Raw genomic sequence first — 57,671 nt, 5'->3', positions numbered from 1 at the left:
TGTTCCCATTGCGCCGACAGGCTGCGGTCCTTGGTGACGATGGTCCAGCCGTCGGGCATCTCGCGGATCGCCGCCTTGCCGGCGTTGATCATCGGTTCGATGGTGAAGGTCATGCCGGGCACCAGTTCGATGCCGGTGCCGGCCTTGCCGTAATGCACCACCTGAGGGTCTTCGTGGAACTTGCTGCCGATGCCGTGGCCGCAGAACTCGCGGACCACCGAGTAGCCATTCTTTTCGGCGTGTTTCTGGATGATCGCGCCGATGTCGCCGAGGCGGGCGCCGGGGCGGACCACCGAAATTCCCAGCCACAGGCACTCAAAAGTGATTTCGCACAGGCGCTTGGCCTGGATCGAGCCTTCGCCGACGATGAACATGCGGCTGGTATCGCCGTGGTAGCCATCCTTGATCGTCGTGATGTCGAGATTGACGATGTCGCCGTTCTTCAACACCCGCTCGCTGGGCACGCCGTGGCAGACCTGCTGGTTGATCGAGGTGCAGATCGATTTCGGGTACGGGTCGTAACCGGCAGGTGCGTAGTTGAGCGGGGCGGGAATGCAGCCCTGGACCTTGACCATGTAATCGTGACAGAGGCGGTCGAGTTCCTCGGTGGTGACGCCGGGTTTGACGAAAGCGTCGATGTAGTCGAGAACTTCTGCGGCCAGCCGGCCGGCGACGCGCATTTTCTCGATTTCCTCGGGCGTCTTCAGGGTGATGCTCATGGCTGTTCTGGGGGCTGGGGTAAAGGAGCAAGGATAAATGATGCCCCCCGTTTCGCAAAGCTGGCCGGCCGAAAATGGCATACTGCGCGGGTTTTGACGGAGGAGGCGGGGCATGGGGATCTTGTTGCTGGGCAAGGATGGTCAGTTGGGTTGGGAATTGCAACGCGCGCTGGCACCACTGGCGCCGCTGGTCGCTTGCGGGCGTGGCGAGTGCGACCTCTCCGATCCCGCCGCGTTGCGGGTATTGGTTGCTGCTGCCCGGCCGGCGGTGATCGTCAATGCGGCGGCGTACACGGCCGTGGACAAGGCGGAATCGGATGCCGCCACAGCGCATGCCATCAATGCCGAGGCGCCGCGCGTCCTCGCTGAATGTGCTGCGGCAAGCGGTGCGCTGCTGATTCACTATTCGACCGATTACGTGTATGACGGCAAAAAGTCTGCTCCGTATGTTGAAACCGACGCCGTGGCGCCGCAGAGCGTTTACGGGCGCAGCAAGCTGGCCGGTGAGGAAGGGATACGCGCCAGCGGCGCCCGTTCATTGGTTTTCCGCACGAGTTGGGTCTTCGGCGAGCATGGCGGCAATTTTGTCCGCACCGTCCTGCGTCTGGCGCGCGAGCGCGACAGCTTGTCGGTGGTTGATGATCAGGTCGGTTCGCCGACGCCGGCGGCGCTGATCGCCGACGTCACCGCAGCGGCCTTGCTGCGCCTGGATCTCGGCCGCCGGCTGGGCGATGGAGAGAGCCGCCTCTATCACCTGGCAGCGGCGAATCCGCTGAGCTGGTGCGGCTTTGCCCGGCGCATCGTCGAGTTGGCGGGCGGTCGTGCCGGCGGCCTGCGTTTCGATGCGCAAGCCATCCGCGCGATCCCCAGCGCCGAATATCCAACGCCGGCGCGGCGTCCGGCCAACTCCCGTCTCGATTGCAGCAAGCTAGCCGCCGATTTCGATTTGCATCTGCCGGACTGGCAACCCTACCTGCAACGGATGCTGGCGCAAATCGTCGCCAGATGACAAATGCCGTCTCGCCTGGCTTTTGGTCGGGCGAATTCGCTGCTATAATCCTGCGGTTTTTCCGGGTCTGTGACTCGGGAATGACGGCGATGCGCGTGGTGCGTGTCGTCAAATCCTCACATCCGCCGATTAAGGGTGTTCGTCAGATTCCAATAATGACGGGCGTTTGCGGCGGGTGGCGGTTCAACCCTTAAAGGAGTTTTGCAATGTCCGTTACCATGCGTGAAATGCTGGAAGCCGGTGTCCACTTCGGCCACCAGACCCGTTTCTGGTGCCCCAAGATGGCCCCGTACATTTTCGGTGCCCGCAACAAGATTCATATCGTCAACCTGGAAAAGACCCTGGCCAAGTACAACGAAGCCATGGCTTTCGTGAAGAAGCTGTCGGCCAATCGCGGCAACATCCTGTTTGTCGGTACCAAGCGTCAGGCCCGCGAAATCGTCGCTGAAGAAGCGGCGCGCGCCGGTGCTCCTTGTGTTGACCAGCGCTGGCTGGGCGGCATGCTGACCAACTTCAAGACGGTCAAGACCTCGATCAAGCGCCTGAAGGACATGGAACTGGCTGTCGAAGCCGGCGACCTGGAAAAGATGTCGAAGAAGGAAGCGCTGACCTTCCGTCGCGAACTGGAAAAGCTGCAAAAGTCCATCGGCGGCATCAAGGACATGGGCGGCCTGCCGGACGCCATCTTCGTCATCGACGTCGGTTACCACAAGATCGCCATCACCGAAGCCGAAAAGCTCGGCATCCCGGTCATCGGCGTGGTCGATACCAACCACTCCCCGGAAGGCGTTTCCTACGTCATCCCGGGTAACGACGACTCTTCCCGCGCCATTCAGCTCTACGCCCGTGGCGTTGCCGACGCGATCCTCGAAGGTCGCAGCCTGGCGATCCAGGAAGTGGTTGCCGGCGGCGACGACGAATTCGTTGAAGTCGAAGAAGCTGCCGAATAAATATCGGTGTAACGGCGGAGCCTCAGGCTCCGCCTGTCTCATAAGCTCAGGAGAAACAAGTATGGCGGCAATTACCGCAAGCATGGTCGCGGAACTGCGCGGCAAGACCGACGCGCCGATGATGGAATGCAAGAAGGCGCTGACCGAAGCCGACGGCGACATGGTCAAGGCTGAAGAAATCCTCCGCGTCAAGCTGGGCAACAAGGCCTCCAAGGCCGCTACCCGGATCGCCGCGGAAGGCATCGTTGCGGTCAGCATCTCCGCTGACGGCAAGACCGGCGCGATCGTCGAAGTCAATTCGGAAACCGACTTCGTCGCCAAGAACGACGACTTCATCGCGCTCGCCAACGGCTGCGCCGTGCTGGTCGCCGAACAGAATCCGGCCGACGTCGCCGCCCTGTCGGCGCTGCCGATGGGCGAGGGTAGCGTCGAAACGACCCGCGCCGCGCTGGTCGGCAAGATCGGCGAGAACATGACGATCCGCCGTTTCGTCCGCTGCGCCGCGCAAGGCAAGCTGGTTTCGTACATCCACGGCGGCGCCAAGGTCGGTGTGCTGGTGGACCTGGTCGGCGGTGACGAGCAGCTGGGCAAGGACATCGCGATGCACATCGCCGCGTCCAAGCCGAAGTCTCTCGATGCCTCCGGCGTTTCCGCCGAGCTGCTGGAAACCGAGCGCCGCGTCGCCATCGAGAAGGCGCGCGAAGCCGGCAAGCCGGAAGCGATGCTCGAGAAGATCGCCGAAGGTACGGTCCAGAAGTACCTGAAGGACGTGACCCTGCTCGGTCAGGTCTTCGTCAAGGCCGAAGACGGCAAGCAGACGATCGAGCAGTTGCTGAAGCAGAAGGGCGCTTCGGTGGCCAGCTTCACGCTGTTCATGGTTGGCGAAGGCATCGAGAAGAAGGTCGACGACTTCGCTGCCGAAGTCGCCGCCCAGGCCGCTGCCGCGGCTGCCAAGAAGTAATCTTCCGCAAGGGAAAGCCGATGACCACACCCAAATACAAGCGCATCCTCCTCAAACTCTCCGGTGAGGCCCTGATGGGCAGCGACGCCTACGGTATCAATCCGAAGGTGATCGGCGAAATCTGTGGCGAGATCAAGGCGGTCGCTGACCTGGGTGTGGAAATCGGCGTCGTGATCGGCGGTGGCAACATCTTCCGCGGCATGGCCGGTACGGCCACCGGGATGGATAGAGCCACTGCGGATTACATGGGCATGCTGGCCACGGTGATGAACGCCATGGCGCTGTCCGACGCGATGCGTCAAGTCGGCCTGAATGCGCGTGTGCAGTCGGCCCTGAATATCGAGCAGGTGGTCGAGCCCTATATCCGCGGCAAGGCCATCCGCTACCTCGAAGAAGGCAAGGTGGTGATTTTCGGTGCGGGCACCGGCAACCCCTTCTTCACGACCGACACCGCCGCCGCCTTGCGCGGGTCGGAAATTGGCGCGGAAATCGTGCTCAAGGCGACCAAGGTCGACGGCATCTACACCGCCGACCCGAAAAAGGACGCCTCGGCCACGCGCTACGACAAGATCAGCTTCAACGATGCGATCTCGCAAAACCTCGCGGTGATGGATGCGACTGCCTTCGCACTATGCCGCGACCAGAAACTGCCGATCAACGTGTTCTCCATCTTCAAGGCCGGCGCGCTCAAGCGCGTGGTCTGCGGTGAGGATGAGGGCACGCTGGTTTACTGCTGAGGGAGAGACAGATGATTGCCGAACTCAAGAAAACCGCCGAAGCGAAAATGCAGAAGTCGCTCGAAGCGCTCAAGAACGACCTGCTGAAGATTCGTACCGGCCGTGCCCATACCGGCCTGCTCGACCACGTCATGGTCGATTACTACGGTTCGCCGGTGCCGGTGAATCAGGTTGCCAACATCACTCTGGTCGATGCCCGTACCCTCGGCGTCCAGCCCTGGGAAAAGAACATGCTGCAGAAGGTCGAGAAGGCGATCCGCGATTCCGACCTCGGCCTCAATCCGGCCTCGCAGGGCGAGTTGATCCGCGTGCCGATGCCGGCGCTGACCGAAGAGCGGCGCAAGGAAATGATCAAGGTGGTGAAGCACGAAGGCGAGGGCGCCAAGGTGGCGATCCGCAACCTGCGTCGCGATGCCAATACCCACCTCAAGGACGCCCTGAAGAAGGGGGAAATCCCCGAGGACGCCGAACGCAAGGCGCAGGACGATGTCCAGAAGCTGACCGACAAGTACATCGCCGAAGTCGACAAGATGCTCGCCGTCAAAGAGGCCGAGCTGATGCAGGTCTGAGCCGCGCCCGGGATGGCGTTCTTTTCCAGTTCGACGCGGGACCTGCCGCAAAGCACCGTCGTTCCGCAACACCTTGCGGTGATCATGGATGGTAACGGGCGCTGGGCAAAAAAGCGTTTTTTGCCCCGCGTCGCAGGCCATGTCAAGGGGGTCGATGCCCTGCGCGACATGGTTCGCGTCTGTCTCGACCGGGGGGTTCGTTACCTGACGGTGTTCGCCTTCTCTTCGGAAAACTGGCGGCGTCCGCAGGACGAAGTCAGTCTGCTGATGCAGTTGTTCGTCAAGGCGCTGCAACAGGAGGTTGAGCGGATGAACCGCAACAACGTCCGCCTGCGTGTCGTCGGCGACCTCTCCCGGTTCGATCCCTTGTTGCAATCGCTGGTTGCCGAGGCCGAGGCCAAGACGGCGACCAATACCGCGCTCGATCTGACGATCGCCGCCAATTACGGTGGGCGCTGGGACATCATGCAGGCGCTCAACCGCCTTGCCGCGGCCGACCCGGCGCGTGCCGGCACCTGGAGCGAGGCCGATCTGGAGCCCTACTTGGCGATGAATTTCGCGCCCGAACCGGATCTTTTCATCCGTACCGGCGGCGAGGAGCGCATCAGTAACTTCCTGCTCTGGCAACTGGCTTACACCGAATTCTATTTCACGCCGACCCTGTGGCCGGATTTCGACGCTGGCGAACTGGACAAGGCGATTGCCTCCTACCAGCAGCGCGAGCGTCGTTTCGGGCGGACCAGCGAACAGCTTACCGACACCGGCAATGCTTAAGACGCGGGTGATCACGGCGCTGGTGCTGGTCGGTCTGCTGCTGCCCAGCATGTTTCTGTTGCCACAGGCCGCCTGGGCGATCCTGATTGCTCTCTTCATCGGTGTCGGTGCCTGGGAATGGGGGGCATTGCTGGGCTGGTCCGGTAGTGCCCGGATTGCGCTCGGCGCCGGTTTCACCTCGTCCTGTGCAGCGCTCGCCTGGATCGACCCAGCGCCCATCGGCGCGGCCGGCTTCCAGCCGGAGCAGGCCTGGGTCCTCCTGCTGTACGGCGCCGCGGCGGTTTTCTGGGTGCTGCTGATGCCCTTCTGGTTGCGCAGCAAGTGGGCATTGCGTGGGGGGAGCGGCCTGCTGGTCGGCGCGGTCGTGCTGTTGCCGACCTGGCTGGCCATGGTCCAGTTGCGCGCGGCGTCGCCGCTGCTGTTGCTGGCGGCGTTTGCCGTTGCCTGGGTGGCCGATATCGCCGCCTATTTTGCCGGCCGTCGTTTCGGGCGGCGCAAGCTGGCGCCGACGATCAGCCCGGGCAAGACCTGGGAAGGCGCTGCGGGTGCCGTGCTCGGCGTCCTCGTCTATGGCTTGGTGCTCGGCCACTATTTTCTCGACGGCGTCGTTGCCTTGCCGCTCTGGGGGCTCGCCCTGCTGGCGGTGACCGCGGTCAGCATTGTTGGTGACTTGTTCGAGTCCTTGCTCAAGCGCAAGGCCGGCATCAAGGACAGCAGCAACGTGTTGCCCGGGCATGGTGGCGTGCTCGATCGCATCGACAGCCTGACGTCGACGCTGCCGCTGATCGCGCTCGTCTGGTTGCTGGTAATCTATCGCGGATGACCCAGAACATCACCGTCCTCGGATCGACCGGTTCGATCGGCACCAGCACCCTCGACGTCATTCGTCGTCACCCCAGCCGCTACCGGGCTTTTGCGCTTTGCGCGCATACCCAGGTCGATGCCCTGTTCGAGCAATGCCGGGAATTCCATCCGCCTTTCGCCGTCATGCGCGACGCGGCGCTGGCTGCCGAACTCGCCGGGCGTTGCCGCGATGCCGGTTTGCCCACCGAAGTCCGACACGGGGTGGATGCCCTGATCGAGCTTTCTTCGCTGCCGGAAGTCGATGCGGTGATGGCGGCGATCGTCGGCGCCGCCGGCCTTGCGCCGACGCTGGCGGCAGCCCGCGCCGGCAAGCGGGTGATGCTGGCGAACAAGGAAGTGCTGGTCATGGCCGGCGAGCTGTTCATGCATGCCGTTCGGGATTGCGGCGCAACACTGCTGCCGGTCGATAGCGAACACAATGCGATCTTCCAGGCGCTGCCTGCCGATTTCACGCGTGGCTTGGCCGCGGTCGGCGTCGAGCGCATCCTGCTCACCGCTTCTGGCGGTCCGTTCCGCAACGTGGCGCTGGCCGACCTTGGTGCCGTGACCCCGGAGCAGGCCTGCGCCCATCCCAACTGGGTGATGGGGCGCAAGATTTCGGTCGATTCGGCGACCATGATGAACAAGGGGCTGGAAGTCATCGAGGCGCGCTGGCTGTTCGATGCGCCGCCGGAGATGATCCAGGTCGTCGTCCACCCGCAGAGCGTGATCCATTCCGCGGTCCAGTACGTCGACGGTTCGACGCTGGCGCAACTCGGCAACCCCGACATGCGCACGCCGATTGTCTGCGCCATGGCGTGGCCGGAGCGTATCGCTGCCGGCGTCGCGCCGCTCGATCTGTTCAAGGTCGGGCGACTCGACTTCTTTGCCCCCGATTTCGAGCGTTTTCGCTGCCTGCAACTCGCCTACGATGTGTTGCGCGAAGGTGGGACGGCGCCGGCCATCCTCAATGCGGCGAACGAGGTGGCGGTGGCCGCTTTCCTTGATCGGCGCTTGTCTTTCCTCGGCATTGCCCGCCTCAACGAAGCTGTCCTCGCCGCCTTGCCGGCCGGTCCCGAGGGCAGTCTCGACGACGTCATCGCCGCCGACGCCCGGGCGCGGCAGTTGGCGGGCGTCATGGTGGCCGACGGGCGTTTCGCATGAGCGATCTGCCGCTGACTCTGGCCGCCTTCGCGCTGGCATTGGGCATCCTGATCGTCGTCCATGAATTCGGGCATTACATCGTCGCGCGCTGGTGCGGCGTCAAGGTCTTGCGCTTCTCGATCGGTTTCGGCCCCGTTCTCTGGCAGCGGCGTCTCGGGCGCGATGCCACGGAGTGGGCGGTCAGCGCCCTGCCGCTGGGCGGCTACGTCAAGATGCTCGACGAACGGGAAGGCGAGGTAGCGGCGGAAGAACTGCCGCGTGCCTTCAACCGGCAGGGGGTCGGTCGGCGCAGCCTGATCGTTGCTGCCGGTCCGCTGGCCAATTTCCTGCTGGCCATCTTCCTGTACTGGGCGGTTTTTCTGCACGGCACCAACGAACTGCTGCCCGTCCTCGGTGCGCCGGCTGTCTCGACGCCCGCCGCCGCCGCCGGTATCCGGGGCGGCGATCAGGTGATGCGCATCGACGACGAGACGGTGGCGACCTGGGACGATTTTCGCTGGCAACTCCTGCAGCTAGCTGCGTCGCGCGCGCAAATCGCACTTGATGTCGTCGATGCCGACGGCGTTGCTCGCACGCGTATCCTGGCGCTCGATGCGGTGCGGGAAGAGGGCTGGGAGGGCGATCCTCTGGTGCATCTTGGTCTGCGTTTCTATCGTCCGGACCTGCCGGCGGTCATCGGTCGCCTGGTCGATGGCGGACCCGGTGCCCGGGCCGGCTTGATGGAGGGCGACCGCGTGCTGGCGATCGACGGTCGTCCGCTCGCCAACTGGCAGGCGCTGGTGCTTGCCGTCCGTGAAGCGGCAGGGCGCAGCCTGCGTTTCGACATCGAGCGGCAGGGCGTCAGCTTGCAGCTTGCTGTCACTCCAGAAGAAGCTTCCGAAGGCGGTCAGCGGATCGGCCGCATCGGCGTGGCGGTTGCCGAAACCCCGGAAAGCCGTCGCGAACTGCGTGCCTTCGTCCGTTACGGCGTCATTGACGCAGGGCGCAAGGCGATCTTCGAAACCTGGGACAAGTCGATCTTCAGCCTGCGCATGATGGGCAAGATGCTGACCGGCGAGGTTTCCTGGAAAAACCTGTCGGGACCGGTGACGATCGCCGATTACGCCGGACAGACGGCGAAGCTCGGGATCGATTATTATGTCCGTTTCATGGCGCTGATCAGCATCAGCCTGGGGGTGCTCAACCTGCTTCCCGTCCCGGTGCTGGATGGCGGGCATTTGATGTATCATATGATCGAAGTCGTCAGGCGGAAGCCCCTCTCGGAGCGGGCAATGGCAATCGGACAACAGTTCGGACTCGCCATTTTGTTCAGCTTGATGGCTTTCGCATTTTTTAACGACTTGAATCGCCTGTTCGGCGGCTAACGATGAAAAAATCCCTGTTGCCAGCCCTGATTGCCGGTCTGTTTGCCATGCCCGCGCTGGCCTTTTCCCCGTTCGTGGTCAAGGACATCCGTGTCGAGGGTATCCAGCGTACCGAGGCGGGGACGGTGTTCAGTTATCTGCCGGTCAAGGTCGGCGAAACCTTCACCGACGAAAAAGCGGCACAGGCCATCAAGTCGCTGTTCGCCACTGGTTTCTTCAAGGATGTGCGGATCGACGTCGAAGGCAATGTCATGGTCGTCGTCCTGCAGGAGCGGCCGGCGATCGCCTCGCTCGATTTCGTCGGCATGAAGGAATTCGAGAAAGACGCGATCATCAAGGCGCTCAAGGAAGTCGGTATCGCCACTGGCCGCATCTTCGACCGTTCCTTGCTCGACAAGGCGGAGCAGGAGCTCAAGCGGCAGTACCTGACGCGCGGCAAGTATGCCGCCCGGATCACGACGACGGTGACGCCGCTTGAACGCAATCGGGTTGGCGTCAACTTCACCATCGTCGAAGGCGATGCCGCGAAGATTCGCCAGATCAACATTGTCGGCGCCAAGGCCTTCCCGGAGAAGGAACTGCAGTCGCTGTTCGAGTTGACCACGCCGGGCTGGCTGACCTGGTATAACAAGAACGACCAGTATTCCCGCCAGAAGCTTTCCGCCGACATCGAAAAACTGCGTTCCTTCTACCTGGATCGCGGTTACATGGAATTCAACGTCGAGTCCACCCAGGTCTCGATTTCGCCCGACAAGCAGGACGTCTACATCACCCTCAACATTGTCGAGGGCGAACGCTTCAAGGTGGCCTCGGTCAAGCTGGCCGGCGATTTCACGATTCCCGAAGCGGAATTGCGCAAGCTGGTTTCGGTGCGTCCCGGCGATGTCTTCTCGCGGGAAAAGCTTAACGAATCGACCAAGGCGATCGTTGATCGTCTGGGCGCTGAAGGCTATGCCTTCGCCAACGTCAATGCTTCGCCCGAGATCAACCGGGAGAAGCACCTCGTAGACTTCACCGTCTTCGTCGATCCCGGCAAGCGGGTTTATGTGCGCCGCATCAACGTCACCGGTAATACCAAGACGCGCGACGAAGTCGTGCGCCGCGAGATGCGGCAGATGGAGAGCGCCTGGTACGATGCGCAGAAGGTCCAGTCTTCGAAGGAACGCATCGACCGCCTTGGTTTCTTCACCGAAGTTGCCGTCGAGACCCCCCCGGTGCAGGGAACGACCGATCAGCTCGACGTCAATGTGAACGTCACCGAGAAGCCGACCGGCAACCTGATGCTCGGCCTAGGTACCTCGAGCTCCGACAAAGTCATCCTCTCCGGGGCGATTTCCCAGAACAATTTCATGGGTAGCGGCAACAACGTCGGTCTGCAGGTCAATACCTCGAAATCCAACCGGACCTATTCGGTTTCCTACACCAATCCCTATTTCACGCCGGATGGTGTCAGTCAGGGCTTCGACGTCTATCACCGGACGACCGATACCAGTTCAACCGATCTTGCCTACTACAAGTCGCAATCCACCGGCGGTGGCATCCGTTTCGGTTTCCCGATCGACGAGTATCAATCCTTCTCCTTCGGCGTTGCGGCGGATACGACGAGCATCGATGTATACGACAGCAGTCCGAGCTACTACAAGAAGTATGTCGCGGATTTCGGCAAGACCAACATCTCGATTCCGCTGACCCTGACCTGGGCCAAGGATACGAAGAACAGCTTCTTCTTCCCGACCAAGGGCACCTACCAGCGCGCCAGTCTGGAAGTCGGTCTGCCCGGTGGTGATTTGACCTATTACCGCGCCAATTACCAGATCCAGCATTTCCTGCCCTTGTCCAAACGCTTCACGCTGATGCTCAATGGCGATCTTGGCTATGCAGGCGGGTATAGTGGCAAGGACTTGCCCTTCTTCAAGAACTACTACGCCGGTGGGGTGAACTCGGTACGCGGTTTCAAGACCAGCACGCTGGGGACTTCGGGTACCCTCGATGGCGATGACCATCTCGGTGGCAACCGGAAGATCGTCGGTAACGCCGAACTGCTGTGGAGCTTGCCGGGTTTCGAGAGAACCGCGCGCGTCGGTCTGTTCTTTGATGCCGGCCAGGTGTACGCTTCGGGCGACAAGTTCGACCTCGGGGAGTTGCGTTATTCAACCGGGGTGACGGCGTCCTGGGTGTCGCCGATCGGACCGTTGAAATTCAGTATCGGTACGCCGCTGAACAAGAAGGATGACGATGAAAAGGAAGCCTTCCAGTTCCAGTTGGGTACCACTTTTTGATCCAGGAGTCTCATGTTGAAAGCCAGAACCTTTGCAGTCGCCTCCCTGATGTCCCTCTTGAGCGTTGGTGGGCTTGGAGCCGCCGAACTCAAGGTGGGTTACGTCGATACCCAGCGCATCTTCCGGGAGGCGCCGGCCGCCCAGAAGGCCGCCAAGAAGCTGGAAAGCGAGTTCTCGCGGCGTGACCAGGAATTGCAGCGCATGGCCAAGCAGTTGCAGGGCCTGCAGGAATCCCTGGAAAAGAACGGGGTGACGATGGGCGAATCGGAACGCCGCGCCAAGGAAAAGGAGTTGGGCGATCTGTCGCGTGAGTTCCAGCGCCGCCAGCGTGAGTTCCGCGAGGACCTCAACCTGCGCCAGAACGAGGAAAACGCCGCGATCATCGAGAAGGCCAACCGGGCGATCAAGCAGATTGCCGATGCCGACAAGTATGACCTGATCCTGCAGGATGTCGTCTGGGTCAGCCCGCGTCTGGACGTCACCGATCGCGTCATCAAGGCGCTGTCCGACGGCAAGTGATGCCGGATACCGCAGCCCATTCGCTGACGCTAGCCGAGATCGCCGCCCAACTGGGCGGCGACTTGCTTGGGGCGGGCGATATCCGCATTTTCCGCGTCGCCACGCTGGCGACGGCGGGAGAAGGCGAGATCGCTTTTCTGGCCAACCCGAAATACCGGGCGCAATTGCGTTCCTGTCGTGCCACCGCGGTGATCCTGGGGCCTGACGCCGCTGCCGATTTTGCCGGGCCGCGCATCGTCACTGGCAACCCCTATGCCTATTACGCGCGCGTGGCTTCGTTGCTCAATCCCCTGGCAGCCGGGTTTTCCGGTGTTCATGCCAGCGCGGTGGTCGATTCCGCCGTGCCGGCCAGCGCCGCCATCGGGCCGCTGGTCAGCATCGGTCGCGGTGTGACCCTGGGCGAGGATGTCGTCGTCCATGCTGGTTGCGTGATCGGCGACGGGGTCAGCATCGGCAGCGGCAGCGTGCTCTATCCGAATGTCACGGTCTATCACGGTTGCCAGCTCGGTGAGCGGGTGATCATCCATTCCGGTACGGTGATCGGCGCTGACGGTTTCGGGTTCGCGCCCGAAGGCAAACGCTGGATCAAGATTCCGCAGACCGGCGTAGTGCGCATCGGCAACGATGTCGAGATTGGCGCCAACACCACGATCGATCGCGGTGCGCTCGACGATACGCTGATCGGCGACGGCTGCAAGATCGATAACCTGGTGCAGATCGCCCACAACTGCCAGATTGGCGACAACAGCGTCCTGGCTGGTTGCGTCGGGATTGCCGGCAGTACCACCCTGGGCGAACACTGCGTCGTCGGTGGTGCCGGCATGATTTCCGGCCACCTAGAGCTGGCGGCTGGAACCACGGTTTCTGCGGGGACCCTGGTGATGAAGAGCATCAAGGAAGCCGGGCGCTATACCGGGGTCTTCCCGCTCGATAGCCACGACGACTGGGTGCGCAATGCGGCGCATATCCGACGTTTGTCCAAACTGGCGGAGCGAGTTTCCGAACTTGAGAGACTACTTAAAGAAAATAATATAAAGGACTGAAACAAATGGATATTCACCAGATTCTCGAGCACCTCCCGCACCGCTATCCCTTTCTGCTGGTCGATCGCGTCGTCGATCTCGTCCCGGGTAAGTCCATCCACGCCTACAAGAACGTCACCATCAACGAACCCTTTTTCGTCGGTCACTTTCCGCACCATCCGGTCATGCCCGGCGTGCTGATCATGGAAGCGCTGGCCCAGGCGGCCGGCATCCTGTCGTTCAAGACCATGGAAGAAAAGCCGTCGCCGGATACCGTGTTCTATTTTGCCGGCATCGACGACGCGCGTTTCAAGCGGCCGGTGATGCCGGGCGACCGTCTCGACCTGCATGTCGAGATCGAGCGCCAGATGCGCGGCATCTGGAAGTACGTCGCCGAAGCCCGGGTCGATGGCCAGCTCGCCGCCTCGGCCAAGCTGATGTGCGCCAAGCGGGACCTCTGACATGATCCATCCGACCGCCATCGTCGATCCGGGCGCACGCCTCGGCGCCAATGTCGAAATCGGCGCCTATTCGATCATCGGGCCGCACGTCGAGATCGGTGACAACACCGTCGTCGGACCGCATGTCGTGATCACCGGCCACACCCGCATCGGTTGCGACAACCGCATCTTCCAGTTCTGCTCGCTGGGCGAAGTGCCGCAGGACAAGAAATACGCCGGCGAGCCGACCCGTCTCGAGATCGGCGACCGCAACACGATCCGCGAGAGCTGCACCTTCAACGTCGGTACCGTCCAGGATGCCGGCGTCACCCGCATCGGCGACGACAACTGGATCATGGCCTACGTGCATATCGCGCACGACTGCCAGGTCGGCAACAAGTGCACCTTCGCCAACAACGCCTCGCTCGCCGGCCATGTCGTCGTCGGTGACTGGGCCATTCTCGGTGGTTTCACCGGGGTGCATCAGTTCTGCCACATCGGCGCCCACGTCATGACCGCGGTCAGTTCCGTCATCCTGCAGGACGTCCCGCCCTACCTGATGGCCGCCGGCAACACCGCCCAGCCCTACGGTATCAACGTCGAAGGCCTGAAGCGGCGCGGCTTCGGTCCGGACGCCATCATGGCGCTCAAACGCGCCTACCGGACGATCTACAAGTCCGGTCTGCTGCTTGAGGAAGCGAAGGCCAAGCTGGTCGACGAGGCCGGGACGCATCCGGAATTGCAACTGTTCGTCGACTTCTTTGCCCAATCCCGCCGCGGCATCATTCGCTGACATGACGGCCGTGGTTCGTATCGCCCTGGTGGCCGGCGAGGCTTCCGGCGACCTTCTGGGCGCCCACCTGATCGCCGCGTTGAAAAGCCGCCTGCCCGATGCCGTCTTCTACGGCATCGGCGGTCCGCGCATGCAGGGGCAGGGGATGGACTGCTGGTGGCCGATGGGCAAGCTATCGGTCATGGGCTACTGGGATGCGCTCAAACACTACCGGGAAATCGCCGGCATCCGCCGCAAACTGAAGAAGCGCCTGCTTGAGCAGCGGCCGGACATCTTCATCGGCATCGACGCGCCCGATTTCAACCTCGACCTCGAAGCGGGCCTCAAGTCGGCCGGGATTCCCACCATCCATTACGTCAGTCCCTCGATCTGGGCCTGGCGGGGCAAGCGGATCAGGAAGATCGCTCGGGCCGTCTGCCGGGTGCTCGCGCTGTTTCCGATGGAGCCGCCGCTCTATCACCAGGCGGGGATCCCTGTCAGTTACGTCGGCCACCCGCTGGCCGACAGCATTCCTCTGGAAACCAGCCGCCAGGCGGTCCGCGAAAAACTGGCCCTGCCGCGTGCCCTGCCGATCTTCGCACTGCTGCCCGGCAGCCGTCAGGGCGAGTTGGGCGCCATGGCCGACACCTTCGTGCAGACGGCGCGCCTGATCCGCGAGCGCTACCAGCCCGACGCCGTCTTCGTCGTGCCGCTGGCCACCCGCGAGACCCGGCTGCAGTTCGAAGCCGCCATCCATCGCTGCCAGGCGGCGGACATTCCCTTCCGCCTGCTCTTCGGCCATGCCCAGGACGCCGTCGGCGCCGCCGATGTCGCCCTCGTCGCCAGCGGTACGGCGACCCTGGAGGCGGCGCTGATCAAGCGGCCGATGGTGATCACCTACAAGATCGCCAAATTCTCCTACTGGCTGATGAAGCGCATGGCCTACCTGCCTTACGTCGGCCTGCCCAATGTCCTTTGCGGCCGTTTCGTGGTGCCGGAAATCCTGCAGGACGAGGCGACCCCGGACAACCTCGCCGAAGCGCTGAACAAGCTTTACGAGGACGAAGAGGCGGCGACGGCGATCGAGGCGGCGTTCACCGACCTCCACCTGCAGTTGCGCCAGAACACCGCCGAGAAGGCGGCGCAGGCGGTGATCGAATGCCTGAACTGATCGTTCCCGAAGGTCTCGTCTGCGGCGTCGATGAAGCCGGGCGCGGACCGCTCGCCGGGCCGGTCGTCGCGGCCGCGGTGATCCTCGACCCGGCCAGGCCGATCCTTGGTCTCAACGATTCGAAGAAGCTCTCCGAACGGCGGCGCGCGGCGCTGGCCGTCGAAATCCGCGAGAAGGCGCTGGCCTGGGCGGTGGCCGAAGCCAGCGTCGAGGAAATCGACCGCCTCAACATCCTGCACGCCAGCCTGCTCGCCATGCAACGCGCCGTCGCCGGGCTCGCCGTGGCGCCGGAACGGGCGCTGATCGACGGCAACCGCTGTCCGCGCCTGCCGATGCCTGCCGAGGCCGTGGTCAAGGGCGACGGCAAGATCGCTTCGATCGCCGCCGCCTCCATCCTCGCCAAGACTGTCCGCGACGCCGGCATGCTCGTCCTGCACGAGCAGTACCCGCACTATGGTTTCGACCGCCACATGGGCTATCCGACGCCGGCGCATTTCGCCGCCCTCGAAGCGCATGGCGCGTCGCCGGTGCATCGCCGGAGCTTCGCCCCGGTCGCCCGTCAGTTGTCGCTGCTGTGAAGCTGATCCAGTCACGCGACAACGCCTACTACAAGCAGCTCAAGCGGCTGGCCGAATCCGGTCGCGAGCGCAAGAAGAGGGGACGGACGCTGCTCGACGGCCTGCATCTGGCGCAGGCCTGGGAAGCGCAGCGCGGCCCGTTGAGCGATCTGGTGGTCGCCGAATCGGCGCTGAGCGGCGGCGAGATCGCCGACTGGCTCGCTGGCCGAGACTGCACGGTGATCGGCGACGCCTTGATGCGCGAACTGGGTATCGTCGATACGCCGAGCGGCCTGCTCGCCGTCGTCGACACGCCGCAGCCAGCGGTGGCTCCCGATCCCGACGCTGATGCCGTCCTCCTCGATGGCGTCCAGGACCCCGGCAACCTCGGCAGCCTGCTGCGCAGCGCCGCTGCCGCCGGCGTCGGCCAGGTGCTGCTGTCCGCCGGCTGTGCCGCCGCCTGGTCGCCGAAAGTCCTGCGTGCCGGGCAGGGCGCGCATTTTGTCCTGAGCATCCATGAAGACCGGGACCTCGCCGATTTCATGGACGTCTACCGGGGAACGACGCTGGCGACCACGCTCGAGCGGGCCACTTCGCTCTACGCCGCGCAATGGGCCGGGCCGCTCGCCTGGGTGTTCGGTGCCGAAGGACGAGGCGTCAGCCCGGCGCTGATCGAGCGCGCCGGGCTGCGCATCCGGATTCCGATGCCGGGCGCCGTCGAATCGCTCAATGTCGGCGCGGCAGCGGCCGTCTGCCTGTTTGAAATGGTGCGGCGGCGTCTGACTTGAAGGCGTTTCGTTGGAAGCGGGGCGCTTGAGCGGGTACTATTACCGCAAAGCTCAAAGCTTGCCTCGTCGAGGAGGCGGGTTTTGGCGCTCGCTCGCGATATAAGAGAAAAAGCACATGAACAACGACAACATTGCGATCGTCGGGGTCGCCTTCCGTTTCCCAGGGGATATGTCCAACGAAACGGAGTTCTGGCAGGCGCTTGCCGGCTGCCGTGACCTGGTTACCGAGGTTCCCGCATCCCGCTGGGCAACCGAACGGCTGCAGCATCCGCAGCGCAACGAGCCGGGGCGCAGCATCACTTTTGCCGCTGGTGTGCTTTCCCGGATCGATGAATTCGACGCCGCCTTTTTCGGCATTTCACCGCGCGAGGCAAATAGCCTCGACCCGCAGCAACGCCTGTTGCTCGAACTGGCCTGGGAAGCGATGGAGAACGCGGGTACCCCGGCCAGTCAGCTGGCCGGCAGCGATTGCGCGGTCTATGTCGGGATTTCCAGCAATGATTACGCCAGCCGTTCGATGGACGATGTCGCCGTCCTCGGCGCCCATTCGATGACCGGCAACACGCTCAGTATCGCCGCCAACCGGCTTTCCTACGTCTTCGACCTGCATGGGCCGTCGCTGGCGGTCGATACCGCCTGCTCCTCGTCGTTGGTCGCGCTGCATCACGCCTGCACCGCCTTGCGCACCGGCGAGGCGTCGCTGGCTCTGGCCGGCGGCGTCAGCATCCTGCTCCATCCGCATCCCTTCATCGGCTTCACCAAGGCCTCGATGCTCTCCGCCGGTGGCCGCTGCAAGACCTTCGACGCCAGCGGCGATGGCTATGTCCGCGGCGAGGGCGGGGCGCTCCTGCTGCTCAAGCCGTTGTCCCAGGCAATCGCCGACGGCGACCGGATTCACGCCGTGATCCGTGGCTCCGGCGTCAATGCCGACGGCAGCCGCAAGACCGGATTGACCATTCCCAGCATCGACGGCCAGGTCGAACTGATGCGCCAGGTGCTGGCCCGTCACGACCTCGACCCTGCTGCCGTCGATTATCTGGAAGCCCACGGTACCGGCACCGCGATCGGCGATCCGATCGAGACCGCCGCCATCGGCGCCGTCTACGGCCAGGCGCGGGCCGCCGCCGATCCGTTGCCGATCGGTTCGGTGAAGACCAACGTCGGCCACCTCGAGCCGGCTTCCGGCATGGCCGGGCTGGTCAAGGCGCTGCTCGTGCTCAAGCACCGGGAAGTGCCGCCGTCGCTGCACCTGGAAACACCCAATCCGAAGATCGACTTCGCTGGCTGGCACCTGCACGCAGTCGATGCACCGTATTCGCTCGCCGAACGCGCTGCCCGCAAGCCGCTCATGGTCGGCGTCAATTCCTTCGGTTTTGGCGGTGCCAATGCCCACGTGCTGCTCGAAGAGTTCCGGCCAAACGCCGCTGCCACCAACGCACCAGCAGGAACGGGTTTGCCGCTCGTCCTTTCCGCGCGCAGCGTGCCCGCCCTGCGTGCGCTGGCCGCTGCTTACGCGGCGCGCCTTGCCGAGCCGGTCGATAGCTACGATCTCGCCTGGTGCGCCGCGCACCGCCGCGACTGGCTCGAACATCGTCTGGCCGTACGCATCGACGACCGGCAGTCGGCCGTACAGCTTCTCCAGCGCTACGCCGAAAGCGGCGAAGCCGCTGGCGTCGTGGTCGACGAAGCGCCAGCGGTGGCCGGCAAGTTGGCCTTCATCTATGCCGGTAACGGTTCGCAGTGGGTCGGCATGGGGCAGATGCTGCTTGCCGAAAGCCCGCGCTTCCGGCAACTGATCGAGGAACTGGAAGCGCCGGTGCAGGCGCAGTCGGGAATTTCCTTGCTCGGCGAATTGCAGGCCGGTGCCGAATCGGCCCGTCTCGACGACACCGGGGTCGCCCAGCCGACGCTGTTCGCGCTGCAGTACGCCTTGACCGTGTTGTTGCGCGAGCAGGGCATCGTCGCCGATTGCACTGCCGGCCACAGCGTCGGCGAAATCGCCGCCGCCTGGGCGGCCGGCGCCTTGAGCCGCGACGAAGCGGTGCGCGTCATCTGCGCCCGCAGCGCCGCCCAGGCGCTGACCCGCGGCGCCGGCCGGATGGCCGCCGTCGCCATCGGCGAGGAAAGCCTGCGTGCCTTGCTCGCCGAGCACGGCCTGGACAGCATCGAAGTTGCCGGCATCAACAGTCCGCAGAACCTTACCGTATCCGGCCCGCTCGCCGCGCTCGAACAATTGTCGCCGTTGTTGCGCGCGCGCGGCGCCGCCTTCCGCCTGCTCGACCTCGATTACGCCTTCCACAGCGCGGCAATGGAGCCGACGCGCGAGATGCTGTTTGCCTCGCTGGCAGGTTTCGCGCCGCAGCCGCTGGTTTCGGGAACGCAGTTCTTCTCGACGGTGTCCGGGCAGGCCTGCGTCAAACCGCTCGATGCCGTTTATTGGTGGGACAACATCCGGCAGCCGGTGCGCTTTGCCGACGCCATCACGGCCATGGCCGCTGCCGGCGCCAACGTCTTCGTCGAAATTTCCCCCAACGCCATCCTCCAGCGCTACCTCAAGGAATGCCTGGCGGCGGCCAAGGTTCAGGGCCGCCTGCTGCCTTCGCTACGCAAGAACGACGATGGCGTGGACCGAGTTGAGGAACTTGTCCTGCGCTTGCAAGTGCTCGGCGGTGTCCGCCGCCTGGAGGCCGTTTTCCCGGTGGCTGGGCGTTTTGTCGATTTGCCCCTCTATCCCTGGCAACGCGAACGTTTCTGGCAAGAGAGCTCGCCTGAGGGTTACGGCCTGATCGTACGTGACCGCGTTCATCCGCTGCTCGGCTGGGCGCTCAAGGAAGCGCCGGCCGCCTGGGAGAACCTGCTCGATCCGCGCGTCGACCGCTGGCTGGCCGACCACCGCGTCGGCGGTGCCGTCGTCCTGCCCGGCGCCGCCTACGTCGAGATGGCGCTGGCCGCGTCGCAGCAGTTCTACGGCGGCGACAGCATCGAGGTCGAACAGCTCGACATCATTTCGCCGGTGGTCTTCGACGAAGCCCATGGACGCTGCATCCGCTTCGACCTCAACCCGCGCGACGGCAGCTTCCAGATCCGCAGCCGGCAACGGCTGAGCGAGGACGAATGGTCGCTGCACGCCGCCGGCCGCCTGCTCGGTACGATGAGCGTGGCGCTGACGACGCGTCCGCTGCTCGCCATCGACCCGGTTGCTGAAATCGATCACGACACCCACTACCGGCTGGCCAGTGAACTCGGCCTCGACTATGGCGGCGATTTCCGTGGCCTGGCTCGTGCCTGCCACGACGATACCCGGTTGAGCGGCGAGTTCGTCGCCAGCGGCGAAACCGACGCCTGGCTGCTGACCCCCGCTCGGCTTGATGTCTGCTTCCAGTCGCTGCTCGATTTTCAACGTTCGGAAATCGAGTCCGGCAACGGTGTTCCCTCGCTACCGGTCAAGATTGGTCGCCTGCAACTGCGTCTCGGCGCTGGACCGGTCGTCGCATTCCGTACTTACTTGCGCAAGCGCAGCTTGCGTTCGGTGCTTGTCGATTTCGAACTGTTCGACGCCGCCGGCCAGTGCGTCGCCCGCCTTGCCGGCTGCCGCTTCCGTTCGGCGGCACTGCGCCGGGAAGGGCGGACGGCACCGGCGGCTTGGGAAATCGTGCCGACTCTGGCGGCGCATCCGTCGGCAACCCGCCAGGCAGCTTTCCCTGGCGGCGCCGACTGGGCGGCCATCCTCGACCGGGCGCTGCTTGCCCAGGAGCCGCGCCTGCAGCGCCAGTCGGCTATCGGCGAAGCCCTGCCGCTGCTCGACGCGCTGGTCACCGCCTACGCGCTGCAGGCGATGGCCGGGCTGCTGCGCGAGGCCCCGGAAGATGCCGGGCGCTTCCTTGCCGGCGAGGGCTTTGCCAGCGATGCGCAGCGGGCCCTGTTCGCCTGGACACGGACTCTGCTGGAAAGTCAGGAACTGCTGCAGATCGATGACGGCGTTCCCGGCGTCCCCGAACTCGATGCCGATGCCTTGCCGGCACCAGCCGAAATCTGGCGCACTCTGCTTGCCGAGTACCCGGACAGCCTGGCCGAGCTGATCCTGCTTGCCGTCGCCGGCAGCCGGCTGGCCGATGTCCTGGCCGGGCGTGGCGATGCCGGTGCGCTTGCTGCCGCGCTCGCGCGCAGCCCGCAATGGGAAACCCTGCACGACGATTCGCTGAGCTACCTGGCCAGCCGCGTCGCCTGCGAAACCCTGGTCGTCGAGGCGATGCGCCGACGCGACCCGGCGCGCCGCCTGCGCGTTCTGGAAATCGCCGCCGGCGCGACGACGATTCCGCGCCAGATCGCCGGCGCCATCGACGCCACCGGCATCGACTACTGGATCGCCCAGGCCGACCCGGAAATCCGCGACCGTCTGAGCCGCGATTACCAGGAGCGCGACTGGGTGCAGGTCGCTGCGCTCGATGCCGAGGCCGCGCGTCTCGACGCCGCCGCCTTGCAGGGCGGTGATTTCGACCTCATCCTGTTGCGTCATGCCTTGTCGGCCAGCGCCAACCCGCGCGCGCTGCTGGGCATGCTGCAGGGCGTGCTGGCCGAGGGCGGCCTGCTTGCCATCAGCGAACGGGCGGCCGATCCGGCCGCCGGCCTGCTCGCTGCCGGCCGCCTGCTGCCCGGGGCCGGCGCCTGGCAGACACTGCTCGAAGGCAGCGGTTTTGCCACCTGCCGGCTCTGGTACGAACCGGCCGCCGCCGACCTCGCTGCCGGCAGCTACCTGTTGCTGGCCGAAGGCGGCGCGCGCGCTGGCGAGCCAGCGCCGGAAGCGCCGCCAGCCGTCGCCGAACACTGGCTGCTGCTCGCTGCCGATCCGGCTGCCACCGGCGTTGTCGCGTTGCAGGCCGCACTGGCCGCCAGCGGCAAGAACGTGGAAATTGCCAGCGAACTGCCGGCCACCGCCAGCCCGGCGCACATTGTCTGGCTGCCGGCTGCTGTTGCAGCCGACGATACGGGACCGACGCTGGCCTTCTTCGAACTGGTCCATCAGCTTGCCGCGCGTAGCCCGGCGCCGCAACTGCACCTGCTGCTCGGCGGTGGGGCGCCGGTCGACGGGCTGGCCGACGAATTGCCGGTACAAGCGGCGCTGGCCGCCGTCTGGGGACTGGCGCGGGTGGTCATGAACGAGATGCCCGGACTCAAGCTGCAACTGATCGATTGCCCGCTGACTGGCGATGTCGCCGCGCTGGGCGCCGAACTGACGCAGCCCGATGGCGAAAGCGAGATCATCCTGCGTTCGTCGGGGCGCCAGGTGCTGCGCATGCGCGCGACACAGGTCGCCGCGCCGCCGGCCGCTGCCGAAAGCGAATCCCGCTACCGCCTCGATTTCCGCGTTCCCGGCCAGTTGCGCAACCTGCTCTGGCTGCAGACGCCGGCCGCGACGCTTGGCGCCAAGGAGATCGAGGTCCGCCCACAGGCGACCGGCCTCAATTTCCGCGACATCATGTACGTCATGGGCCTCCTGCCCGACGAGGCGGTCGAGCACGGCTTCGCCGGCGCTAGCCTGGGGCTGGAGTTCGCCGGCGTGGTCAGCCGGGTCGGCAGCGAAGTCACCGGCTTCAGGCCCGGCGATCCCGTGATGGGCTTCGGTTCGGCCTGCTTCGCCAGCCATGTCATCTCCCGCGAGGATGCGCTGATGCCGATTCCCGACGGCTGCTCCTTCGCCGCCGCGGCGACGGTACCGACCGTCTTCTTCACCGTCTATTACGCGCTCAAGGAGCTGGCCCGCCTGCAACCCGGCGAACGTGTGCTGATCCATGGCGCCGCCGGTGGCGTCGGCATTGCTGCCGTGCAACTGGCCCGCCATCTCGGCGCGGAGGTCTTCGCCACCGCTGGCAGCGACGAGAAGCGCCTCTTCGTCGAACTGCTCGGCGCCGATCATGTGCTCGATTCACGCAGCCTGGCTTTCGCCGAGGACATCCTGGCGCTGACCGGCGGCGAGGGCGTCGATGTCGTCCTCAACTCGCTGGCCGGCGAAGCGATCCGCCGCAACTTGCAGATCCTGCGTCCCTTTGGCCGCTTCCTCGAACTCGGCAAGCGCGATTTCTTCGAGAACACGCCGATCGGCCTGCGCCCGTTCAAGGACAACATCAGCTATTTCGGCATCGACGCCGACCAGTTGCTGATCGCTCGCCCGGCGCTTGCCGCCCGCCTGTTCGGCGAAGTCATGGCGCTGTTCGGTGAGGGCGTACTGACGCCGCTGCCGGCACGCGTCTTCCCGGCGGAACAGGTGGTCGATGCCTTCCGCTACATGCAGCAGGCGCGGCAGATCGGCAAGGTCGTCGTCTCCTTCGAGGACGCCCGGGTCGATGCCCAGCCGCAGTTTGCGCAGCGCCATGTGGCGCAGTTCGATCCTGCCGGCAGCTACCTGCTGACCGGCGGCGTCGGCGGTTTCGGTCTCGAAACCGCCCGCTGGCTGGCCAGCCATGGCGCCGGCCAGCTCGTCCTGGTCAGCCGGCGCGGCGCCGAGACGCCGGGGGCCGAGGCCGTTCGCCAGGAACTGGAAGCGCTTGGTGCCGGTGTCCGCATCGTCGCCTGCGACGTCGCCGACCGTGCCGCGGTAGCGCAAATGCTGGCCGGTCTGGCCGACCTGCCGCCGCTGAAGGGGATCTTCCACGCGGCGATGGTGATCGACGATGCACTGCTCGGCAACCTCGACGCCCAGCGTGTCGCCCGCGTCCTCGAACCGAAGATCAAGGGCGCCTGGCATCTGCACGAACTGACGCGCGACTGCCCGCTCGAGCATTTCGTCCTCTACTCCTCTATCACCACCAGCATCGGCAACCCGGGGCAGGCTTCCTACGTCGCCGCCAACACCTGGCTCGAGGCGCTGGCCGTGCAGCGTCGCCGCAGCGGCCTGCCGGCGACCTGCGTCGGCTGGGGGCCGATCGGCGACGCCGGTTATCTGACCCGCAACCAGGCGGTCAAGGACAGCCTCGCCAGCCGTCTCGGCGCGGCGCCGCTGGCGGTGGAAACGGCGCTAGCCATGCTCGGCGAAGTGCTCGCCGCCGGCAGCCCCAATCTGGCGCTGGCCGATTTCCACTGGCCGACGCTGGCGCGCCTGCTGCCGTCCAGTCACAGCCCGCGCTTCGCCGCGCTCTGGCGCAACGGCGACGAGGCGGCGAGCGGCCCGGAGAACCTCGAGGACTTCCGCAGCCTGATCGAGGGCAAGTCGCCGGATGAGGTCAGGCAACTGGTGCGTTCGCTGGTCACCCAGGAAGTCGCGCAGACGCTGGCGATCAACCCCGAGCGCATCGACGCCGGCCGTTCGTTGCACGACCTCGGCCTCGATTCGCTGATGGGCGTCGAACTCGCTCTCGGCCTGGAAAAGCGCTTCGGCGTCCAGGTGCCGGCGATGATGCTGAACGAGGGGCCGACCGTCGATCGCGTCACCGAGCGCATCGTCGAGCGTCTCGGCGGTGGTGGCGAGGTCAACGATCTTGCCAGCACGGCGGCCGGCATGGCGGCGCAGCATGCGCAGGATATTGCACCGGAAATCCTGGAGTCGGTGGTCAATGATTTGCAGGGGAAAGTCTGACCCATGGCAATTTTCTCGGCGGGGCGCAGCAAAGAGACAGCCATCCATTTGGCCAAAAATACGGGCGAAAGGCCGATGGTGGCTGATGGCGGACTCGACGTACCGGAAAAGTTCTATCGGATCGACAAGTTTCCCGGCTATACCAAAATCGCATTGTTTCGTCTTGCAGCGGAAAAGTTGCGGATCGACGACCCTTACTTCATTTGCCATGAGGGCGTGGCCGGCGCGACGACGACGGTTGGCGGACGGAGCATGCTCAATTTTTCGAGCTACAACTACCTCGGCCTTTCCGGCGATTCCCGCGTCAGTGCCGCAGTCAAGGCGGCAATTGACCGTTACGGTACCTCGCTGGCGGCCGCGCCCCGGGTGGCCGGCGAGGTGGCCGTGGTGCGCGAACTGGAAACCGCGATCGCCGGCCTGTACGGCGTCGATGACGCGGTGACCTTCGCCAGCGGCCACGTCACCAACGTCAATACCATCGGTTTCCTGTTCGGACCGAAGGATTTGATCATTCACGACCAGTTGGTCCATAACAGCGTGATCGAAGGTGTCCGTCTTTCGGGAGCGGCGCGCCGCGCCTTTCCCCATAACGATCCCGCCGCGCTGGATCGCCTGCTTACCGAAATCCGGGGCAACTTCGAACGGGTGCTCGTGGTGATCGAGGGGCTCTACAGCATGGACGGCGATTCGCCGGCATTGGCGAGCTTTGTCGAAATCAAGCGGCGGCACCGCGCCTTCCTGATGGTCGACGAGGCGCATTCGCTCGGTGTGCTGGGTAGCAGCGGTCGGGGTATTCACGAACACTGCGGCGTGCCGGCTGGTGACGTCGACATCTGGATGGGTACCCTGAGCAAATCGTTCGCCGGCTGCGGCGGTTTCATCGCTGGCGAGCAGGCGCTGGTCGACCTGATCCGCTACGCGGCACCGGGCTACAATGCCAGCGTCGGTCTGGCGCCGGCGTTGGCGGCAGCATCATCGGCGGTCATCCGGATCATGCTCGATGAGCCCTGGCGGCTGGAACAGTTACGTGCGGCGGGCCGCTATTTTCTCGAACAGGCTCGACTCCGTGGCATGAATACCGGACTCTCCGAGGGCTACTGCGTCGTTCCTCTGATTACTGGCAGTTCGCTGAAGGCGGTCAGTCTCTCAAAGAAACTTGCTCGGCAAGGAATCAGTGTGCAACCGATCATCCATCCGGCGGTAGAGGAGAGGCTGGCGCGCCTGCGTTTCTTCATCTGTTACGCCCATACGCAGACCCAGATCGATCACACACTCGACGAGATTGCCCGTTGCCGCTGAAACCATGAAAAAGCCCATGTCCGTTCTTGCTGGCGATCTTCGGGAGAAACTCGTCAAACGCTTTGCCGCCCGCCGGGAAACCGGCGAAGTTACGTCCGCGCCAAGTCCGTCCGCTGCGTCACCGGATATCGACCAGTTCTGTCGCTTCGATGCCTTTCCTGCCTATCGGCAGATCGTCTCGTCGCTACAGTCCAGCCAACCAGCGCTTGCTCCGGGGCAGGGAGAAGGCGATTTCGCGAGCTACGACTATCTGGGCCTGGCCAGCGACCCGCGCGTCCGGGAAGCGGCCAAGCAGGCCGTCGATCAATACGGCAGTTCGGTCTCGGCCAGTCGTCTGGTGGCCGGCGAGCGCCCCTTGCTGCGCGAACTCGAAGCGGCGCTGGCGGAAATCTACGCAGTGGACGACGCGCTGGTTTTTGTCAGCCGTTATGCCGGCAACGAAACGACGATCGGCCATCTGTTCGGTCCGCGGGATCTTGTCGTCCATGACCAGTTCTGTCATCTCAGCGTACTTGAGGGCGTCCGTCTGGCCGGCGCGACGCGGCGGGCCTTTCCGCACAACGACTTGCCGGCGCTGGAAAAATTGCTCGCCGGAGCGCGCGGCGATTACGAGCGGGTGCTGATCGTCGCCGACGGGCTATCCCCGGTCGCCGGCGACATCTGTGACTTGCCGGGCCTGGTTGCCCTGAAACAGCGCTACCGGACCTTCCTGATGGTCGATGACGCCCACGCGCTGGGCGTGCTCGGCGAAGGCGGCCGCGGCAGCCGCGAGCACTGGGCGCTGGCCGGCGACGATGTCGATTTCTGGTCGGGCAGCCTCGGGCATGCACTGGCCGGGGCGGGCGGTTATATCGCCGGCAGCCGGGCGCTGATCGACCTGCTGAAATATTCAGCCCCGGGTTTCGTCTACAGCGTTGGCCTGGCGCCGGCGATGGCCGCTGCCGCGCGCGAGGCGCTGCGCATCCTGGGCAGCGAACCGGCGCGCCCGGCGTTGCTGCGGCAAAACGCCAGGCAGTTTCTGGCCGGCGTGCATGCCCAGGGTTTCGCCACCGGCGCCTGTGCCGGACAAGCGGTGGTTCCGCTCATCCTCGGCGATTCCGGGACGGTCCTGGCGTTCGCCGAGCACTTGGCGGGCCAGGGAATCCAGGCACTGCCGCTGGTTTCCCCGGCGGTCGACGAGTGCCAGGCACGCCTGGTCTTCTGCATTCACCATGGGCATGGCGCTGAGTCACTGGAGCGGGCGCTGGCAGCGCTGGCCAGCGCCAGGCAGCGGGTCGGCGTGAAGCCGTAGGCAGCACTCCGTAGTCTGCGCTTCGCCCGAGGGCGGCAGCAATTCGCCAGTCGGATCGCGTCGTATGAAAAATGCAAATATCATTGCCGTTTTCTTCCCCGGAGAGCGCAATGAACGATTACACGTTGCTGCACCACGGTGCCGTCGATGGCGTCACCGGTTCCTGCCACGAACTGCGCGCCCGGGATGGCACGGCCATTCTCGTCGACTGCGGGCTGTTTCAGGGGGCCGAGGTGTCCGCCGAGGGCGGTTCGGCCGGCACGCCGGCAATCGACTTCCCCCTAGACCACATCCGGGCCATCGTCATCACCCATGTGCACATCGATCATCTCGGCCGTTTGCCCTACCTGCTGGCGGCCGGATTTCGCGGCCCCATCCTGTGCAGCGAGGCGAGTGCCGAACTGCTGCCGCTGATGCTGGAGGATGCGATGAAGGTCGGCGTGACGTCGGACCAACGCCTGATCCGGCGGATACTGGAACAAATCGCCAGTCAACTGGTGGCACTGCCCTACAAGCACTGGCATGCCTTGCTTCCCGGTTGGCAGATCAAGCTGCACCCGGCCGGACACATTCTCGGTTCAGCCTTCGTCGAAGTCCGGCTCAGCGGCGACTTGGCCGCAGGTTCTGGCAAAGGCGACTGGCGTATCGTCTTTTCCGGCGATCTTGGCGCTCCCCACAGCGCGCTTCTGCCGGCACCCCGTTCGCCATGGCGGGCCGATCTGCTGGTCCTCGAAAGCACCTACGGCGATCGCTTGCACGTTGATCGGAAGCAGCGCCGCCGGCAACTGCAGGAGACCATCGAACGCGCCCTGCGCAACCGGGGCAGCGTCCTCATTCCCGCCTTCAGCATCGGGCGTACCCAGGAACTCCTCTACGACCTGGAGCATGTCATCGCCAGCGCGAAAAAGCAGCCGGCGGAAACCGACTGGTCGGCGCTGGAGATCATCGTCGATTCCCCGCTGGCGGCGCGTCTGACGCAGGCACATATCCGCCTGCATCACCTGTGGGACGCCGAAGCCCGCCGCCGCACCGCCAGCGGTCGCCACCCCCTGGCCTTCGAACAGCTCTATACGGTGGACGGTCACGACGAGCATCTGCAAACCGTCGCCTACCTGGCGCGCAGCGCCCGCCCGGCGGTCGTCATCGCCGCTGGCGGGATGTGCTCCGGCGGGCGCATCGTCAATTACCTGAAAGCCATGATCGGCGACGCCCGGCACGACATCGTCTTCGTCGGCTATCAGGCGGCCGGAACGCCCGGGCACGCCATCCAGCAATACGGACCGCGCGGCGGCTATGTCGAACTCGACGGTGAGCGCCACAGCATCCGCGCCGGCATTCACCGCATCGCGGCGTATTCCGCGCACGCCGACCAGGCCGACCTGCTGCGCTTCGTCGGGCGTATGCGCCACCAGCCGGCGGAAATCCGTCTGGTCCATGGTGATCGCCGGGCCAAGGAGGTCTTGATGGAAAAACTGCACGCAAGATTTCCGGAGACGCAGGTTCGCATTCCCTGAGAACAGTCAGGTCAGGAAGCAATACCGGTAAAATGTCAGATTGGTTTCCGGGTATGTGAGCATGAAAATCATCGACAAGGGTGGGCAAATCGCCACGATCGTCGCCTTCGTGGCGATTTGCTGGCTGTCTGTCATGCCGAGCGAGATCGCCGCGGTCGATGGCTTCAACGACAAGGCCAAGCACGTCTTTGCGTTTTTTGTGCTCGCGACGGGCATGTTGCACTATTGGCGGATTTCCTGGCCTGCTGTTGTCGTGGCGCTATTGGGTTTCGGGATAGCTATTGAAATCGTGCAGTTGTACGTTCCTGGGCGAACCTCCAGCATGGCGGATGTCTTTGCCGATATGATTGGGATTGGGCTGGGTGTCCTGGGGCAGCGATTGATTTCCCGAAGTTCTTCTTGAGTTTCTGCATTTGCGGCACGGGGAGATGGAATGTGGCAGCTCGTGGATGACGCTGAAGTGACCGTCTGGAATATATAATCAACATTTTTTTACATGCCGTTGCTGTTGCGAATAACTTGTGTTGTGCATTTCGTCAGGCGGTTCGAGGGGGTAAGTAGGTGGCAAAGGGAATGATTCTGGCGGCGGGGCAGGGAACGCGCGTGCGTCCTCTAACCAAATATTTGCCCAAGCCGATGGTGCCTATCCTTGGTAAACCAGTGATGGAATACCTCATTGAGCACATGGCAAATTTTGGCGTTCGAGACATCATGGTCAATGTGGCCTTCAACCATGACAAGATTGAAAACTACTTTGGCGATGGTCGACGTTGGGGGGTTAATCTGGGCTATTCCTACGAAGGCGGACGGGATCACGGTGAGATCGTGCCTCGGCCGATGGGATCCGCCGGCGGAATGCGCAAGATTCAGGACTTCGGGAAATTCTTTGACGAGACGACACTGGTTATTTGTGGCGACGCAATTGTTGACCTGGATATTGAGGCCGCGCTGCAAGAGCACAGAAGCAAGGGGGCCTTGGCAAGCGTGGTCACGCTGGAGGTGCCGCTCGATCAAGTGCAGAACTATGGTGTTGTAGTCGCTGATGCGGAAGGGAAGGTGGTTTCATTTCAGGAAAAACCGAAGCCCGAAGAAGCGAAATCGCGCCTTGCCAGTACGGGTATCTACATTTTCGAGCCGGAAGTGCTCGATTTGATTCCGTCGGGCGTCCCTTTTGATATTGGCAGCCAGCTTTTTCCGATGCTGGTGGAAAAGAATTTGCCCTTCTACGCACAAAGGTGCACTTTCAATTGGATCGACATCGGTCGGCTCAATGATTACTGGGAGGTGTCGCAGCGCGTTTTGCGAGGAGATGTCGCGCAGATGGACATGCCCGGGAGGCAGATCGAACCTGGAGTCTGGGTGGGCTTGAATACCTCGATTGCTTGGGAGAGTTGTAAACTGGTTGGCCCCATTTATTTAGGCTCCAATGTGCGGATTGAACCTGGGGTATCAATCATTGGCCCGGCGTGGATCGGGCATGGTTCGCATATCCGCTCCAGGACGTTGATTGAGCGCTGCATTGTTTTTGAGTACACGCGTATCGGTGATGCTCAGCATCTGAAAGACATGATCGTATCGCCGCAATACTGTGTTGCGCGAGATGGTGTGGCTCATTATTTGGGTGAAGACGATTCGCCATATCGCTGGGGTGATGCACGGGGATAAGCAGTAGCGCTTCCTGAAGGGGGAGTTGAATTGGTTTTCTATTTATGTGTTGAATGACGAATGGGAGATTGGCCAGGCAAATGGCTATCGAAGTATGGGTAAACTGACAGGTTCTCTTGAGTGGAAGAATTTGGTTCGGCATGCGGAAGTGTTAAAGCGCAAACACCTTAAGACTCTTTTCAATGCCGATACAGCCAGGTTTGAGAGATTTTCACTTACGCATGGTGATTTGCTAATTGATTTCTCCAAGCAACGCATTGACACCACCACTCTTGCGCTACTTAGGAAATACGCCGAATTTTCTCAATGGCAAACTTGGCGTGACCGGATGTTTGCAGGGGAGGCAATCAACCACACCGAAGGAAGGGCGGTGGGGCACTGGCGATTACGCGCAGGACGCACGGCGCCGGACGATGTTCGAGATGTTCTCGGTCGAATGGAGCGCTTCTGCAATCAGGTGCGTTTCGCTGACTGGGTCGGCTTTTCCGGCAAACCAATCAGGCATATTGTCAATATTGGCATTGGTGGTTCGGATCTCGGTCCGAGAATGCTTGTCGAAGCGCTGAAGGCTTACCATTTGAAGGGGGTGCGAGTTCATTTTGTCTCCAATCTCGATGGTGCCGATCTTGCAACAACCCTGGAAGAACTGGATGCGGAGAGTACGCTGTTCATCGTTGCCAGCAAGACATTCACCACCAAAGAAACGATGACCAATGCGAATACAGCGCGCAATTGGTTGTTGCAGAAATTCAGTGGAGAAGAGAAGAGTATCTCCAGACATTTTGTTGCCGCCTCTTGTAATGTCCAGCAGGCTGAGCGCTTTGGTATTTCCACAGAAAACGTTTTCCCTTTCTCCGACTGGGTGGGCGGGCGCTTTTCAGTTTGTTCCTCCGTTGGCCTTTCTGTCGCGCTGGCAATTGGTTTCGAAAGATTTCAGCAATTTCTAGGGGGTGCTCGAGATATCGATCAGCATTTCTTTTCCGCGCCAATCGAAAGTAATGTTCCATTGACGCTGGCGCTGTTGAGTTTTTGGAATGGCAGCTTTTTAGGGGCGAGAAGCGAAGCCGTGTTTCCTTATTCCCATTCTCTTCGTTTGCTGCCTGCATATCTTCAGCAATTGGAGATGGAGAGTAACGGTAAGCGGATTGATCGTGATGGAACAGAGGTTGACTATCTGACCAGCCCAATCATCTGGGGTGAGTCGGGCAGTAACGGTCAACATTCCTTTTTTCAATTGCTGCATCAGGGCACAGAACTGGTTTCGAGCGATTTTATCGTAATGGCGGAGCCTGATTTCTCACCTCCAGGGCACCATGATGGGGTACTTGCCAATTGTCTGGCGCAGTCTTCGGCGTTGGCATTTGGCAAGTCAAGTACAGAACTCGAACCGGAGGAAATTCAGGATTCCTGGGGAGACTATCGCTGCTGTCCTGGGAATCAACCTTCCAACACGCTTGTACTACCGACGATTGAGCCTTTCACGCTTGGGCAGTTGGTTGCCATCTATGAGCATAAAACTTTTTGCCTTGGAGTACTGTGGAACCTTAATTCGTTCGATCAATGGGGGGTGGAATTTGGAAAGCTCCTCGCAGATCGATTGCGCCCGGTGATTTCGGGAAATGTGTCACCAGAAATGTATGATGCTTCAACCAGGGGAATTGTTGCGCATTTTTCAAAGCTTAAACATAAATTCATTAAAAAATAATTACTTAGATGGGGCGTGCTGCTTTCTTGATCAGATGACTTCTAGATGAATTTTAGATTTTTGCGGGGTGTATGATATCGTTTAGTTTTGAGTATTGTGCGGTGCAACATTTTGTTTGGTGGTTGGCTTAGAACCGCTGTAGTTGCTGAATGGCACATTGATCGTTTCAACTGCTGGGCAGCACGAAAAGAATCGGAATATTCGAAAGGAAATGGCAGGATGTGTGGGATCGTTGTGGCAGCGGCTGGCGGTTGTATCGTTTCGGTTCTGGTGGAAGGACTCAAGAAGTTGGAATACCGCGGTTACGATTCCGCGGGGCTCGCAGTCATCGCCGATGGCGAAATTGCCCGGGTGCGTTCGGTGGGCCGGGTTGCCGAACTTGAAAAAGCGGCCGCCGAGTTGAGCGCTTCGGTCGGCATTTCCCATACCCGTTGGGCCACCCATGGCGTTCCTTCCGAACGCAACGCGCATCCCCATGTTTCCGGGAAAATCGCCGTGGTCCATAACGGGATCATCGAGAACCACGAAGCCTTGCGCCAGGAACTGAGCGCGCTGGGTTACGTGTTCACTTCCGATACCGACACCGAAAGCATCGCTCACCTGATCGAGTTCGTCCTGCGTACCGAACCCGACCTTTTTGCGGCGGTGCAGCAGGCCTGCCAGCGACTGATCGGCGCCTACGCCATCGGCGTCATCGATCTCGATTTCCCGGAGCGCGTCATCGTCGCCCGCGAAGGCTCGCCCTTGCTGCTCGGAGTGTCCGACGCAGGCAACTATGCGGCGTCCGATGCCTCCGCGCTGCTGCAGGTGACCCGCAACATGATCTACCTGGAAAACGGCGATGTTGCCGAGCTGACGGCCAACTCGCTGCGGATCGTCAGCGGCGACGGCCAGCCCGTCGTCCGGCCGATCACAGTTTCCGAACTCTCCGCCGCCGCCGTTGAGCTCGGCCATTACCAGCACTTCATGCAGAAGGAAATCTTCGAGCAACCGGAAGCGCTGGCCAATACCCTGGAAATGATCGGCGGCAGCAAGACCATCCAGCCCGGCATTTTCGGGGCCGCAGCCGGGGAACTCCTGGCCGGTATCGATTCCGTGCTGATTCTCGCCTGTGGCACCAGCTCTCATTCGGGCATGACTGCCCGCTACTGGCTGGAAGGCCTCGCCGGCATCCCGTGTACCGTCGAGATCGCCAGCGAATACCGCTACCGGACCTCGGTGCCGAATCCGCGGCAACTCGTCGTCGCCATCTCCCAGTCCGGGGAAACCGCCGATACGCTGGCCGCGCTGCAGTATGCGAAGAGCCAGGGCCAGCAGAACACGCTGGCAATCTGCAATGTTCCGGAATCCGCCATCGTTCGCGAATCCGCGCTGCGCTTCATCACCCGTGCCGGCCCGGAAATCGGTGTCGCCTCGACCAAGGCCTTCTCCACGCAACTGGTTGCGCTATTCCTGCTGACCCTTGTCCTGGCCAAGGTCAAAGGCCGCTTGAGCAGCGAGGATGAAAGCTGCCATCTCGAACAACTGCGCCATCTGCCGGTCGCCGTCGGCAAGGTGCTGACGCTGGAACCGGAAATCGCAGCCTGGGCGGCACGATTCGCCAACAAGAAGGATGCGCTGTTCCTGGGCCGTGGCCGGCATTATCCGATCGCCCTGGAAGGTGCTCTCAAGCTCAAGGAAATCTCCTACATCCACGCTGAAGCCTATCCGGCCGGCGAACTCAAGCATGGCCCGCTGGCCCTGGTCGATGCCGAGATGCCGGTGATTTCCGTTGCTCCCAACGACGAACTGCTGGAAAAGCTGAAATCCAACCTGCAGGAAGTGCGCGCCCGTGGCGGAGAACTGTATGTCTTTGCCGATGCCGGCTCGGAAATCGCCGAGAGCGACGGCGTGCATATCCTGCATCTGCCGGAGCACTACGGACAGCTTTCTCCCGTCCTGCATGTCATTCCCCTGCAACTGCTTTCCTACCATGCCGCGCTGGTCAAGGGGACGGACGTTGACAAGCCGAGGAATCTGGCGAAATCGGTCACCGTCGAATAAGGCGGGACTTGAAAAAAGAAAACCCGGTGCGATACCGGGTTTTTTTTGCTTCTGGCCTGTGGTTTTTCTATTGCAGGATACTCGAGAAATTCTTGTGGAAGAAGTCCACATTGCGACCCTCGGTGATTTCGTAGAGCGTCGGGCCGCGATTCAGCCGTGCGCCGCCATCGCGGGTCAGCGGTTGCAGGACGATATTCGCCCAGCGCCGCGTTGAGGCCGTGGTCATCAGGTCGAAAGGCAAGGAGATGTAGAAACCCTTGTCGAAACTGCCTTCGCCGAATTGCTCCGCGGAGACGTTGGTGAAGGTGGCCCAGGCCCCCATGCGGACGCCGTTGTCGAATTCCTTGGAAACGTCGAAAGTCACGCCCAAGTCCTTGGCCAGGTAGCGACCGGCGCTGAGTGTCAGGTTCAGTCCGGGCGCCAAGGTCGGCACGATGTTGCGGAAATAGGCCGAGGCATGGCCGGTCACGACCGAGTAATCACGCAGGGCAAAGTCCTGCTTGAAGCCCCGCTGCTTGACCCAGTTGAGATTGAAGCCCAGGGCCAGGTTGCTGTTCAGCGGACGATAGAGGATTTCGCCACCGACGCCGGCGTACATCGATTCCAGGAAACCGCCGTAGGCCATGGCGTACCAGTCGCTGTTCATGCGCTTGACGTGATTCAGTTGCAGGCGCGGCATGATCACGTCGGAACTGATCATGTACTCCCGCAGATAGGTCCGGACGCGGGGCAGGTTGCTCGGGGCCGTGTACGTGAACTTGTCGAAGTTGTTGTACAGGTTGAAGCTCATCAAGCCATCGATCCAGGTGTTTTCCGAGAGACGCAACTGGGCATCGAGGTTGGCCGTCAATTGATACAGCACGAAAGCATCCGGCCCGCCCAGATTCTGGTTGTAGCCGGGGGCGAAACCCCAGTCGAACTCGACCTCATCCTTTTTCGCGAACACTTCCTCCTCGCGTCTCGGCAGGGCATTGACCTGCTCGACGGTCCGTCTCAGATCGCCCAGAGAGGCGTCTTGTTGCAGGGTCTTGCGGAAGGTGTCGCGCTTGATCGAGGTTTCGAGTACCGGTACGCCGCTGTGCGTTTCCGAAAGCGTGATCCAGTCGATATCGGCGGCGGCCTGAGCGTCGATGATACGGGCCGTGCGGCCGAGTGCGGCAGCGGTGTACAAGTAGCGCTTGTGTTCGCCCTTGACGACCAGCTCACGGTTACGCCGAGTGATCTTTTGCACCTTGATCCCGGCATTGTCTTCAATTTGCCGAACGATCTCCGGCCAGTCGTTGGCGATCGCCGGACGGCTGTTGTCCGGACGAACCGGCACCGGCGCCGGATCGGAAACCTTGCGCGGCACGCCGCGGCGGGGACTGAAATCGCCGGTGAAGTTGATGCCGAACAACAGCGTGTTGCCACGTTCCCAGCCGATGTTGAAAGCCAGGTAATCGCTGTGGCGGTAGGTCAGGCCGATATTGAAGGGTCGGTCCTGCTTGACCGTGGGGCCGCCTGTTTCATTCTTGTAATTGTTGCCTTCGTATTCCAGCTTGAGGATCAGGGGCTTCCACGGTGTTTGCCACTGCACGCCGGCAAACAGCGCGGCTGGGCCGCGGAAAAAGCTGGTGAGCGCGACCTTACCACCCTGTGAATCGAAACTTGACGGCCTATCGCGAAAACCACTGTAAATCCAGCCCAGCGGGTTCTCGATATCGCCGCGTTTGCCCATGTAGCCCCAGCCTAGTCCCAGGCTGAAGTCCAGGTCGTTCCAGCGCTTGTTGGCGACGATGTATTCTCCGGAGAAAAGCCCGGTACCGCCAATATCGCGCAAGCCGACGGAGATTTCCGGCAGACGCCGGGTTTCCTGTGTCAGCCGCACCTTCAGGTCAAAGCTCTTGTCCTTGTTGCTTTGCTTGCCGGTGGGATCGGCAGCATATTTAACCGTGGAAACGCTGGTGTAGCGATATACCGCTTCAAGCCAGTCAAAAGGTTGCAGTGTCATGGCCAGACGGCCGTAGGGTTCGACCTTCGAGGTGCCGATTGCCACCGAACCGGCTGGTAGCATCCGGGCCGACGGAGTTTGCATCAAGCCGACACCACCAAAATCCCCAAGTGTCGGCGGTACAACGTTGGCCAGGCTGTTTGCGGAGTAGGCGGCGAGAACCGCCAGGAACAGGGCGCGCAACGTCATTGGCCTGCTTCTTCCAGCGGCAAGGGCAAGGTGGCAATGAAATTGGCCAGATCGGCGTTCAGCCCGCTTGCGTCCATGCCATTGGGACCGGCAACGCGGACCAGGACAAAGGCACCCGGCGCTAACTGTGGCGAGGGCTCGTTGTTCCAGGCCGCGATACCGACACGGGTAAGATGACCATCCGGTTGGATGACGTCGATCCAGTCCGGGTCGGCTGCCGGGTGGCGGGGGCAGGTCTGGAGCGCGTCGCTGGCGCGCATCAGCGGGGTGAAGGAAATCCGGCAATGCGCTTGTACTGCGCCAACCACCATGACCCAGGTCGGGCGGGCAGGGTAACGCACCACATCGCCGTTCTTCAGGAACTGGTTGTTCTGGCGCTGCAGTTCGATGTCGATCGGATCCATGTTCACCAGGCGGCGACCGGAAACCGGTTGCGCAGCGACCCAGCCGCGCAAGCGCTGCAACAGGGCAACGCTTTCCCCGCCGGTGGGTTGCAAGCCGGCGGCGGTGAGATGAGACCCCAGCTCGAACAACAAGCCAGTCTTGAGCTTGCGTTGTGCCAGCAGGTTATCCTGGTGCAACCAGGCGGCGCCGGGCAAATAGGCATCGGCAAGCGCCCTGGCCGGCAGGACGAGGTCGAGCAGGCGCGAACCTTCGGGCAGGGTGTATTTTCCGGGATACTGGACCTTGCCCTGAATCTCGACTTCGATCTGGGGCGCCGCCTGAACGCGGGCCGCGGTCAGACAGAGCAGGACGGAAAGCAGTCCGTGGCGCAGGAGAGAAAAATTGCGCATCAACGCCCCCACCAGGATTTGAGCAAGGTGGTCCGGATGCGCTGTTCCGGCGTCAATTGCTGTTCGCTGCGCAGCACCTTGCCATTGTCCGGATCGACCCAGAAATAATTGGTTGCGCGGAATCTGGCCGGGGCTTCCGCCACCAGATGCTCCTCAACGTACATGACACGCGTAGAAACGCCATTGATCTCGATGGCGGTGATCTGGGGCCGCGAATAGCGGGTCAGCAGGCGCACGCCGGCGTAGTAACCCGGCATCCAGTCGACAATACGAGCGGCCGTGGCATTTTGCGGCAGGCGATGAAGGCCATGGGCGAAAGGATTGAAGCCCTCCCAACGGCTGGCGCTCAGGTTCTGCGGCAAGCCGCTGCTGCGGATGACCAGACCATCGCTTTCGACCAGGACCTGTTGCGATGAAGTCGCCCAGAAACGCCGGTTATCCACGCTCCGGCCAAGCACCATGATGGCCGAGCCGAGTTCGGGGATTTCCAGCCAGAGCTTGGCGAAGGGAGTGGCGTCAACTTCCGCCTGTACCGGTGTCTTGGCACTGCGGGAAGTGACGGCCTCACCCATCGTCTCGATGGTCGCTTGCCCCAGTTGGGTGCAGCCGGATAGCGCAATGAGCCAGAATGGCAGCAATACCTGAAGGCAACAGCGCATGGATTAGTTGTTACGAATATCTATTGCGGTCCTTGATCCGGTATAAATCAGATTAGCCGACGGCAGTAGTTGGGACAGAAAGCGGTTCCAAAGGGTGATACCTGCCGGACCAATAAAAACGACATCCTGCGGCTGTACCTCGAAATGCGACGCCAGTGCCATGGAAACCGGAGTACGCGCCGAGAGTTGATAGACCTTGATCGGTGCCGGTCCATCGCCCACCGCACCGCGGATCACGTACACCGCATCGGCGTTGGCCGTATCCTGGCGAATGCCGCCCGCCTGCCCGATGACGTCGGAGAGCGGCAGTGTGCTGGTCTTGAAAACGAAACTACCGGGACGGGTGACTTCGCCGAGGACATAGGCTTTGCGCCGGTCGTTGTAGGCCAGGTGAAGGTGGTCGCCAGCCTTGAGGAAAACCTTGTCGAACTGGTTGGTCTGGCCACGGCTCAAGGCGTCGAGGTCGATCGGGTAATCCTTGCCGTCGCGCTTCAGCGTCAACGCGGTAAGGTCCGCATCCTGAGTCTTGATGCCGGCATTGCCGATGGCGGCCAGCAAGGTCAGCGGCGCCTGGGTGATCGCCTGTTCCTGCGGGCGCTCAAAGGCGCCGGACAGGGTGACCTTGGCGCTGTTGACACGGATGACGTTGACGTCGACCTGCGGCATTTCGACCCATGCCGCGAGCTTCTTGGTCAAGGCGTCACGAATTTCGCTGATGGTTTTGCCAGCAACGGGCAGGGCGCCGACGAAGGGGAAGAACATCGTGCCGTCGTGGCGAACCTGGCGCCCGTTGGCTTCAGTCTGCTGCTGCTGACCGGCGGGTGCGCTCAGTTCCGGGTGGTCCCAGACGATTACCTGCAGGACGTCACCAATGCCAACCCGGTAAGGCGCCGGCTGATACTTCAGGAGTTCTTCCGGCAGGGCGGTCGAAACCGCCGGAACCGCTGTGGATTTCTGCACCGCGAGCAGCTTCGGGGTGATCGGAATGACTTCGATGTTCCCATTGTCCGCCGTTGGTGTACCGAGAAAAGATGACGATCCAAAATGCTGCCCCGGCGCCAAGGCGCATCCAGAGAGAATCAAGAAGGAGAGTGCGGAAACAGCAGAGAGGCGTAGATTGATCATCAGCAATACACAAAACGACCTCTGCGGTTGCCCGCAGAGGATTTTTGAATGGTAGGAGGGTGTGTTTACTTGGTACCGGTGGTGCCGGTGGTACCGGTGGTGCCGGTGGTGCCGCTGCTGCCGTTCCCGCCGCTGCTGGCGGCAAGGATCGCGACCAATGCTGCGGTGACGATGCCGACGGTGCCAGCGCTGACGCCGGCGGTACCGGCGGTGCCGAGGGAACCGGATTCGGTCAGTGCGGCAGCGACAGCGTCATCAGAAAGTTCGAAGAGGCCGGCAGCGTCCTTCTGGCTGACCAGACCATACTTGCCCAGACATTGGTTGGTGACCGTCTGGCAGCCAGCATCCGCGCCCATGTCGGCGTTCAGCTTCGCCTTCAGGGCGGCGCGCTTTTCCGGGGTCAGTGCCGGAGCTTGGGCAAAGGCGGTGGAGGTGGCGAAAACGGCGGCCACGAGCAAGGGGAGGATTTTACGCATAGGAGACTCCGTCAGGATGGTTGGAAAACGAATTCTAGGATAAATAGATGGAATACCCAAGCCTCAGGACTTGGTGTTCTTGTTGCTGTGGTACTCGTACTGATAATAACCGTAACCGCCGTAGCCATAACGACCATACGCCGAAGCGCGTTTTTCCAGGCCGTTGAAGATGGCTCCCTTGATCGCGATGCCATTCTGGGCAAAGCGGCGGACGGTGATGTCGATCTCGCGCGCCGGGTTGACGCCGAAACGGGTGACGATCAGGCTGGTGCCAACGAGACGACCGATAATGGCGGCGTCGGTCACCGCCAACAGTGGCGGAGTATCGACGATCACCAAGTCGAAGCGTTTGCTGGCTTCATCCAGGAAGGCACTGAAGTTCGGGTGCAGCAGCAACTCGGAGGGGTTGGGCGGAATCTGGCCGCGCGGGATGAAGCTCAGGCCCGGCACGTTGGTCGTATGGACAGCCTGCTCGAAGCTGAAGTCGCGCGCCAGCAGGCCGGAAAGGCCCTGGTTTTCCACTCCGGTGCCGAACATGCGGTGGAGGTGGCCCTTGCGCATGTCCGCGTCGACCAAGAGTACCTTCTGTCCGCTCTGGGCAATGATGGCGGCCAGGTTGGCGGAGACGAAGGATTTGCCGATGCCGGGGCTGGGGCCGGAAATCATGATCCGGTTGTTGGTGGCTTCCAGCATGGCGAAATGCAGGCTGGTACGCAGGCTGCGCAGCGCTTCCACGGCGAGATCATGCGGGTGGGCTTCGGACAGCAGCGGAACGTGGTCGCTGGTGCTCTCCCCGCGTTTGCGCTGGCGTTTGATCGCCTCTTCGTAGTCGCGCTGGGTTTCGCTGAGCGGCACGGTGGCGTACACCGGCAGACCGAGCTTCTCGATGTCTTCCGGGTTTTCCACGCCACGGTTGAGGGCGCGCCGCGCCAGGACGAAGGCGGAAGAGAGCAGTGCGCCGAGCAAGGTGCCGACGGCCAGGATCAAGGCTTTCTTGGGGGCGACCGGCGCTCGGGTATCCACCGCGGCCTCGTCGATGATACGGGCGTTACCGATGGTGCCGGCGCGAACGACGTCCAGTTCCTGGATCTTGTTCAGCATGCGCGAATAGATTTCCGTACCGACCTGCACGTCTCGGGTCAGGCGAAGAATCTGCTGCTGGCTTTCCGGCAGGTTGCGGATGTTGCCAGAGAGTTGTTCGCGCTTCTGGGTCAGTTCGCCGATCTTCTGCAGCAGTGCCTTGTAGGTGGGGTGTTGCTTTGTGTAGCGCCGATCCAGCTCCGCCTGCTGCATCTTCAGTTCGGTTAGCTGGGCATCCAACGAGATCGATTGCTGCAGCACGCCTTGGGTTTCGACCGTAACGTCCAGTGACGAGTATTTTTTCTTGTAAGCGTTCAACTCGTTGCTGGCACGATCCAGATCTTCCTTGACCTTGGGCAGTTGCTCACGGAGAAAGACCAAGCTGTTGGCCGCTTCCGCCGAGTTGCGCTCGATGTTCTGGCGCACGAACTGCTGACTGATTTCGTTGAGGATAGTGGTGATCTTCTGCGGACTGATCCCGTCAAGGGCGAGATTGAGAATGCCGGAATCCTTGCCGCGTTCCGACACCTGGAGCATCTGCTGGTACCCGAGAATGGTCTCCAGACGGGGCTTTTTGACTACGGCCAAGCCTGTTCCAATACGGGCGTTGAATTCATTCACAAGCACGGAGAAGCCGTCCTGGCTGATCATTTGCCCGACTTTGCCGCGCAATAGTTCGTTTTCGTCGTCATCAAGGACGACAAATTCGTCTTTCGCCGTCAGGCGCAGGAGCAAGGGCCTATTCAACAAGTTGGCTGGAACGTCAAATTGTTCCAACAGCAGCTCTTCTCCTCCCCAGGCATAGGATTCCAGGCCCAGCCAGGCTTCGTTCAGCGGTTTTTCGGTTGTCGGCGTGAAACGGCGGGCAATCGTCTTGCCAATCACCGGGAAATACTTGGGGGAAACGATCAGGTCCAGATGCAGTTCATCGACCGCCTTGCCGACCACGGTACGCGACTTGATCAGCTCGATTTCCGTCACCGACTTGGATTCCCGCCCGAGGGCGGCGCCGAGGTCATCCAGGCCGGTAAGGCCGCTGGACTTCTTTTCCACCTGAACGAGTGCGTTGGCCTTGTAAACTGGCGTAGAAAGCAGGCCATAAGCCAGGCTGGCAGCCATGGAAGTCACGGTAGCGCCGATGATCAGCCATTTGTTGTCGATCAGCGTGCCAAGCATGCCGAGCAAATCGATTTCATCGCCTTCCGGCGCTTCGGTTTTGAGCACAGTCTGATTTTGCATGTGTCGGTACAGGTCAGTTAACGTTTAATGCGGGCAGCCCAGGCAGCAACGCCTTCGGCGATTTGATCGTAGGCCAGGGCAAAGGCGGCATCGCCACGACGATAGGGGTCGGCGATTTCGCGTTCGTCTTGCCACTTGCCGAGCAGGAAGACCTTACCCCGGGCTTCTGGCGCGATCGAGAGTATATGCTCAATGTGTGGCTTTTCCATAGCCAGAACGAGATCGACATGATGCAGCATATCCCGGGTCAGCATGCGTGCCGCGTGGCTGTCGGTGGCGTGGCCGTGGGCTTTCAGCAAGGCGGCTGCCGTCGCTTCAATACCTTTGCCAACCAGTGCGCCCACGCCAGCAGAGGAGATTTGATACTCCGGTTCTGGGAGTGCTGCGCGAAACAGTATTTCCGCGCTGGGGCTTCTGCAGATGTTGCCGACGCATACCGTGAGGATTCGTTGAAACATTGGAGCGCTTTGACGAAAAACGGGCTATGTTACAGCGATCTCGCTCGGAAACCAATTTTTCACTTGGGCCTTTATCTACTCTGACTATCCGGCTACACTTGTTCTATTTTGAACAACCAATCTTACCGATGATCGATCGAATGCAGGCCCAGCAGGAAGACGTGCGTTTCCGCATCCTTCGCCTGCTGCAGGACAACCCCCACCTGACCCAGCGCGAGCTGGCCGGAGCGCTCGGCATCAGCCTCGGCAAGGCCAATTTCTGCGTCAAGGCGCTGCTCGACAAGGGGCTGATCAAGCTGCACAACTTCAAGGCCAGCCGCAACAAGCTGGCCTACTCGTACCTGCTGACCCCGGCCGGCGTGGCCGAGAAGGCGGCGCTGACCGCGCGCTTCCTCGGCCGCAAGATGGCCGAATACGAGCAGCTGAAAGCCGAGATCGAGTCGCTGAAACAGGAGTGCGACGTTTCGCCGCGCGTTTGATCAATAAATTTCAAATATTAGAACATAGTCATGTGCGGAATCGTTGCTGCCGTTGCCCGGGAAAACATCGTCGATGTGTTGATCGAAGGGCTGAAGAAACTGGAATACCGGGGCTACGACTCGGCCGGCCTGGCCGTTGCCGCCGGGCAGGGCATGCGGCGCCTGCGTGCCGCCGGCCGCGTCGCCGAACTGGAACGCCGGGCCGAAGGGCTGCAGGCGCCGGCCGGCATCGCCCACACGCGCTGGGCGACGCACGGCGTGCCCTGCGAGCGCAACGCCCACCCGCACGTGTCGGGCGGCGTTGCCGTCGTGCATAACGGCATCATCGAGAACCACGAGGCGCTGCGCGTGGAACTACAGGGCCGCGGCTACGCCTTCAGTTCGGATACCGACACCGAGACCATCGCCCACCTGGTCGAGGAAGCGCTGCAGGACGAGCCAGACCTGTTTGCCGCAGTGCGCCGCGCGACCGCCCGGCTGGCCGGCGCCTACGCGATCGCGGTGATCGACGAGCGCGACCGGCGGCGCATCGTCGTTGCCCGCGAAGGTTCGCCGCTGCTGCTCGGCATCGGCGAGCAGGGCGTCTATGCCGCTTCCGACGCGTCGGCGCTGTTGCAGACGACGCGCCGCTTCATCTACCTGGAAAACGGCGATGCCGCGCAGTTGACCGCGGACGGCCTGCACATCGTCGATGCCGCCGGTCAGGCCGTCGAGCGGCCGGTGGTGGTTTCCGAACTCTCGGCCGACGCGGTGGACCTTGGCCAATACCGGCATTACATGCAGAAGGAAATCTTCGAGCAGCCGGCCGCGCTGGCCGACACGCTGGAAATGACCGGGCTGGGCGGGCGCATCGCGCCGGAAGTGCTGGGCGCCGAAGCGCGCGAGGTGCTGGGCGGCATCCGCCGCATCCTGATCCTGGCCTGCGGCACCAGCAGCCATGCCGGTCTGGTTGCCCGCTACTGGCTGGAAGAGATCGCCGGCATCCCGACCAGCGTCGAGATCGCCAGCGAATACCGCTACCGCGAATCGGTCGCCGACCCCGACCAGCTGGTCGTCGCCATTTCGCAATCGGGCGAGACCGCCGATACGCTGGCCGCGCTGCGCCACGCCAAGGCGCAGGGCATGACGCGCACGCTGGCGCTTTGCAACGTGCCGGAATCCGCCATCGTCCGCGAATGCGCATTGCGCTTCATCACCCGCGCCGGCCCGGAAATCGGCGTCGCCTCGACCAAGGCCTTCACCACGCAGCTGGCCGGGCTGTTCCTGCTGACGCTGGTCGTTGCCGCGCAGCGCGGCCGCCTGGGCGAGCAGGAAGAATCCCGCTACCTGCGCGAACTGCGCCACCTGCCGGCGGCCGTGGCCGACGCGCTGAAGCTGGAGCCGGCGATCGCCGACTGGGCCCGCCGCTTCGCCGACAAGCGGCACGCGATCTTCCTGGGGCGCGGCCGGCATTTCCCGATCGCGCTGGAAGGCGCGCTGAAGCTGAAGGAAATTTCCTACATCCATGCCGAAGCCTATGCCGCCGGCGAACTGAAACACGGCCCACTGGCGCTGGTCGACCGCGACATGCCGGTGATTGCCGTGGCCCCGAACGACAGCCTGCTGGAAAAACTGAAATCCAATCTGCAGGAAGTACGGGCGCGCGGCGGCGAACTCTACGTCTTCGCCGATGCGGACAGCCGCATCGAGGAATCGGACGGCGTACACATCCTGCACCTGCCCGAGCATTACGGAGTCCTATCGCCGGTGCTGCATGTCGTGCCGCTGCAACTGCTTTCCTATCATGTCGCGCTGATCAAGGGGACGGATGTCGATAAGCCCCGGAATCTGGCTAAGTCAGTCACGGTAGAGTAATTGGCGGATATTGTATTTTGTTTAAATGTATTTTTACATAACTGGGTTCAAATTTAAAATGGCATCGTGGCTGTTTAATTAATCGATATGGGTAATATGGGATGGGTGATCGAAGTGCAAATTTTTTTGTAATAAATTAAATGTCAGAAAAACGTATTGCAATTAATGCTGCCATTACCTATCTGCGCTTTGTCGTTGCAGCTGGATTAGCTCTCTTTAGCAGCCGTTGGATTCTTAATGCGTTAGGGCACTCTGATTATGGTATTTATAGTCTTGTTGGTGCTGTTATTGTTTTTTTGACGGCTTTAAATAGTTTAATGGCAACCAGCGCGGCCCGTAATTTTGCTTATGCAATCGGGCGGGGTGAAGATTCTGAGCTTAAAAATTGGTTTAATGCGGCAATAGGTATTCATGTAATACTTGCAGTATTGCTTATTGTTGTTGGATGGCCCATTGGTGAGTATGTTATCACTCATGTCTTAACAATTCCTTTTGATCGAATAAACATAAGCACTTGGATATTCAGAATTTCCTTGATTTCGGCGTTTGTCAGCATGTTCTCCGTGCCCTTCATTGCCATGTTCACAGCAAAACAGCAGCTAACCAAGTTAGCGGCATGGGGAATGCTGCAAGCACTTAGCTCTTTCATTCTTGCGTGGTTTTTAATTCATGAGTCCGGTGATCGCCTTTTGTTTTATGCTATAGGGATGGCTTTAATCACGGTGTTTTTTTGTGTTGCACAAATAGTTCATGCTTTGCTGATTTTTGATGAATGCCGTATCAATAGCGGGATCTTTTTAAATCGACATAAGTGCAAGAAACTTTTTTCTTTTGCAACGTGGAATCTTTTTGGCTGGTGCGGTGTGCTATTCCGTGATCAGGGTTCAGCAATTTTGTTGAATGTTTTTTTCGGCCCGAGCGCTAATGCTGCTTATGCGATTGCTAATCAGGTTTCAATGCAGACAAATCAGTTTTCTACAGCTCTAATAGCTGCTTTTTCACCAGCCATTACCACAACTGAAGGAGAAGGGGAGCGAGAGCGGATGCTTTCATTATCGCAGCGCGCAAGTCTAATCGGAACCATACTTGCACTTTTGATGGCAGTTCCGATCATGATTGAGATGGATTCAATTCTAAATTTGTGGTTGGGTTCGCCTCCGCTTGGCGTTGCGAAGTTTTGCCAGTTGATTTTAATTAGCTTCATTATTGATCGGCTTACTAGTGGTCATATGCTGGCCGTTTATGCTCATGGAGAGATTGCTGCATATCAAGTAAGTGTCGGTCTAACAATGATGTCTACTGTATTTATCGGGTGGATTGTTTTTAAAATGGGTTATCCATCCCATAGCATTGGTTTTGTATTAATTTTAACCATCGGCATTGTTTCGGTTTTACGTATAATGTGGGTGAAAGTTCTATTTAATGTTAATTTCTATGTATGGATCAAATCCACCGTGTTCCCGTGCGCAATTGTTGCTCTGGCTGGGGGGGCTTTTGGCATGCTTGTTGTTTTTTTATTCGAGGCTAGTTTTTATAGAATAATTATAACCTTGATTGTTTCCGATATGGCTTCTGTTGTTGTGGTGTGGTTTTTTATTTTAAATAAAAACAACCGAGATAGTGTAATTAAGATTGTTGCCAACTTGGTTTGTAAAATCAAGCATATTTAAGATAACACCCTGTTGATTTAATTTTGTTACTTATTTGAATTTTAGGTTATTATGAGTATTGCTTTGTTTAATCCATCAATTGCGACGGAAAATGTTGGTGATTTAATAATAATAGATTCTGTTCTTCAAGAGCTGAAGAGGATTTTTCCTAGTGAGGGCGTGGTTGGTTTGCCAACGCAGGATATTATAGGGGCAGTGAGCAAACGTGTTGCTGCGAGGGCAAATCACCGAATCGTTGGGGGGACTAATTTGCTTTCCTCTCATATGCTTAGATATAAGCAGTGGAAAATAAACTTATTGGATACTCTTGGCTTAAGAGATGTGACGTTGATGGGGGTTGGGTGGTGGCAATATCAAAATTCACCTGATATTTATACGAAAACAGTTCTTCGTCGTGTGCTATCCTCAAAAAAAATTCACTCAGTTCGCGATGAGTACACTAAATCAAAATTGGTAACTATTGGAATAAATAATGTTATAAACACTGGATGCCCTACAATGTGGAATTTGACACCAGATCATTGTATTAAAATTCCGACCGTGAAAGCTGAAAGTGTTGTCCTAACCTTGACTGATTACTACAAATCACCTGAAAACGATCGACAGTTGATTAATCTGGCCAAAAAGCTATACCGGCGTGTGTATTTTTGGCCACAAGGTTCAGGTGATCTTGATTACCTTCATGCGCTGGGGGCGTCCGATATTAAAACTATTCCTGCAACACTTGATGCATTTAATGTTTTATTAGAATCAGAAAACTCTCTTGATTTTGTTGGTACTCGTCTTCACGGTGGCGTTAGGGCACTTCAAAAACTACGCCGAGCTTTGATTCTTGCAGTAGATAATCGCGCGCGTGAAATTTCAAAAGATACTTTTTTGCCTGTTCTTGAGCGAAATGACTTTTCTGGAATAGAGAAGTGGATAACGAACCCATTGCCGATTCGTTTAAAAATAAATTTTGACGCAATCGAAGCATGGCGCAAGCAGTCAAGCTTTATCTGATATGAAAATTCTTTGGGTTGTTAATACTATTTTCCCTGATGCAGCGATTCATCTTGGGATGGAACCATCTGTATTTGGTGGCTGGATGTATGGCTTGGCTAGAGATTTGGTTAATTCCGAAGATGTTGATCTGGCCGTAGCTACCATCTTTCCTGGCGCGGAGTTCCAGTCATTCAGCGTGAATGGTATTCGTTATTATCTTATTCCTCAGCAATGCGGGAACGCCAAGTTGAAGGATAGCTGGCTTAAAATTATCTCTGATTTCACGCCCGACCTTGTTCATATTCACGGGACAGAATTTGGCCACGGAATGGTGCTGATGAATGCCTGTTCAAGTTTAAAATATGTTGTATCAATACAAGGCCTAGTATCTGTTTGCCACCGATATTTCTTGGCTGGTTTGAGTGTATGGGATGTGCTGGGAAATATTACGTTCCGAGATGTCGTCCGCTGGAACACGCTCTTCCATGCGAAGCACGATTTCTATAAGCGTGGTCAGGTTGAGCAAGAATACATTCGCCGTGCCAATGCGGTCATTGGCCGTACGGACTGGGATCGAGCCCATGCTCTGGCTATCAATCCGAAGGTGTCTTATCATTTTTGTAACGAGTCTTTGCGAGACGAGTTTTACTGTGGAGAAAAGTGGTCACTGGGCAGCTGCAGGCATCATTCCATCTTCCTGAGCCAGGCGGCTTATCCAATCAAGGGCATGCATCAGGTGCTTAAGGCGGTTGCACTGCTTAAGGATAGCTATCCGGACATTTTGGTCGAGGTGGCAGGTTATGACATCACCAATGCCGCAACACTCAAATCCCGCCTTAAGCGTAGCGGCTACGGTCGCTATATCGCCTCAATGATCAGGCAATATGGCCTAGAGAAGCATGTGAAATTCCTTGGCCCGTTGCGAGCAGATGAGATGAAAAAAGCCTACCTACGTTCCAATATTTTCGTATGTCCATCAAGTATTGAAAATAGCCCAAATTCACTTGGCGAAGCCCAAATTCTTGGGGTGCCTTGCATTGCCGCTTATTGCGGAGGAGTTCCCTCTATGGTGGAAAATGGGAAAGGTGCTGTGCTCTACCAGTTTGATGAATATGAAATGCTTTCTTTTATTATTAATAAAGTTTTTTCAGAAATTAAATTTGCTGTATGTTTATCTGAAAATGGGGCGGCGGAGGCTGCTGTTAGACATAATAGGTTAAATAATTTGTTTAACCTTAAAAAGGTGTACTCAGAGTTTCTAGATGACTAATTTAATGTTTTGTTGGACGGGGTGTTTTATCTATAATTTAAATTATGACTGATTGATTTTTGGTTTTTACTAAATTTTCATTGGTCTGGTCCAATGTTTTGTTATGAACGAACAAAGTAATTGTATTTATTTTGAGTCTCGGCATGATTGATTATGATAACCGAAGTTTGCGCCACATATTTTGTTATATATTTTCATTTGTTTCTATAGTTGTATCTGATGATGTTTTCTTTTTTGGAACCATTAAAGATGGTGAATCTTTAATGGCTCTAAAGTATTCAATATACTTATTTCTTTCTCTTTGGTTTGTGTTTCGGCAGGTGAAGCAGAAACTGGATCTCAACTTAATTCTGATTTTGATTTTTATTTTTTCGTCTTTGCTGGCGACACAATTGGTAAATAATGATTTTTCATTTGGATATTATTATCAATTCCTCATATTTTTGCTGGCGGCTTTCATAGTGCGTGAGTGTAATTTTGAAGTTTTCTTAATAAGTGCGAAAAAAATAATTTTTTGGCTCGGTGTTCTTTCTCTAATTATTTACTTCTTGAATATGGGTTTTTCTGGTTTTTTTGACTGGGCGCCAGTTGTTGTAAATCGTGCAGATGTCCCCGTAAAAAATCTGTACGTTGGATATGTTTATGTTGATGAAAGTATTAAGAGGAACTCCAGTATATTTAGAGAGCCAGGGGTTTTTGCTGTTTATATTTTTTTTGCGCTTCTTGTGGAAATATTTATCGAAAAAAAGTTAAGCTTGCCAAGAGTTTTTGTTTTTCTTTGTATGATGATGACAACATATTCTACATCGGGTATTATATGTTCGTTTTTATTAATGTTTTTTTCGTTTAAGGCGATTTTTTCCAAAACGAAATATGGGGTTTTTGTCTATCTAATTATTACTCTTGCTTTGGTGTCATCTTTGTTTGTTCAGGATTTAAATGGTGCGGTGTTTCATAAACTCCAATCTGATTCTGATGCATACGGTAGTACGATTTCAAGGACCGCCTCGTTGGTTGTTCCTTTTTTTATTTCTTTGTCAAATCCATTTTTTGGAGTTGGTTTAAATGAGTACTCTATATTGTTTAGGAGTATTTCGCAGGATATTTTTGGTGTTTATCTGAATTCAGATGGCCAGTCCACTAATACATATATGGCGATTGCCGCCAATTACGGCTGGCTATTGGGTATGTTGTTTTTTTATTTGACATATAAGATTTCTCGGCGGCTTACTGTGGACAATGTAAGCGCCTTTTATGTTTCTATATTGTTTATTCTTATCTTGAGCAGTCAGGATCTTCGCTATTCGTTATTCGTTTTGTCATTGCTAATGTTTGGGTGTGTTCGCGGAAATAAAGTTTTTTATCGTTAATGAGCAGATCTGTTTAATTTGAATTTGCTGATCGTTTTTTAAACGCGCTTCGGAAATACCTTATGGTAAAAAATAATTGCGGAATTTTGTTTGTTGGGGCATTTGATCTGCTTGATGATAATAATATTGCTGCATCGGCTGCTGGTAATCAAGTTCAATTGGAAATTCTTGATTGTTTGGAAAATATTGGGGCTGTTTTTTCAAATAAAGATGTGCAATCTGTTTCCTTGAAACAAATCAGGACGTGGCCTTTTGGTCCTTTTTTATGGCCGGGGTTTCGTGGGCCACGTTTATACATGCCGCCATTTATTAATTTGGCTGGCCTTAAGCGGTTTTTATTTTCTTTTTTTTTGTTTTTTTTATTGCTACTCAGACGGCCGGATGTTATTTTTAAATACAATATAACCGCCGTTGAAGCGTTTGCTTTGCTGATTTATAGAAAAATTAATAGATCGGCAGTTCTTGTTGCGATTATTCAGGATGTTCATTATTCTAAAAATAATTCTTTTGGGATAAGAAATTTTCTTGAACTTTTGGCAATGAAGCTTGTTTCAAAATTCGATATTTTGATACCAATTTCAGAAAAAATTGGGATCGATTTCTCGTTTTCTCCTAATAAGACACGAGTTTTCAGAGGGGGGTTGACGCGGCAGGGGAGGTGTTTGCTTTCAGGGAGGGGCGATGATATTTCGCATTACGCAGTATTTGCCGGTGCCCTCGTTCCCTACAACGGAATCGATGTGCTGATTAGAAAGTGGACTTCTGAAAATATTGATATGGACCTTCACATCTTTGGTAAAGGAGTTTCGGAATCGGCGGTCCGTGACGCTGCCTCTAAGAATCCAAGGATAATTTTTCATGGCTTCAGGCCAGAAGAAGAGATTTCACATTGGCAAAAAAAGGCGCTAATTAATTTCTGTCTTCGATATTCGGAAGGGATCGAGGCGGGGTATTTTTTCCCATCGAAGCTTTACAACATAATTTGCGCCCCTGGGGCCGTGGTTGCCAACAATTTCGAGGGGTTTCCCAGCGAACTGAGCAACTCGTGTCTGATGTTAGCAGATGACCTTTCTGATTTTTCACAAAAAATCGAAAAGGCCAGGAATAGCACTGAGCTGATTTCTATGCGGAATAGTCGACGTAAATGGATCGAAGAGAACGGTAATTGGAATTCTGTCGTGCGCGAGATTTTCGAGGGGCTATCATTGAAAAGTCGGAGAGGTTGATATGAAGCGCCTTCTTGTACTTGTGCCAGGATATTTGCCAGGCTTCAAAAGTGGCGGACCTGTGCGTACGATCGCCAATATGGTTGAAGCATTGGGCGACGAATTTGATTTTAGCGTAGTGTGCCTGGATCGCGATCTTGGTGATAACGCTTCATATGATTCAATTTGCGTTGGAAAATGGAATCAAGTCGGTAAAGCGAAGGTTTTTTACATCCGGACTGGCTTGCTTGGTGTTTTTGATCTTCTAAAGATATTGCGTAATTATAAGTTTGACTTGATTCATTTAAATAGTTTTTTGTCATTTAAGTTTAGTATTTTACCCGTCATTGTTAATAATATTTTTGGGTTGCGCGTTCCTATTATTCTTGGACCGCGTGGGGAGTTTTCTGAAGGTGCTCTTGCTTTTAAATCTGCAAAGAAAAATATATTTATAAGTCTTGTTAAGAAAATTGGCTTGTATCGTAATATTGTTTGGCATGCTTCAAGTGCTTACGAAGCAGCGGATATTCGACGGGTTATGGGCGATTGTGTGTCTATAAAGCAGGCTATTGATATCGCGAAATTTGAAGATAAAATTAAATTTTCAGAGCGATCAGAAGGATTTCCGCTTAAGGTTGTATTTATTTCGAGGATCTCTCCAAAAAAAAATCTGCTTGGCTCCTTGCAGGTTTTAAGTGCAGTTCATAGTGATATTATTTTTGATGTGTACGGGCCGATCGAGGATATTGCGTACTGGGAAGAGTGTATGCGCTTTACTGCTAACCTTCCATTAAATATAAAATTTAAATATTCCGGGTTGTTAGCTCCAAGTGATGTGGTGGAAACACTTTCGAAATATGATCTATTTTTTTTCCCAACATTAGGCGAGAATTTTGGACACGTCATCGCCGAAGCATTTTTTGCTGGTTTGCCAGTTTTGATCAGCGATACTACCCCTTGGAGAAACCTTTATGAAAAAGGTGTTGGGTGGGATGTCTCATTAGGAAAAACACAAATTTTTGTTGAATGTATCGAAGATTGCTGCCAAAAATCCCCGAGCGAGTACAGCGCGTGGCGCTCAAAAATTCGCGATTGGGCAGTTCAAAATATAAGTAATGAAGAGGCTATTGAGGAAAGCCGGCGACTTTTTAATTAGGTTGTTGTTTCTCAAGAAAATAATTTCAATTTTATTAAAATCGTTGTTTTCCCTCTGGGGCTCTGTTTTTATTTTAAACTGAACGCGGAATAATTTAAATGTCTGATGCATTTGGAAATAAAATACTTCTTATTACTGGTGGTACTGGATCCTTTGGCAACGCAGTCCTACGACGTTTCCTTGATGCTGAGATTGCCGAGATCCGTATCTTTAGCCGGGACGAGAAAAAGCAGGACGACATGCGCAAGCGTTACAACAACGCCAAGCTGAAGTTCTACATTGGCGACGTTCGCGATCCGCACAGCGTTGCCCAGGCGATGCGAGGTGTCGATTACGTTTTCCACGCCGCCGCGTTGAAGCAGGTTCCGTCCTGCGAATTCCACCCGATGCAGGCAGTGCGTACCAATGTGCTGGGTACCGAGAACGTTCTGACGGCTGCCGTTGATGCAGGCGTCAAGCGAGTGGTCTGCCTGAGTACCGACAAGGCGGTTTACCCGATCAACGCGATGGGCATTTCCAAGGCGATGATGGAAAAGGTCATGGTTGCTTCCAGCCGCAACCTGGAAGGCACGGGGACGGTGATTTGCGGTACCCGCTACGGCAACGTGATGGCTTCCCGCGGTTCCGTGATTCCGCTGTTCGTCGACCAGGTGCGCAATGGCCAGCCGATCACGATCACCGATCCGACGATGACCCGCTTCATGATGACGCTGGCCGATGCGGTTGATCTCGTCCTGTACGCTTTCGAACACGGCAACAATGGCGACATCTTCGTGCAGAAGGCGCCGGCGGCTACGGTGGATGTCCTGGCTCGCGCTGTTCTCGAACTGATGGGCAAGCCGGAACATCCGGTGAATGTCATGGGTACCCGCCACGGCGAGAAGCTTTACGAAGCGCTGCTGAGCCGCGAGGAAATGGCTTGTGCGGAAGATATGGGTGATTATTTCCGCGTGCCGCCGGACGGTCGCGATCTGAATTACTCGAAGTACGTGGATCAAGGCGAACAACGCCTGACGCAGACGGCGCACGGCGAGGACTACAACTCGCACAACACGACCCGGCTCGATGTCGAGGGGATGAAGAAGTTGCTGTTGAAGCTCGATTTCATGCAGAAGATTGCCCGCGGCGAGTACGCGGTTGCCGAGGAGTAATCCGATGAAGGTGCTGATCACTGGGGCGGCCGGCTTTGTCGGTCGGAACCTGCAGTTGTTCCTGGCGGAACGCAAGGATGTCGAGGTGGTGTCATTCGAACGCGATGACAGCCTGGATGACCTGCCGTCCAAATTGGCCGGTGTCGATTTCGTGTTTCATCTGGCCGGCGTCAATCGCCCGCAGGATCCGCAGGAGTTCGTGACCGGCAATACCGACCTGACGTCGGTGCTGTGCGAAGCGGTCGGCCGTGCGGTGCGGGAAGGCGGCAAGGCGATCCCGGTGATTTACACCTCGTCGATCCAGGCGGATCGCGACAACCCTTACGGGCAGAGCAAGCTGGGGGCCGAGCAGGTCTTGCGCAGCGCCGGCCAGACGTTCGGTTTTCCGGTTTATCTCTTCCGTCTGCCGAATGTTTTCGGCAAGTGGTGCCGGCCAAACTACAACTCGGCGGTGGCTACTTTCTGCCACAACATCGCCCGCGATCTGCCGATCCAGGTCAATGACCCGGCTGCGCCTGTCACCCTGGTTTATATCGACGATGTCGTCTCCCGTTTCATCCAGTTGATGGACGGCGCCGATCCGCAGTTCACGCCGGAGGGCTTTGTCACGGTGGCACCGCAGTACCCGACGACGGTTGGCGAGCTGGCCGGACTGATCCGCTCCTTCCGGGAAAGCCGCAATACGCTGATTACCGAGCGTGTCGGCACGGGCCTGGTGCGCGCCCTGTATTCCACCTATGTCAGCTATTTGCCGAAGGAGGCGTTTGCCTACCCGGTGACGCAACATGGCGACGCGCGGGGTGTCTTCGTCGAAATGCTGAAAACGCCGGATTGCGGCCAGTTTTCTTTCTTCACGGCACATCCGGGAATCACCCGCGGTGGGCACTATCACCACACGAAGACCGAGAAGTTCCTGGTCATCAAGGGCAAGGCGCGCTTCAAGTTCCGTCACATGCAGAGCGGTGAGTGCTACGAACTTTTTACCTCCGGTGAGAAGTCGGAGATCGTCGAAACGGTTCCCGGCTGGACCCACGACATTACCAATGTCGGCGATGACGAGATGGTCGTCATGCTTTGGGCCAACGAAATCTTCGACCGCGAGCATCCGGATACTTTTGCCGCGCCGCTCTGAACAAATCACTTTTCGAACGTACAACGATGAAAAAACTCAAAGTCATGACCGTGGTCGGTACCCGGCCGGAAATCATTCGCCTGTCGCGTGTGCTGGCGCGCCTCGACGAGCATTGCGAGCACGTGCTGGTGCATACCGGGCAGAATTACGATTACGAGCTGAATCAGGTTTTCTTCGACGATCTGGGCGTGCGTAAGCCGGATCATTTCCTGAATAGCGCGAGCGGTAGCAGCGGCGCGGCGCATACGATCGGGAACCTGATCATCGCCGTGGACCAGGTGCTAGCGACCGAGAACCCGGAAGCGATGCTGGTGCTGGGCGATACCAATAGCTGCCTGGCGGTGATCCCGGCCAAGCGGCGCAAGATCCCGATTTTCCACATGGAAGCCGGCAATCGTTGTTTCGACCTGCGCGTGCCCGAGGAAACCAACCGTCGTATCGTCGACCACACGGCCGACATCAACCTGACCTACAGCACCATCGCCCGCGACTACCTGCTGCGCGAAGGTCTGGCGCCCGACCAGGTGATCAAGACCGGCAGCCCGATGTTCGAAGTCCTGAATCACTACCGGCCGCGGATCGAGGCGTCGGATGTGCTGCAGCGCCTGGAGCTGCAGCCGGAAGGCTACTTCGTGGTCAGTGCCCACCGCGAAGAGAACATCGAATCGGAACGCTGCTTCTCCAAGCTGGTTGCGGTGCTCAACGCGGTAGCGGAAGACTACAACCTGCCGGTCATCGTTTCGACGCATCCGCGGACGCAAAAGCGCGTCGATGCAACGGGCGCCAAGTTCCACCCGATGGTGCGCCTGCTCAAGCCGCTGGGCTTCCACGATTACGTCAAGCTGCAGCTTTCGGCCAAGGCGGTGTTGTCGGATAGCGGAACGATCAACGAGGAATCGTCGATCCTCAATTTCCCCGCGCTCAACCTGCGCGAAGCCCATGAACGCCCGGAAGGCATGGAAGAGGCCGCCGTGATGATGGTGGGCCTGGAAGTCGAGCGCGTCCGCCAGGGGCTGTCCATCCTCCAGACACAGCCGCGCGGCGAAACCCGCGGCCTGCGCCTGGTCGCGGACTACAGCATGCCCAATGTCTCCGACAAGGTGCTGCGCATCATCCACAGCTATACCGATTACGTGAATCGGGTGGTCTGGAAGCGGTACTGAAAAGGTGCGCGTTCTGTTGCTGACCCAATGGTTCGATCCGGAACCCGTTCCCAAAGGCTTGGCTTTTGCGCGAGAACTGGTGCGCCAAGGGTGTGAGGTTGAGGTGGTGACGGGTTTCCCGAATTACCCGGGAGGCAAGCTATATCCAGGTTATCGTGTTCGAGCGATTCAGCGGGAGGAAATCGATGGCGTGAGAATCACCCGGGTGCCGCTTTATCCGAGCCATGATTCTTCTGCTATCCGACGCATTGCCAATTACCTGAGTTTTTCAGCTTCCCTGTTGTTCTATACCCTCTTCGGAGCACGTCGGGCTGACGTGATTTATGCCTATCATCCGCCGTTAACTGTCGGGGTTGCTGCGGGCATTGTCAGGTTGCTTCGGCGTATTCCGGTGGTTTACGACATCCAGGATATGTGGCCTGACAGCTTGCGAGCATCAGGTATGTTGGGCAACGAGAAAATTCTTGCGGTGGTGGAGAGAGTCTGCCAGTGGGTTTACCGAACGGTGGACAAAATCGTCGTGCTATCTCCGGGGTTCCGGAATCTCCTGACCAGCCGTGGTGTTGACGAGCGAAAAATCGAGGTGATCTATAACTGGTGCGATGAGTCGTCAATATTCAACGCGGCGGAAATTGGCGAACGTACTAGCATCCTGCCCGAGGGTTTTAACATCTTGTTTGCCGGGACGATGGGCAAGGGGCAAGGGCTGGCATCCGTGCTAAGAGCTGCTGAAATCGTTAGGGATATGGCCCCCAAGATTCGTTTTGTTTTTCTGGGAAGCGGTACCGAATGCGAGTTGCTCAAAGAACAGGCCCAAAGCAGTGGGCTTGAGAATGTACTTTTCCTGCCACGCGTGCCGATGGCGGAAGTCGGCGCGGTGTTGCAGGCTGCGGATGCCCTGCTGGTTCATCTGAAGGACGACGAGCTTTATCACATTACGATTCCATCCAAGACGCAGGCTTACATGGCGGCAGGGAAACCAGTCCTGATGGCGGTGAGCGGTGACGCTGCAGATTTGGTCAATGTTGCAGGATGCGGACTGACAGCGCTTTCCGAGAATCCGGATTCCATTGCTGAAGCAGCAATGGCGCTCGCAAAAATGTCGAGCAGTGAACTGGCAGCAATGGGCAAGCTCGGACAGGATTATTACTGGCGGGAGTTATCCCTCTCGGCAGGTGTAGCGCGTTTTAAGCGAATTTTTTCAGGTATTGCCCGAGACCGCCGTTGATATGCGGGTTTGAAAGGAAGAGGGAACATGACGATTCTCGTATTGGCGCCACATGCCGACGATGAGGTTTTGGGCATGGGGGGAACTATCGCCCGCTTTGCGAATCAGGGAAAAAGAGTTGTTGTCGCTGTCTTGACCGGGCATGGGGAGGATAAGCATCCTCTTTGGGAACCGGCAATGTGGGACCGCATTCGTGGGGAGGCAAAGGAAGCTTGTGCTGGGCTCGGAGTAGCGGATTTGCTTTTTCGAGAGCTGCCAGCAGCTTGTCTGGATAACGTGCCGGCTTGGCGAATCAATCAGGTTGTGACCAGCGTTCTGAAAGAGGTTCAACCCGAAGAGGTCTACATACCGTTTTCTCACGATTTGCATCAAGATCACCATGCGATTGCATACGCCGCGACTGTCGCATGTCGGCCATATCTCGAAATGGGGCGTCAAGTCAAGCGGGTTTTGGCTTATGAGACGCTGTCCGAGACCCACCTTGCTCCTCCCTATCTTGTGCCTCCATTTCAACCGAATGTCTTCGTTGATATTTCCGATTCTTTGGAAAAAAAGCTCGATGCGATGAGGCGCTATGCTTCCCAACTTCAAGCCGATCATCTGCCGCGTTCAATTGAGGCGTTGCGGGCCTTGGCACGTGTTCGCGGTACCCATATCGGTGTTGAAGCGGCAGAAGCTTTCGTTTTGCTAAGGGAGAGCATTTAATGCGCAACGGTTTTTGGGGGAAGTTCGGTAAGCGCGCTTGCGATCTAGCGCTGGCGCTTGGGATCGTTTTGCTTCTTTGGCCATTGTTGCTTGTCGTAGCTATATTGGTTCGTTTGAAACTCGGATCGCCGGTGATCTTTTCGCAAACTCGCCTTGGTCGAGGTGCCACAGAATTCAGGTTGTACAAGTTCCGCTCGATGACCGATGCTCGTGGTCCGGATGGAGAGCTTTTGCCGGATGAAGTCAGGCTGACACGCTTCGGACGCTTGTTGCGCAGTACGAGTCTCGATGAACTTCCGCAGATTGTTAACATCCTGAAGGGAGAAATGAGTTTTATCGGTCCCCGAGCAACGCTTCCGGCGTACAAATCACAACTACTTGAAAAATATCCGGAGAGATTTGAAGCGGTTCCTGGAATTACCAGTCTTCCTGCGATTCGGGGCAGGGCCTTTGCACTCGAACATCATAATGGTTGAATTCCGAGGATGCTGCGCATGATGGACTCGTCCCAATTGGCGAACTTGCGCTTCTGGCGCTTGCTGAGTTTCTTTTTGGTGAACGAAGGTTGT

47 protein-coding genes (1 of these 47 running past the window's edge) are annotated in these 57,671 nt (G+C 58.8%); 39 read left to right on the top strand and 8 right to left on the bottom strand.

Annotated elements, in window-relative coordinates; genetic code table 11:
- Positions 1–719, bottom strand: partial view of a type I methionyl aminopeptidase gene (gene map / locus ACLIIZ_RS13655; RefSeq protein WP_416692989.1) — the 5' portion only. 82 nt of this gene lie to the left of the window's left edge; only the first 719 of its 801 coding nucleotides appear in the window; its start codon is at positions 717–719; its stop codon lies off the left edge, out of view.
- A 112-nt stretch (positions 720–831) separates the two neighbouring features.
- Here map and rfbD point away from each other — a divergent pair, with 112 nt between their 5' ends.
- The 25 genes from rfbD (at position 832) to glmS (ACLIIZ_RS13530) (ending at position 33,725) form a co-directional block, all read left to right on the top strand.
- A complete protein-coding gene (gene rfbD, locus ACLIIZ_RS13650) occupies positions 832–1,728 on the top strand; it encodes a dTDP-4-dehydrorhamnose reductase (protein WP_416692987.1) in 897 nt (298 codons plus the stop codon).
- Between the two features lie 206 nt (positions 1,729–1,934).
- Positions 1,935–2,678, top strand: coding sequence for a 30S ribosomal protein S2 (rpsB, locus tag ACLIIZ_RS13645; RefSeq protein WP_416692985.1), 744 nt, complete (start codon positions 1,935–1,937; stop codon positions 2,676–2,678).
- Positions 2,679–2,739: 61 nt separating this feature from the next.
- Positions 2,740–3,639 (top strand): translation elongation factor Ts, encoded by a 900-nt coding sequence (tsf, locus tag ACLIIZ_RS13640; RefSeq protein WP_416692982.1) that lies wholly within the window; start codon positions 2,740–2,742, stop codon positions 3,637–3,639.
- Between the two features lie 20 nt (positions 3,640–3,659).
- The gene (gene pyrH, locus ACLIIZ_RS13635) at positions 3,660–4,376 is read left to right on the top strand and encodes a UMP kinase (protein WP_416692980.1); all 717 of its coding nucleotides are present in this window, start codon (positions 3,660–3,662) and stop codon (positions 4,374–4,376) included.
- A gap of 11 nt (positions 4,377–4,387) precedes the next feature.
- Positions 4,388–4,945: a ribosome recycling factor gene (frr, locus tag ACLIIZ_RS13630; RefSeq protein ID WP_416692979.1), complete on the top strand. Its 558-nt coding sequence runs from the start codon at positions 4,388–4,390 to the stop codon at positions 4,943–4,945.
- Positions 4,946–4,957: 12 nt separating this feature from the next.
- Entirely contained in the window at positions 4,958–5,719 is a 762-nt protein-coding gene (gene uppS / locus ACLIIZ_RS13625) for a polyprenyl diphosphate synthase (protein WP_416692977.1), read from the top strand.
- Positions 5,712–6,542: a phosphatidate cytidylyltransferase gene (locus ACLIIZ_RS13620; RefSeq protein ID WP_416692975.1), complete on the top strand. Its 831-nt coding sequence runs from the start codon at positions 5,712–5,714 to the stop codon at positions 6,540–6,542. The genes uppS and ACLIIZ_RS13620 overlap by 8 nt, the downstream gene beginning before the upstream one ends.
- Complete coding sequence (gene ispC / locus ACLIIZ_RS13615) at positions 6,539–7,726, top strand: 1-deoxy-D-xylulose-5-phosphate reductoisomerase (protein ID WP_416692973.1); 1,188 nt, start codon at positions 6,539–6,541, stop codon at positions 7,724–7,726. Before ACLIIZ_RS13620 ends, ispC begins: the two co-directional genes overlap by 4 nt.
- Positions 7,723–9,090, top strand: coding sequence for an RIP metalloprotease RseP (rseP, locus tag ACLIIZ_RS13610; protein WP_416692971.1), 1,368 nt, complete (start codon positions 7,723–7,725; stop codon positions 9,088–9,090). Before ispC ends, rseP begins: the two co-directional genes overlap by 4 nt.
- 2 nt (positions 9,091–9,092) lie before the next feature.
- Positions 9,093–11,369, top strand: coding sequence for an outer membrane protein assembly factor BamA (bamA, locus tag ACLIIZ_RS13605; protein WP_416692970.1), 2,277 nt, complete (start codon positions 9,093–9,095; stop codon positions 11,367–11,369).
- Between the two features lie 48 nt (positions 11,370–11,417).
- Positions 11,418–11,888, top strand: a complete 471-nt coding sequence (locus ACLIIZ_RS13600; RefSeq protein WP_416692968.1) for an OmpH/Skp family outer membrane protein — start codon at positions 11,418–11,420, stop codon at positions 11,886–11,888.
- A complete protein-coding gene (gene lpxD / locus ACLIIZ_RS13595; RefSeq protein WP_416692965.1) occupies positions 11,888–12,931 on the top strand; it encodes a UDP-3-O-(3-hydroxymyristoyl)glucosamine N-acyltransferase in 1,044 nt (347 codons plus the stop codon). Before ACLIIZ_RS13600 ends, lpxD begins: the two co-directional genes overlap by 1 nt.
- 5 nt (positions 12,932–12,936) lie before the next feature.
- Entirely contained in the window at positions 12,937–13,371 is a 435-nt protein-coding gene (gene fabZ, locus ACLIIZ_RS13590; RefSeq protein ID WP_416692963.1) for a 3-hydroxyacyl-ACP dehydratase FabZ, read from the top strand.
- 1 nt (position 13,372) lies between these two features.
- Positions 13,373–14,143, top strand: coding sequence for an acyl-ACP--UDP-N-acetylglucosamine O-acyltransferase (gene lpxA, locus ACLIIZ_RS13585; RefSeq protein WP_416692961.1), 771 nt, complete (start codon positions 13,373–13,375; stop codon positions 14,141–14,143).
- A gap of 1 nt (position 14,144) precedes the next feature.
- Entirely contained in the window at positions 14,145–15,293 is a 1,149-nt protein-coding gene (gene lpxB / locus ACLIIZ_RS13580; RefSeq protein WP_416692959.1) for a lipid-A-disaccharide synthase, read from the top strand.
- A complete protein-coding gene (gene rnhB / locus ACLIIZ_RS13575; RefSeq protein WP_416692956.1) occupies positions 15,281–15,871 on the top strand; it encodes a ribonuclease HII in 591 nt (196 codons plus the stop codon). The genes lpxB and rnhB overlap by 13 nt, the downstream gene beginning before the upstream one ends.
- Positions 15,868–16,638, top strand: a complete 771-nt coding sequence (locus ACLIIZ_RS13570) for a TrmH family RNA methyltransferase (protein WP_416692954.1) — start codon at positions 15,868–15,870, stop codon at positions 16,636–16,638. The genes rnhB and ACLIIZ_RS13570 overlap by 4 nt, the downstream gene beginning before the upstream one ends.
- A gap of 115 nt (positions 16,639–16,753) precedes the next feature.
- The gene (locus ACLIIZ_RS13565) at positions 16,754–24,208 is read left to right on the top strand and encodes an SDR family NAD(P)-dependent oxidoreductase (protein ID WP_416692952.1); all 7,455 of its coding nucleotides are present in this window, start codon (positions 16,754–16,756) and stop codon (positions 24,206–24,208) included.
- A gap of 3 nt (positions 24,209–24,211) precedes the next feature.
- The gene (locus ACLIIZ_RS13560) at positions 24,212–25,507 is read left to right on the top strand and encodes an aminotransferase class I/II-fold pyridoxal phosphate-dependent enzyme (RefSeq protein ID WP_416692950.1); all 1,296 of its coding nucleotides are present in this window, start codon (positions 24,212–24,214) and stop codon (positions 25,505–25,507) included.
- 16 nt (positions 25,508–25,523) lie between these two features.
- Positions 25,524–26,798 carry an aminotransferase class I/II-fold pyridoxal phosphate-dependent enzyme gene (locus ACLIIZ_RS13555; protein WP_416692949.1) on the top strand — a complete coding sequence of 425 codons (1,275 nt, stop codon included), beginning with the start codon at positions 25,524–25,526 and terminating at the stop codon, positions 26,796–26,798.
- Positions 26,799–26,908: 110 nt separating this feature from the next.
- A complete protein-coding gene (locus tag ACLIIZ_RS13550) occupies positions 26,909–28,312 on the top strand; it encodes an MBL fold metallo-hydrolase RNA specificity domain-containing protein (protein WP_416692947.1) in 1,404 nt (467 codons plus the stop codon).
- Between the two features lie 61 nt (positions 28,313–28,373).
- Entirely contained in the window at positions 28,374–28,715 is a 342-nt protein-coding gene (locus tag ACLIIZ_RS13545; RefSeq protein ID WP_416692946.1) for a VanZ family protein, read from the top strand.
- Positions 28,716–28,873: 158 nt separating this feature from the next.
- Positions 28,874–29,977, top strand: a complete 1,104-nt coding sequence (locus ACLIIZ_RS13540) for a sugar phosphate nucleotidyltransferase (RefSeq protein WP_416692945.1) — start codon at positions 28,874–28,876, stop codon at positions 29,975–29,977.
- Between the two features lie 25 nt (positions 29,978–30,002).
- The gene (gene pgi, locus ACLIIZ_RS13535) at positions 30,003–31,682 is read left to right on the top strand and encodes a glucose-6-phosphate isomerase (protein WP_416692943.1); all 1,680 of its coding nucleotides are present in this window, start codon (positions 30,003–30,005) and stop codon (positions 31,680–31,682) included.
- A gap of 219 nt (positions 31,683–31,901) precedes the next feature.
- Positions 31,902–33,725 (top strand): glutamine--fructose-6-phosphate transaminase (isomerizing), encoded by a 1,824-nt coding sequence (gene glmS, locus ACLIIZ_RS13530; RefSeq protein ID WP_416692941.1) that lies wholly within the window; start codon positions 31,902–31,904, stop codon positions 33,723–33,725.
- A gap of 67 nt (positions 33,726–33,792) precedes the next feature.
- On the opposite strand, the gene ACLIIZ_RS13525 is transcribed toward glmS (ACLIIZ_RS13530), so the two are convergent.
- The 7 genes from ACLIIZ_RS13525 to ACLIIZ_RS13495 form a co-directional block, all read right to left on the bottom strand.
- On the bottom strand, positions 33,793–35,904 hold the full coding sequence (locus ACLIIZ_RS13525) for a YjbH domain-containing protein (RefSeq protein ID WP_416692939.1): 2,112 nt from the start codon (positions 35,902–35,904) through the stop codon (positions 33,793–33,795).
- Entirely contained in the window at positions 35,901–36,698 is a 798-nt protein-coding gene (locus tag ACLIIZ_RS13520; protein ID WP_416692938.1) for a capsule biosynthesis GfcC family protein, read from the bottom strand. Before ACLIIZ_RS13520 ends, ACLIIZ_RS13525 begins: the two co-directional genes overlap by 4 nt.
- On the bottom strand, positions 36,698–37,357 hold the full coding sequence (locus tag ACLIIZ_RS13515) for a YjbF family lipoprotein (protein WP_416692937.1): 660 nt from the start codon (positions 37,355–37,357) through the stop codon (positions 36,698–36,700). The genes ACLIIZ_RS13520 and ACLIIZ_RS13515 overlap by 1 nt, the downstream gene beginning before the upstream one ends.
- A gap of 3 nt (positions 37,358–37,360) precedes the next feature.
- Positions 37,361–38,482: a polysaccharide biosynthesis/export family protein gene (locus ACLIIZ_RS13510; RefSeq protein ID WP_416692936.1), complete on the bottom strand. Its 1,122-nt coding sequence runs from the start codon at positions 38,480–38,482 to the stop codon at positions 37,361–37,363.
- Between the two features lie 65 nt (positions 38,483–38,547).
- Entirely contained in the window at positions 38,548–38,958 is a 411-nt protein-coding gene (locus tag ACLIIZ_RS13505) for a hypothetical protein (RefSeq protein WP_416692934.1), read from the bottom strand.
- 63 nt (positions 38,959–39,021) lie between these two features.
- Positions 39,022–41,277, bottom strand: a complete 2,256-nt coding sequence (locus ACLIIZ_RS13500) for a polysaccharide biosynthesis tyrosine autokinase (protein ID WP_416692932.1) — start codon at positions 41,275–41,277, stop codon at positions 39,022–39,024.
- Between the two features lie 17 nt (positions 41,278–41,294).
- On the bottom strand, positions 41,295–41,735 hold the full coding sequence (locus tag ACLIIZ_RS13495; protein ID WP_416692929.1) for a low molecular weight protein-tyrosine-phosphatase: 441 nt from the start codon (positions 41,733–41,735) through the stop codon (positions 41,295–41,297).
- Between the two features lie 128 nt (positions 41,736–41,863).
- Between ACLIIZ_RS13495 and ACLIIZ_RS13490 the strand changes: the two genes are divergently transcribed.
- The 14 genes from ACLIIZ_RS13490 (at position 41,864) to ACLIIZ_RS13425 (ending at position 57,578) form a co-directional block, all read left to right on the top strand.
- Positions 41,864–42,214 carry a MarR family EPS-associated transcriptional regulator gene (locus ACLIIZ_RS13490; protein WP_416692927.1) on the top strand — a complete coding sequence of 117 codons (351 nt, stop codon included), beginning with the start codon at positions 41,864–41,866 and terminating at the stop codon, positions 42,212–42,214.
- A 30-nt stretch (positions 42,215–42,244) separates the two neighbouring features.
- Complete coding sequence (gene glmS / locus ACLIIZ_RS13485) at positions 42,245–44,068, top strand: glutamine--fructose-6-phosphate transaminase (isomerizing) (protein WP_416692925.1); 1,824 nt, start codon at positions 42,245–42,247, stop codon at positions 44,066–44,068.
- 140 nt (positions 44,069–44,208) lie between these two features.
- Positions 44,209–45,738 (top strand): MATE family efflux transporter, encoded by a 1,530-nt coding sequence (locus ACLIIZ_RS13480; RefSeq protein WP_416692924.1) that lies wholly within the window; start codon positions 44,209–44,211, stop codon positions 45,736–45,738.
- A 51-nt stretch (positions 45,739–45,789) separates the two neighbouring features.
- Positions 45,790–46,740 carry a polysaccharide pyruvyl transferase family protein gene (locus tag ACLIIZ_RS13475; protein WP_416692922.1) on the top strand — a complete coding sequence of 317 codons (951 nt, stop codon included), beginning with the start codon at positions 45,790–45,792 and terminating at the stop codon, positions 46,738–46,740.
- On the top strand, positions 46,697–47,992 hold the full coding sequence (locus ACLIIZ_RS13470; RefSeq protein ID WP_416692921.1) for a glycosyltransferase family 4 protein: 1,296 nt from the start codon (positions 46,697–46,699) through the stop codon (positions 47,990–47,992). Before ACLIIZ_RS13475 ends, ACLIIZ_RS13470 begins: the two co-directional genes overlap by 44 nt.
- Before the next feature lie 143 nt (positions 47,993–48,135).
- Complete coding sequence (locus ACLIIZ_RS13465; RefSeq protein ID WP_416692919.1) at positions 48,136–49,362, top strand: O-antigen ligase family protein; 1,227 nt, start codon at positions 48,136–48,138, stop codon at positions 49,360–49,362.
- Between the two features lie 62 nt (positions 49,363–49,424).
- Positions 49,425–50,588, top strand: coding sequence for a glycosyltransferase (locus tag ACLIIZ_RS13460; protein WP_416692917.1), 1,164 nt, complete (start codon positions 49,425–49,427; stop codon positions 50,586–50,588).
- 1 nt (position 50,589) lies between these two features.
- A complete protein-coding gene (locus ACLIIZ_RS13455) occupies positions 50,590–51,723 on the top strand; it encodes a glycosyltransferase family 4 protein (RefSeq protein WP_416692915.1) in 1,134 nt (377 codons plus the stop codon).
- 98 nt (positions 51,724–51,821) lie between these two features.
- Positions 51,822–52,874, top strand: coding sequence for a polysaccharide biosynthesis protein (locus tag ACLIIZ_RS13450; protein ID WP_416692913.1), 1,053 nt, complete (start codon positions 51,822–51,824; stop codon positions 52,872–52,874).
- Positions 52,875–52,878: 4 nt separating this feature from the next.
- Positions 52,879–54,006, top strand: coding sequence for a UDP-2-acetamido-2,6-beta-L-arabino-hexul-4-ose reductase (gene wbjC / locus ACLIIZ_RS13445; RefSeq protein ID WP_416692912.1), 1,128 nt, complete (start codon positions 52,879–52,881; stop codon positions 54,004–54,006).
- Positions 54,007–54,032: 26 nt separating this feature from the next.
- Complete coding sequence (gene wecB / locus ACLIIZ_RS13440; RefSeq protein ID WP_416692910.1) at positions 54,033–55,169, top strand: non-hydrolyzing UDP-N-acetylglucosamine 2-epimerase; 1,137 nt, start codon at positions 54,033–54,035, stop codon at positions 55,167–55,169.
- 16 nt (positions 55,170–55,185) lie between these two features.
- A complete protein-coding gene (locus ACLIIZ_RS13435; RefSeq protein ID WP_416692908.1) occupies positions 55,186–56,397 on the top strand; it encodes a glycosyltransferase family 4 protein in 1,212 nt (403 codons plus the stop codon).
- A 27-nt stretch (positions 56,398–56,424) separates the two neighbouring features.
- Positions 56,425–57,102, top strand: a complete 678-nt coding sequence (locus ACLIIZ_RS13430; RefSeq protein WP_416692906.1) for a PIG-L deacetylase family protein — start codon at positions 56,425–56,427, stop codon at positions 57,100–57,102.
- Positions 57,102–57,578 carry a sugar transferase gene (locus ACLIIZ_RS13425; protein ID WP_416692904.1) on the top strand — a complete coding sequence of 159 codons (477 nt, stop codon included), beginning with the start codon at positions 57,102–57,104 and terminating at the stop codon, positions 57,576–57,578. The genes ACLIIZ_RS13430 and ACLIIZ_RS13425 overlap by 1 nt, the downstream gene beginning before the upstream one ends.
- Positions 57,579–57,671: the final 93 nt, after the last annotated feature.

Origin of the sequence: Azonexus caeni, assembly GCF_048146105.1 — a bacterium.
In the GTDB taxonomy this organism is placed as follows: Bacteria; Pseudomonadota; Gammaproteobacteria; order Burkholderiales; family Rhodocyclaceae; genus Azonexus; species Azonexus aromaticus_B.
Note: the sequence above shows the minus strand (reverse complement) of the source record. Positions and strands in the feature narration are given on the sequence as shown.

Bases quoted from the DNA above. Each gene is read 5' to 3' on its own strand.
- rfbD (WP_416692987.1), top strand. From the start codon at position 832: ATGGGGATCTTGTTGCTGGGCAAGGATGGTCAGTTGGGTTGGGAATTG.
- rpsB (WP_416692985.1), top strand. From the start codon at position 1,935: ATGTCCGTTACCATGCGTGAAATGCTGGAAGCCGGTGTCCACTTCGGC.
- tsf (WP_416692982.1), top strand. From the start codon at position 2,740: ATGGCGGCAATTACCGCAAGCATGGTCGCGGAACTGCGCGGCAAGACC.
- pyrH (WP_416692980.1), top strand. From the start codon at position 3,660: ATGACCACACCCAAATACAAGCGCATCCTCCTCAAACTCTCCGGTGAG.
- frr (WP_416692979.1), top strand. From the start codon at position 4,388: ATGATTGCCGAACTCAAGAAAACCGCCGAAGCGAAAATGCAGAAGTCG.
- uppS (WP_416692977.1), top strand. From the start codon at position 4,958: ATGGCGTTCTTTTCCAGTTCGACGCGGGACCTGCCGCAAAGCACCGTC.
- ACLIIZ_RS13620 (WP_416692975.1), top strand. From the start codon at position 5,712: ATGCTTAAGACGCGGGTGATCACGGCGCTGGTGCTGGTCGGTCTGCTG.
- ispC (WP_416692973.1), top strand. From the start codon at position 6,539: ATGACCCAGAACATCACCGTCCTCGGATCGACCGGTTCGATCGGCACC.
- rseP (WP_416692971.1), top strand. From the start codon at position 7,723: ATGAGCGATCTGCCGCTGACTCTGGCCGCCTTCGCGCTGGCATTGGGC.
- bamA (WP_416692970.1), top strand. From the start codon at position 9,093: ATGAAAAAATCCCTGTTGCCAGCCCTGATTGCCGGTCTGTTTGCCATG.
- ACLIIZ_RS13600 (WP_416692968.1), top strand. From the start codon at position 11,418: ATGTCCCTCTTGAGCGTTGGTGGGCTTGGAGCCGCCGAACTCAAGGTG.
- lpxD (WP_416692965.1), top strand. From the start codon at position 11,888: ATGCCGGATACCGCAGCCCATTCGCTGACGCTAGCCGAGATCGCCGCC.
- fabZ (WP_416692963.1), top strand. From the start codon at position 12,937: ATGGATATTCACCAGATTCTCGAGCACCTCCCGCACCGCTATCCCTTT.
- lpxA (WP_416692961.1), top strand. From the start codon at position 13,373: ATGATCCATCCGACCGCCATCGTCGATCCGGGCGCACGCCTCGGCGCC.
- lpxB (WP_416692959.1), top strand. From the start codon at position 14,145: ATGACGGCCGTGGTTCGTATCGCCCTGGTGGCCGGCGAGGCTTCCGGC.
- rnhB (WP_416692956.1), top strand. From the start codon at position 15,281: ATGCCTGAACTGATCGTTCCCGAAGGTCTCGTCTGCGGCGTCGATGAA.
- ACLIIZ_RS13565 (WP_416692952.1), top strand. From the start codon at position 16,754: ATGAACAACGACAACATTGCGATCGTCGGGGTCGCCTTCCGTTTCCCA.
- ACLIIZ_RS13560 (WP_416692950.1), top strand. From the start codon at position 24,212: ATGGCAATTTTCTCGGCGGGGCGCAGCAAAGAGACAGCCATCCATTTG.
- ACLIIZ_RS13555 (WP_416692949.1), top strand. From the start codon at position 25,524: ATGTCCGTTCTTGCTGGCGATCTTCGGGAGAAACTCGTCAAACGCTTT.
- ACLIIZ_RS13550 (WP_416692947.1), top strand. From the start codon at position 26,909: ATGAACGATTACACGTTGCTGCACCACGGTGCCGTCGATGGCGTCACC.
- ACLIIZ_RS13545 (WP_416692946.1), top strand. From the start codon at position 28,374: ATGAAAATCATCGACAAGGGTGGGCAAATCGCCACGATCGTCGCCTTC.
- glmS (WP_416692941.1), top strand. From the start codon at position 31,902: ATGTGTGGGATCGTTGTGGCAGCGGCTGGCGGTTGTATCGTTTCGGTT.
- ACLIIZ_RS13525 (WP_416692939.1), bottom strand. From the start codon at position 35,904: ATGACGTTGCGCGCCCTGTTCCTGGCGGTTCTCGCCGCCTACTCCGCA.
- ACLIIZ_RS13520 (WP_416692938.1), bottom strand. From the start codon at position 36,698: ATGCGCAATTTTTCTCTCCTGCGCCACGGACTGCTTTCCGTCCTGCTC.
- ACLIIZ_RS13515 (WP_416692937.1), bottom strand. From the start codon at position 37,357: ATGCGCTGTTGCCTTCAGGTATTGCTGCCATTCTGGCTCATTGCGCTA.
- ACLIIZ_RS13510 (WP_416692936.1), bottom strand. From the start codon at position 38,482: ATGATCAATCTACGCCTCTCTGCTGTTTCCGCACTCTCCTTCTTGATT.
- ACLIIZ_RS13505 (WP_416692934.1), bottom strand. From the start codon at position 38,958: ATGCGTAAAATCCTCCCCTTGCTCGTGGCCGCCGTTTTCGCCACCTCC.
- ACLIIZ_RS13500 (WP_416692932.1), bottom strand. From the start codon at position 41,277: ATGCAAAATCAGACTGTGCTCAAAACCGAAGCGCCGGAAGGCGATGAA.
- ACLIIZ_RS13495 (WP_416692929.1), bottom strand. From the start codon at position 41,735: ATGTTTCAACGAATCCTCACGGTATGCGTCGGCAACATCTGCAGAAGC.
- ACLIIZ_RS13490 (WP_416692927.1), top strand. From the start codon at position 41,864: ATGATCGATCGAATGCAGGCCCAGCAGGAAGACGTGCGTTTCCGCATC.
- glmS (WP_416692925.1), top strand. From the start codon at position 42,245: ATGTGCGGAATCGTTGCTGCCGTTGCCCGGGAAAACATCGTCGATGTG.
- ACLIIZ_RS13480 (WP_416692924.1), top strand. From the start codon at position 44,209: ATGTCAGAAAAACGTATTGCAATTAATGCTGCCATTACCTATCTGCGC.
- ACLIIZ_RS13475 (WP_416692922.1), top strand. From the start codon at position 45,790: ATGAGTATTGCTTTGTTTAATCCATCAATTGCGACGGAAAATGTTGGT.
- ACLIIZ_RS13465 (WP_416692919.1), top strand. From the start codon at position 48,136: ATGATTGATTATGATAACCGAAGTTTGCGCCACATATTTTGTTATATA.
- ACLIIZ_RS13460 (WP_416692917.1), top strand. From the start codon at position 49,425: ATGGTAAAAAATAATTGCGGAATTTTGTTTGTTGGGGCATTTGATCTG.
- ACLIIZ_RS13455 (WP_416692915.1), top strand. From the start codon at position 50,590: ATGAAGCGCCTTCTTGTACTTGTGCCAGGATATTTGCCAGGCTTCAAA.
- ACLIIZ_RS13450 (WP_416692913.1), top strand. From the start codon at position 51,822: ATGTCTGATGCATTTGGAAATAAAATACTTCTTATTACTGGTGGTACT.
- wbjC (WP_416692912.1), top strand. From the start codon at position 52,879: ATGAAGGTGCTGATCACTGGGGCGGCCGGCTTTGTCGGTCGGAACCTG.
- wecB (WP_416692910.1), top strand. From the start codon at position 54,033: ATGAAAAAACTCAAAGTCATGACCGTGGTCGGTACCCGGCCGGAAATC.
- ACLIIZ_RS13430 (WP_416692906.1), top strand. From the start codon at position 56,425: ATGACGATTCTCGTATTGGCGCCACATGCCGACGATGAGGTTTTGGGC.
- ACLIIZ_RS13425 (WP_416692904.1), top strand. From the start codon at position 57,102: ATGCGCAACGGTTTTTGGGGGAAGTTCGGTAAGCGCGCTTGCGATCTA.